The 57,671-nt window shown below is 38.9% G+C and carries 59 protein-coding genes and 1 tRNA gene (2 of these 60 cut by a window edge); 20 read left to right on the top strand and 40 right to left on the bottom strand.

Annotated features, from left to right (window positions below):
• Nucleotides 1-351 carry the 3' portion of an LOG family protein gene (locus ACXVWP_RS01210; RefSeq protein ID WP_289901775.1) on the top strand. Its footprint begins 210 nt before the window's first position, so only the last 351 of its 561 coding nucleotides appear in the window; the start codon falls outside the window, past its left edge; its stop codon occupies nucleotides 349-351.
• Nucleotides 352-387: 36 nt separating this feature from the next.
• Here ACXVWP_RS01210 and ACXVWP_RS01205 read toward each other — a convergent pair whose 3' ends face one another.
• The 3 genes from ACXVWP_RS01205 to ACXVWP_RS01195 form a co-directional block, all read right to left on the bottom strand.
• Nucleotides 388-1,221 carry a DUF4198 domain-containing protein gene (locus ACXVWP_RS01205; RefSeq protein ID WP_289901774.1) on the bottom strand — a complete coding sequence of 278 codons (834 nt, stop codon included), beginning with the start codon at nucleotides 1,219-1,221 and terminating at the stop codon, nucleotides 388-390.
• Nucleotides 1,222-1,421: 200 nt separating this feature from the next.
• A complete protein-coding gene (gene uspE / locus ACXVWP_RS01200) occupies nucleotides 1,422-2,345 on the bottom strand; it encodes a universal stress protein UspE (RefSeq protein WP_289901773.1) in 924 nt (307 codons plus the stop codon).
• Nucleotides 2,346-2,482: 137 nt separating this feature from the next.
• On the bottom strand, nucleotides 2,483-3,256 hold the full coding sequence (locus tag ACXVWP_RS01195; protein ID WP_049358045.1) for an FNR family transcription factor: 774 nt from the start codon (nucleotides 3,254-3,256) through the stop codon (nucleotides 2,483-2,485).
• Nucleotides 3,257-3,680: 424 nt separating this feature from the next.
• On the opposite strand from ACXVWP_RS01195, the gene mukF reads away from it, so the two are divergent.
• The 10 genes from mukF (at nucleotide 3,681) to ACXVWP_RS01145 (ending at nucleotide 16,239) form a co-directional block, all read left to right on the top strand.
• On the top strand, nucleotides 3,681-5,015 hold the full coding sequence (gene mukF / locus ACXVWP_RS01190) for a chromosome partition protein MukF (RefSeq protein ID WP_126471346.1): 1,335 nt from the start codon (nucleotides 3,681-3,683) through the stop codon (nucleotides 5,013-5,015).
• Nucleotides 5,016-5,061: 46 nt separating this feature from the next.
• On the top strand, nucleotides 5,062-5,814 hold the full coding sequence (gene mukE / locus ACXVWP_RS01185) for a chromosome partition protein MukE (protein WP_049358047.1): 753 nt from the start codon (nucleotides 5,062-5,064) through the stop codon (nucleotides 5,812-5,814).
• Nucleotides 5,814-10,331: a chromosome partition protein MukB gene (gene mukB / locus ACXVWP_RS01180; protein WP_297567815.1), complete on the top strand. Its 4,518-nt coding sequence runs from the start codon at nucleotides 5,814-5,816 to the stop codon at nucleotides 10,329-10,331. The genes mukE and mukB overlap by 1 nt, the downstream gene beginning before the upstream one ends.
• Nucleotides 10,332-10,399: 68 nt before the next feature.
• Nucleotides 10,400-11,272, top strand: a complete 873-nt coding sequence (locus tag ACXVWP_RS01175) for a DMT family transporter (protein ID WP_297567813.1) — start codon at nucleotides 10,400-10,402, stop codon at nucleotides 11,270-11,272.
• A gap of 2 nt (nucleotides 11,273-11,274) precedes the next feature.
• Nucleotides 11,275-12,696, top strand: coding sequence for an exodeoxyribonuclease I (gene sbcB, locus ACXVWP_RS01170; protein WP_297567811.1), 1,422 nt, complete (start codon nucleotides 11,275-11,277; stop codon nucleotides 12,694-12,696).
• A gap of 769 nt (nucleotides 12,697-13,465) precedes the next feature.
• The gene (gene ftnA / locus ACXVWP_RS01165) at nucleotides 13,466-13,951 is read left to right on the top strand and encodes a non-heme ferritin (protein WP_049358051.1); all 486 of its coding nucleotides are present in this window, start codon (nucleotides 13,466-13,468) and stop codon (nucleotides 13,949-13,951) included.
• 20 nt (nucleotides 13,952-13,971) lie between these two features.
• Nucleotides 13,972-14,472 carry a non-heme ferritin gene (gene ftnA, locus ACXVWP_RS01160; RefSeq protein ID WP_014065386.1) on the top strand — a complete coding sequence of 167 codons (501 nt, stop codon included), beginning with the start codon at nucleotides 13,972-13,974 and terminating at the stop codon, nucleotides 14,470-14,472.
• Between the two features lie 195 nt (nucleotides 14,473-14,667).
• A tRNA-Leu gene (locus ACXVWP_RS01155) sits at nucleotides 14,668-14,753 on the top strand.
• A 216-nt stretch (nucleotides 14,754-14,969) separates the two neighbouring features.
• The gene (locus ACXVWP_RS01150; protein ID WP_297567805.1) at nucleotides 14,970-15,956 is read left to right on the top strand and encodes a tyrosine-type recombinase/integrase; all 987 of its coding nucleotides are present in this window, start codon (nucleotides 14,970-14,972) and stop codon (nucleotides 15,954-15,956) included.
• 13 nt (nucleotides 15,957-15,969) lie between these two features.
• Entirely contained in the window at nucleotides 15,970-16,239 is a 270-nt protein-coding gene (locus tag ACXVWP_RS01145; RefSeq protein WP_297567803.1) for a hypothetical protein, read from the top strand.
• Between the two features lie 50 nt (nucleotides 16,240-16,289).
• Here the strand turns inward: ACXVWP_RS01145 and ACXVWP_RS01140 are convergent, their stop codons facing one another.
• The 35 genes from ACXVWP_RS01140 to ACXVWP_RS00970 all read right to left on the bottom strand — a co-directional run bounded on the left by ACXVWP_RS01140 (nucleotide 16,290) and on the right by ACXVWP_RS00970 (nucleotide 50,197).
• A complete protein-coding gene (locus ACXVWP_RS01140) occupies nucleotides 16,290-17,072 on the bottom strand; it encodes a hypothetical protein (protein ID WP_369866623.1) in 783 nt (260 codons plus the stop codon).
• 2 nt (nucleotides 17,073-17,074) lie between these two features.
• Entirely contained in the window at nucleotides 17,075-17,578 is a 504-nt protein-coding gene (locus ACXVWP_RS01135; RefSeq protein WP_369866622.1) for a hypothetical protein, read from the bottom strand.
• A gap of 12 nt (nucleotides 17,579-17,590) precedes the next feature.
• Entirely contained in the window at nucleotides 17,591-18,736 is a 1,146-nt protein-coding gene (locus ACXVWP_RS01130) for a hypothetical protein (RefSeq protein ID WP_369866621.1), read from the bottom strand.
• Between the two features lie 2 nt (nucleotides 18,737-18,738).
• Complete coding sequence (locus ACXVWP_RS01125) at nucleotides 18,739-19,095, bottom strand: hypothetical protein (RefSeq protein ID WP_369866620.1); 357 nt, start codon at nucleotides 19,093-19,095, stop codon at nucleotides 18,739-18,741.
• Between the two features lie 11 nt (nucleotides 19,096-19,106).
• On the bottom strand, nucleotides 19,107-20,177 hold the full coding sequence (locus tag ACXVWP_RS01120) for a hypothetical protein (RefSeq protein WP_297567794.1): 1,071 nt from the start codon (nucleotides 20,175-20,177) through the stop codon (nucleotides 19,107-19,109).
• 24 nt (nucleotides 20,178-20,201) lie between these two features.
• The gene (locus ACXVWP_RS01115; RefSeq protein ID WP_297567793.1) at nucleotides 20,202-20,480 is read right to left on the bottom strand and encodes a DNA helicase UvrD; all 279 of its coding nucleotides are present in this window, start codon (nucleotides 20,478-20,480) and stop codon (nucleotides 20,202-20,204) included.
• Nucleotides 20,480-21,211, bottom strand: coding sequence for a DUF4376 domain-containing protein (locus tag ACXVWP_RS01110; RefSeq protein WP_297567791.1), 732 nt, complete (start codon nucleotides 21,209-21,211; stop codon nucleotides 20,480-20,482). The genes ACXVWP_RS01115 and ACXVWP_RS01110 overlap by 1 nt, the downstream gene beginning before the upstream one ends.
• Nucleotides 21,212-21,222: 11 nt before the next feature.
• Nucleotides 21,223-23,283, bottom strand: a complete 2,061-nt coding sequence (locus tag ACXVWP_RS01105; protein ID WP_458473186.1) for a tail fiber protein — start codon at nucleotides 23,281-23,283, stop codon at nucleotides 21,223-21,225.
• Nucleotides 23,276-25,261, bottom strand: a complete 1,986-nt coding sequence (locus ACXVWP_RS01100) for a hypothetical protein (protein WP_458473185.1) — start codon at nucleotides 25,259-25,261, stop codon at nucleotides 23,276-23,278. The genes ACXVWP_RS01105 and ACXVWP_RS01100 overlap by 8 nt, the downstream gene beginning before the upstream one ends.
• Entirely contained in the window at nucleotides 25,262-25,651 is a 390-nt protein-coding gene (locus tag ACXVWP_RS01095; RefSeq protein WP_369866617.1) for a hypothetical protein, read from the bottom strand.
• Nucleotides 25,651-26,112, bottom strand: coding sequence for a hypothetical protein (locus ACXVWP_RS01090; protein WP_369866616.1), 462 nt, complete (start codon nucleotides 26,110-26,112; stop codon nucleotides 25,651-25,653). Before ACXVWP_RS01090 ends, ACXVWP_RS01095 begins: the two co-directional genes overlap by 1 nt.
• 60 nt (nucleotides 26,113-26,172) lie before the next feature.
• On the bottom strand, nucleotides 26,173-27,177 hold the full coding sequence (locus ACXVWP_RS01085) for a N4-gp56 family major capsid protein (RefSeq protein WP_369866615.1): 1,005 nt from the start codon (nucleotides 27,175-27,177) through the stop codon (nucleotides 26,173-26,175).
• A gap of 30 nt (nucleotides 27,178-27,207) precedes the next feature.
• The gene (locus ACXVWP_RS01080; RefSeq protein ID WP_369866613.1) at nucleotides 27,208-28,065 is read right to left on the bottom strand and encodes a hypothetical protein; all 858 of its coding nucleotides are present in this window, start codon (nucleotides 28,063-28,065) and stop codon (nucleotides 27,208-27,210) included.
• Nucleotides 28,066-28,414: 349 nt separating this feature from the next.
• Entirely contained in the window at nucleotides 28,415-36,829 is an 8,415-nt protein-coding gene (locus ACXVWP_RS01075) for a MuF-C-terminal domain-containing protein (RefSeq protein WP_369866611.1), read from the bottom strand.
• Between the two features lie 60 nt (nucleotides 36,830-36,889).
• Nucleotides 36,890-39,085: a hypothetical protein gene (locus ACXVWP_RS01070; RefSeq protein ID WP_369866609.1), complete on the bottom strand. Its 2,196-nt coding sequence runs from the start codon at nucleotides 39,083-39,085 to the stop codon at nucleotides 36,890-36,892.
• A gap of 3 nt (nucleotides 39,086-39,088) precedes the next feature.
• Nucleotides 39,089-40,636, bottom strand: a complete 1,548-nt coding sequence (locus tag ACXVWP_RS01065) for a TerL (protein WP_369866607.1) — start codon at nucleotides 40,634-40,636, stop codon at nucleotides 39,089-39,091.
• Nucleotides 40,626-41,414 (bottom strand): terminase, encoded by a 789-nt coding sequence (locus ACXVWP_RS01060; RefSeq protein WP_369866605.1) that lies wholly within the window; start codon nucleotides 41,412-41,414, stop codon nucleotides 40,626-40,628. Before ACXVWP_RS01060 ends, ACXVWP_RS01065 begins: the two co-directional genes overlap by 11 nt.
• Before the next feature lie 47 nt (nucleotides 41,415-41,461).
• The gene (locus ACXVWP_RS01055; RefSeq protein WP_458473182.1) at nucleotides 41,462-41,710 is read right to left on the bottom strand and encodes a hypothetical protein; all 249 of its coding nucleotides are present in this window, start codon (nucleotides 41,708-41,710) and stop codon (nucleotides 41,462-41,464) included.
• Nucleotides 41,711-41,719: 9 nt separating this feature from the next.
• Nucleotides 41,720-41,899, bottom strand: coding sequence for an Rz1-like lysis system protein LysC (gene lysC, locus ACXVWP_RS01050; protein ID WP_297567775.1), 180 nt, complete (start codon nucleotides 41,897-41,899; stop codon nucleotides 41,720-41,722).
• A 7-nt stretch (nucleotides 41,900-41,906) separates the two neighbouring features.
• Entirely contained in the window at nucleotides 41,907-42,230 is a 324-nt protein-coding gene (locus ACXVWP_RS01045) for a DUF2570 family protein (protein WP_458473181.1), read from the bottom strand.
• Between the two features lies 1 nt (nucleotide 42,231).
• A complete protein-coding gene (locus ACXVWP_RS01040) occupies nucleotides 42,232-42,855 on the bottom strand; it encodes a glycoside hydrolase family 19 protein (RefSeq protein WP_458473180.1) in 624 nt (207 codons plus the stop codon).
• The gene (locus tag ACXVWP_RS01035; RefSeq protein WP_458473179.1) at nucleotides 42,824-43,180 is read right to left on the bottom strand and encodes a phage holin, lambda family; all 357 of its coding nucleotides are present in this window, start codon (nucleotides 43,178-43,180) and stop codon (nucleotides 42,824-42,826) included. The genes ACXVWP_RS01040 and ACXVWP_RS01035 overlap by 32 nt, the downstream gene beginning before the upstream one ends.
• Nucleotides 43,181-43,696: 516 nt before the next feature.
• Nucleotides 43,697-44,410: a hypothetical protein gene (locus ACXVWP_RS01030; RefSeq protein ID WP_458473178.1), complete on the bottom strand. Its 714-nt coding sequence runs from the start codon at nucleotides 44,408-44,410 to the stop codon at nucleotides 43,697-43,699.
• A gap of 79 nt (nucleotides 44,411-44,489) precedes the next feature.
• The gene (locus tag ACXVWP_RS01025; RefSeq protein ID WP_458473176.1) at nucleotides 44,490-45,215 is read right to left on the bottom strand and encodes a TIGR02642 family protein; all 726 of its coding nucleotides are present in this window, start codon (nucleotides 45,213-45,215) and stop codon (nucleotides 44,490-44,492) included.
• On the bottom strand, nucleotides 45,208-45,573 hold the full coding sequence (locus ACXVWP_RS01020; RefSeq protein WP_458473175.1) for a RusA family crossover junction endodeoxyribonuclease: 366 nt from the start codon (nucleotides 45,571-45,573) through the stop codon (nucleotides 45,208-45,210). The genes ACXVWP_RS01025 and ACXVWP_RS01020 overlap by 8 nt, the downstream gene beginning before the upstream one ends.
• Complete coding sequence (locus ACXVWP_RS01015; RefSeq protein WP_458473174.1) at nucleotides 45,558-45,857, bottom strand: DUF1364 domain-containing protein; 300 nt, start codon at nucleotides 45,855-45,857, stop codon at nucleotides 45,558-45,560. Before ACXVWP_RS01015 ends, ACXVWP_RS01020 begins: the two co-directional genes overlap by 16 nt.
• A gap of 1 nt (nucleotide 45,858) precedes the next feature.
• On the bottom strand, nucleotides 45,859-46,068 hold the full coding sequence (locus ACXVWP_RS01010; RefSeq protein ID WP_458473225.1) for an elongation factor Tu: 210 nt from the start codon (nucleotides 46,066-46,068) through the stop codon (nucleotides 45,859-45,861).
• A gap of 15 nt (nucleotides 46,069-46,083) precedes the next feature.
• Nucleotides 46,084-46,278, bottom strand: coding sequence for a hypothetical protein (locus tag ACXVWP_RS01005; RefSeq protein ID WP_458473172.1), 195 nt, complete (start codon nucleotides 46,276-46,278; stop codon nucleotides 46,084-46,086).
• A gap of 4 nt (nucleotides 46,279-46,282) precedes the next feature.
• Nucleotides 46,283-46,921 carry a DUF1367 family protein gene (locus ACXVWP_RS01000; RefSeq protein WP_458473170.1) on the bottom strand — a complete coding sequence of 213 codons (639 nt, stop codon included), beginning with the start codon at nucleotides 46,919-46,921 and terminating at the stop codon, nucleotides 46,283-46,285.
• A 28-nt stretch (nucleotides 46,922-46,949) separates the two neighbouring features.
• Nucleotides 46,950-47,456 carry a DNA N-6-adenine-methyltransferase gene (locus tag ACXVWP_RS00995; protein ID WP_458473168.1) on the bottom strand — a complete coding sequence of 169 codons (507 nt, stop codon included), beginning with the start codon at nucleotides 47,454-47,456 and terminating at the stop codon, nucleotides 46,950-46,952.
• The gene (locus ACXVWP_RS00990) at nucleotides 47,453-48,295 is read right to left on the bottom strand and encodes an ATP-binding protein (RefSeq protein WP_458473166.1); all 843 of its coding nucleotides are present in this window, start codon (nucleotides 48,293-48,295) and stop codon (nucleotides 47,453-47,455) included. Before ACXVWP_RS00990 ends, ACXVWP_RS00995 begins: the two co-directional genes overlap by 4 nt.
• 2 nt (nucleotides 48,296-48,297) lie before the next feature.
• Nucleotides 48,298-49,089: a replication protein gene (locus ACXVWP_RS00985; protein WP_458473164.1), complete on the bottom strand. Its 792-nt coding sequence runs from the start codon at nucleotides 49,087-49,089 to the stop codon at nucleotides 48,298-48,300.
• Nucleotides 49,090-49,136: 47 nt separating this feature from the next.
• Nucleotides 49,137-49,385 carry a helix-turn-helix domain-containing protein gene (locus ACXVWP_RS00980; protein WP_111328028.1) on the bottom strand — a complete coding sequence of 83 codons (249 nt, stop codon included), beginning with the start codon at nucleotides 49,383-49,385 and terminating at the stop codon, nucleotides 49,137-49,139.
• A gap of 74 nt (nucleotides 49,386-49,459) precedes the next feature.
• The gene (locus tag ACXVWP_RS00975) at nucleotides 49,460-49,903 is read right to left on the bottom strand and encodes a YmfL family putative regulatory protein (protein ID WP_458473161.1); all 444 of its coding nucleotides are present in this window, start codon (nucleotides 49,901-49,903) and stop codon (nucleotides 49,460-49,462) included.
• 54 nt (nucleotides 49,904-49,957) lie between these two features.
• A complete protein-coding gene (locus ACXVWP_RS00970; protein ID WP_295658123.1) occupies nucleotides 49,958-50,197 on the bottom strand; it encodes a helix-turn-helix domain-containing protein in 240 nt (79 codons plus the stop codon).
• Nucleotides 50,198-50,297: 100 nt separating this feature from the next.
• On the opposite strand from ACXVWP_RS00970, the gene ACXVWP_RS00965 reads away from it, so the two are divergent.
• A complete protein-coding gene (locus tag ACXVWP_RS00965) occupies nucleotides 50,298-50,963 on the top strand; it encodes a S24 family peptidase (RefSeq protein WP_458473159.1) in 666 nt (221 codons plus the stop codon).
• A 71-nt stretch (nucleotides 50,964-51,034) separates the two neighbouring features.
• Nucleotides 51,035-52,066, top strand: a complete 1,032-nt coding sequence (locus ACXVWP_RS00960) for a beta family protein (RefSeq protein ID WP_458473157.1) — start codon at nucleotides 51,035-51,037, stop codon at nucleotides 52,064-52,066.
• On the opposite strand, the gene ACXVWP_RS00955 is transcribed toward ACXVWP_RS00960, so the two are convergent.
• Nucleotides 52,026-52,616, bottom strand: coding sequence for a sce7726 family protein (locus ACXVWP_RS00955; RefSeq protein ID WP_458473156.1), 591 nt, complete (start codon nucleotides 52,614-52,616; stop codon nucleotides 52,026-52,028). The two genes, ACXVWP_RS00960 and ACXVWP_RS00955, sit on opposite strands and share 41 nt — an antisense overlap.
• 867 nt (nucleotides 52,617-53,483) lie before the next feature.
• Between ACXVWP_RS00955 and ACXVWP_RS00950 the strand changes: the two genes are divergently transcribed.
• The gene (locus ACXVWP_RS00950; RefSeq protein ID WP_458473154.1) at nucleotides 53,484-53,681 is read left to right on the top strand and encodes a hypothetical protein; all 198 of its coding nucleotides are present in this window, start codon (nucleotides 53,484-53,486) and stop codon (nucleotides 53,679-53,681) included.
• On the opposite strand, the gene ACXVWP_RS00945 is transcribed toward ACXVWP_RS00950, so the two are convergent.
• Entirely contained in the window at nucleotides 53,659-53,931 is a 273-nt protein-coding gene (locus tag ACXVWP_RS00945; protein ID WP_458473152.1) for a CRISPR-associated protein Cas2, read from the bottom strand. The genes ACXVWP_RS00950 and ACXVWP_RS00945 overlap by 23 nt on opposite strands.
• A gap of 447 nt (nucleotides 53,932-54,378) precedes the next feature.
• On the opposite strand from ACXVWP_RS00945, the gene ACXVWP_RS00940 reads away from it, so the two are divergent.
• The 6 genes in view from ACXVWP_RS00940 to ACXVWP_RS00915 are tightly spaced (at most 17 nt apart) and all read left to right on the top strand, a layout consistent with a single transcriptional unit that may run on beyond the window.
• A complete protein-coding gene (locus tag ACXVWP_RS00940; RefSeq protein ID WP_458473150.1) occupies nucleotides 54,379-54,648 on the top strand; it encodes a hypothetical protein in 270 nt (89 codons plus the stop codon).
• Entirely contained in the window at nucleotides 54,623-55,168 is a 546-nt protein-coding gene (locus tag ACXVWP_RS00935) for a hypothetical protein (RefSeq protein WP_458473149.1), read from the top strand. Before ACXVWP_RS00940 ends, ACXVWP_RS00935 begins: the two co-directional genes overlap by 26 nt.
• Nucleotides 55,134-55,442 (top strand): hypothetical protein, encoded by a 309-nt coding sequence (locus ACXVWP_RS00930; protein ID WP_369866570.1) that lies wholly within the window; start codon nucleotides 55,134-55,136, stop codon nucleotides 55,440-55,442. Before ACXVWP_RS00935 ends, ACXVWP_RS00930 begins: the two co-directional genes overlap by 35 nt.
• A gap of 17 nt (nucleotides 55,443-55,459) precedes the next feature.
• On the top strand, nucleotides 55,460-56,383 hold the full coding sequence (locus ACXVWP_RS00925) for a hypothetical protein (protein WP_369866568.1): 924 nt from the start codon (nucleotides 55,460-55,462) through the stop codon (nucleotides 56,381-56,383).
• A gap of 12 nt (nucleotides 56,384-56,395) precedes the next feature.
• Nucleotides 56,396-57,268: a phage recombination protein Bet gene (gene bet, locus ACXVWP_RS00920; protein ID WP_369866566.1), complete on the top strand. Its 873-nt coding sequence runs from the start codon at nucleotides 56,396-56,398 to the stop codon at nucleotides 57,266-57,268.
• Nucleotides 57,265-57,671, top strand: partial view of a YqaJ viral recombinase family protein gene (locus ACXVWP_RS00915; protein WP_369866564.1) — the 5' portion only. The gene runs 214 nt beyond the window's last position; only the first 407 of its 621 coding nucleotides appear in the window; its start codon is at nucleotides 57,265-57,267; its stop codon lies off the right edge, out of view. The genes bet and ACXVWP_RS00915 overlap by 4 nt, the downstream gene beginning before the upstream one ends.

Raw genomic sequence — 57,671 nt, 5'->3', positions numbered from 1 at the left:
GAAGTTTCACATCCTAATTTAACTAAGACCGTAATTGTTGAAAGCATGTCTGAGCGAAAAAATAAAATGATTGAGCTTGGCGATGCTTATATTGCTTTGCCTGGTGGACCTGGCACTTTAGAAGAGATTGCTGAAGTGATTTCTTGGGCGCGAATTGGAAAAAATAATAATCCTTGTATTCTGTTTAATGAAAAGGGGTATTTTGATTCACTAAAGTCCTTTTTTAGCCATATGGTGAAAGAAGGCTTCTTTACTCAAGGTGATTTTGAGAAGATTTTATTCTCGAATAATCTTCAAGAAATCGAAACCTTTATTGAACATTACCAACCTCCAGCGTTAAGAACATATTAAAAAAGTGCGGTTAAATTTGACCGCACTTTTTTATGATTAATGATGATGTTCTGGTTTTGGTGGGAGTTTAGCTCTAGCTTTACCAACAGGGAGAATTAACGTCGCATAATTTGCTGATTGTTGACAAACTTTTTGATCTTCAAATGGTTCTTTATGAATCACTTTAAGTTTCCAAACACCTTCAATTAATGGAATAAAGTTAACTTTACCTTCTTTGTCTGTTTTACCAGAAAAGGCTTGTGGCTCACGGTGAGATGTTGCCGCTTCCATATCTTTTACAACAAATGTATCAGAGGTTGCGATAATCGTTTCGCCTGCAAGTGGTTGGTCTTTATAGAAAATCTGAACAGGGAAAGCTTCACCCGCTTTAATTGTTTTCGGATCTTTAAGTGGCACGATTTCAAGTGGTAAACCGAGGCGTGTCATTGCCATATCTGCATTTAATGGTTTTTTGCCCACTACAGTAAAGGCTTTACCAAACATTTGAGTTTGTTCGCAATAGAATGCATTTGGTGTGCCTTGTAAGTTATCCATTTTCCAACCTTCATTATTTTGTGACCAGAAAGTTGGTTTATAAGTCGCTGTTACCCAATATGAACCATCTTTTAACGGTTTTTCTGATTGATATTGGTAGTTTTCACCTTTTTGTACTAATGTTTGCATTTCACCATCTTGATTGATGAGTTCCATCGGTGGGAAAATGGCGAGACGTTTTTCAGGAATTTTTTCAACGTAAGGGTAGTCACCATAAGCTAAATCAGCTTTTAAAACGCTATTAGAAGTCAGTTGTGCTGGGGTTGCAACCCAAACTTCATGGGCTTGCGCGAGCGCAGAGAAGCCAAGTAGTGCAGCAATTAATGTTTTTTTCATTGTCTTTCCTTTTTTTAATCAATAAATCAATTTATAGAAAGTCTTCGATAGGGCGGACGAGTATAACGAAAAAGAAATGATGAGACGAATAGAAAAAGTTGATTTTGTGAGGAACTTCACATTTTTTTAACAAAAAAGTGCTGTCAATAAAACGATTGTTTTTCTGACCGCACTTGTTTTAAATAAAAAGCTAAATAGGCTTATTTTTTAGACGGTTTAATGGCTAATAAATTGCAGCTTAATTTACTAATCACATGTTCAGCTGTATTACCTAGTAACGCTGCCGATAAACCTGTTCTTCCCACAGTGCCTAGAATCACTAATTCAGCTTCAATTTCTTTCGCCACTTCAGGGATTACTTCTTCAGGGAAACCTTCGCGTACATGGGTATGATCCTCATCAATACCAAATTTTTGACGTAAGGCTTTCATATTGATAAGGTGTTGACCACGAATACCATTTTCATAACCTGAAGTATTAAATTCAGGTAAATCAATCGCCATATTAATTGGCGCAACAGGGTAGGCTGCCACTAAATGTACGTTACCACGGTTTAAGTTCTCTGCTAAACTCATCCCTGTTGAAACTAACTCTTGGTTAAATTCATCTTGATATTCTTGTTCACCCGACACATTAACCGCAACTAAAATACGGCGTTGGTGTTTCCAATCACCATCACGTACCATCAATACTGGGATTGGACATTTACGTAACAATTGCCAATCTACCGGTGTGAAAATCAATGAGGTAAAACTTTCTTCATCCTTAGTGTATTTCACAACAAGGTCATATTGATTTTTTTCAACTTCTTCATTTATTGCATCGGCTTCATTACTGTTCCATACAATATGAGATTCAAATTCAATTTCAGGATCAGCATATTTATCTAAATAAAATTGTACAGCTTGACGTTGTTGCTCAATGGCAGTTTTATGCATTTCACTTCGTTCTTCCGAAGAAAGAAGAGCAGACATCTCATAAGATAAATCATAGACACTTAATAGCGCAGTAATTTTCACTTTTTTTTCACTTTGCTGCTCTTTCGCCAAACGAACAGCTCGAGCAAGTGCGTATTGTTTTTCATTATCAGGATTAAGAACAACAAGAATATTATTAAATTTCATAAAACCTCCAAGAGATGAGATATCAATAGGATAGAAAAGATTTTAAACGATGACAAGAACCGATTATCAAAAAAGTGATCTCGTGCAAGTTTTTTTGTTTCAAATGTTTAAAAAGCGTGAAAACTCACGCTTTTAATTTATTCTGCTAATTGGATTTTGGTTTTATGTACACCGGTTAAATCAATCAATGCATTAATATCATTAATAGTAATGTATTTACCTTGAACAGAGAGGACACCGAGTTTTTGGAAACGTCCAAGTAAACGGCTGATGGTTTCAACAGTTAAACCGAGATAGTTACCGATATCACTACGGGTCATGGTTAAACGGAATTCTTTAGCAGAGAAACCGCGAGCGGAGTAACGTTTTGATAGATTGTGAATAAAGGCCGCTAAACGTTCTTCCGCATTCATTTTAGAAAGTAATAAAATCATTTCTTGATCACTTTTGATTTCACTGCTCATTAAACGCATAATTTGCTGGCGAAGCTTAGGCATTTTCCCAGATAAATCATCTAAAATATCAAATGGAATCTCACATACCATAGCAGTTTCCAACGCTTGAGCAAAACTTGGATGGCGCATATTGGTGATGGCATCAAAGCCCACTAAATCACCAGGCAAATGAAAAGACGTTATTTGTTCTTCACCGGTTTCACTAATAGTGTAGGTTTTGATCGTGCCGGAACGAATGGCATAAATAGAATTAAGTGTATCGCCCGCTTTAAAAAGAACTTGTGATTTTTGAATCGGTTTTTTACGCTCGATGATATTATCAAGCTGATCAAGCTCGTGCTCATTTAAAGTGAAAGGAATACAAAGCTGACTAATACTGCAATCTTGGCAATGAATCGCACAACCGCCGGATTGAACTCTGCGCCCTGATTTGGTTTCTGAAACAAAAGTTTTCATTAGTTCCTCAAATCGATAAATATAGTGTAAAATTGATCTAACTCAATTATTCTACCACTAAATAGTCAATTAAAGAAGTTATCTAAGAGTAAATAGGTATGGCAGCAGAAAAATTAACCAAAAAACGTTTAATACAAATTGTGATTACGCTAATTATTTTAGTTAGTGCATTTGTGTGGCGATATGTATTGTGATAAATGTGACAAGTTTTAATGTTTTTAAGCGAATAAATCAAAGAACGATTTAAACTGTTTTTCTTTTTGAATAATCATACCTCACTGTATAAAGAGTAGAATTCTTAATGAATTGTACATAATATCTATACATAAAAAGTGCGGTCGATCTATAAGAAGATTTTTAAGATCGATAAAAAATCCTGTATAATCTCAGAAATTTTTTGTTCAATTTCAAGCTTTTTAACCGAATGATCGAAACCTCACAAACCATTCCTGAACTCGTCTCATGGGCGAAAGAGCGGAAATTTTCGTTAAATCTGCCGACAGAGCGCTTAGTATTTTTATTGGCTATTGCCATCTACAACAACGAACGTTTAGACGGTGAAATGCTAGAAGCAGATTTAGTGGATATTTTCCGCCATACCGTCAATGCTTTTGACCAATCAACAGACGCAATTGCTACCCGAGCCAATAATGCTATTAATGAATTGGTAAAACAGCGTTTTGTTAACCGTTTCAGTAGCGAATTTACTGAAGGGCTTTCCATTTATCGTCTAACGCCACTAGGTGTTGGCGTATCAGATTATTATATTCGTCAGCGTGAATTTTCTGCATTGCGTCTTTCTGTACAGCTCTCTATTGTGGCAGATGAAATTCAGCGTGCATCCGATGCAGCAGAGGAAGGGACTGCAAAAGGGGAAAATGAGCATTTTTGGCGTCGTAATGTATTTGCACCATTAAAATATTCTGTAGCAGAGATTTTCGATAGCATTGATTTATCACAACGTGTGATGGATGAAAATCAACAAAGCATTAAAGAAGAAATTGCAAATTTACTTACCAAAGATTGGCAGGCAGCCATTTCTAGCTGTGAACGTTTATTGGATGAAACCTCAGGCAATTTACGTGAGTTACAAGACACCTTAAATGCAGCAGGTGATAAATTACAGGCTCAATTATTACGTATTCAAGATTGTGTGATTGGCCATGATGAGCTTTATTTTATTGAACAATTAATCACCGATTTACAATCTAAGCTCGACCGCATTATTAGCTGGGGACAACAAGCCATCGATTTATGGATTGGTTATGACCGTCACGTGCATAAATTTATCCGTACCGCCATTGATATGGATAAAAACCGCGTATTTTCACAACGCTTACGTAACTCTATTCACAGTTATTTCGATCATCCTTGGTTCTTATGGACAGCTCAAGCGGAACGTTTGGTCGATCTGCGTGATGAAGAAATGGTATTACGTGAAGATGATGCATTAGGTGAATTACCTGAAGAGTTGCAATATGAATCTTTGGCTGATTTACATGATCAAATCGTCGAACATATGCAAGGCTTATTAATTCAATACCGTGAAAATAATCGTCCAATTGATTTAAGTTTAGTCTTAAAAGAACAATTAGAAGCTTATCCACTTTCTCGTCATTTTGATGTGGCTCGTATTATAGTGGATCAAGCTGTGCGTTTAGGTATGGCAAATGATGATTTAGCCGGTATTTATCCGCAATGGCAGGAAATTAACGATTACGGCGCAGAAGTGCAAGCGCATGTGATTGATAAATATTAATTTCGTGGCTTACCCAAAAACGAATTCATAAAATGAGAAATTAACCATGACAGATATTCAAGATGTAATTTCCCCGAAATTGGCAAATGCCATTGCTAATCCTATTTTCCCGACAGTGGACAGCTTATTGCGTTCAGGTCGCCATATCAGCACTGATCAATTAGATAATCATGCTTTTTTGATGGATTTCCAAAATGAGTTGGATGGCTTTTATCGCCGTTACAACGTGGAATTAATTCGTGCACCGGAAGGCTTTTTCTATTTACGTCCAAAAGCGACGACATTAATTGCCCGTTCAGTGCTTTCCGAATTAGAAATGTTAGTAGGGAAGGTGCTTTGCTATTTGTATTTAAGCCCAGAACGTTTGGCACAGCAAGGTATCTTCAGTACACAAGAAGTCTATGATGAATTACTGAATTTAGCAGACGAGGGCAAATTATTGAAAGCCGTCAATCAACGCTCTAGTGGTTCGGATTTAGATAAGCAAAAATTATCTGAAAAAGTACGCGCGGCGATCGGTCGTTTACGCCGTTTAGGCATGATTCATACCGTAGGTGAACAGCATAGCGGTAAATTTACGATTTCAGAATCAGTTTTCCGTTTTGGGGCTGAAGTCCGTTCTGGTGATGACCCGTTAGAAGCACAAGCTCGCTTAATTCGTGATGGGGAAGCAGCAACACCGCAATCCCTCGAATTGGAAAAACAAGCAAAAGCGGCAAGTCATGCTGATGAGCTTGATGATGAAGAAAGTGCGGTCGAAATTGATGAAGAATTTGATGATGCAGGAGAACAAGAATAATGTCTGATGTATTAGAACTTGAAAACGAAATCTATCAAGACGAACCTGAGCAATCAACTGAACAGGTTGAAGAAGAATTTATTGCTCCTGTATTAAACCAACATAGTGGAGTAGAACGAGGTAAATTTCGTTCATTAACCTTAATTAACTGGAATGGTTTCTTTGCCCGCACCTTTGATTTGGATGAATTGGTGACCACACTTTCCGGTGGTAACGGTGCTGGTAAATCCACAACCATGGCAGGTTTTGTCACAGCATTAATTCCAGACTTAACCTTATTACATTTTCGAAATACCACAGAAGCTGGCTCGACAGGCGGATCGCGTGATAAAGGGTTACACGGTAAATTACGTCCAGGCGTTTGTTACGCAGTATTAGATACCATCAACTCTCGTCACCAACGAATTCTCGTGGGTGTGCGTCTGCAACAAATCGCCGGTCGTGATAAGAAAGTGGATTTAAAAACGTTCTCGATTCAAGGTGTAGAATTATCCTTAAATCCGACCGCACTTTTCACCGAAACAGTCGGTGAACGTCAAGCGCGCGTACTTAATTTAAATGAATTAAAAGACAAAATTGAAAATCTTGGTGCGCAATTCAAGCAATATCATTCCATCACCGATTATCACGGCATGATGTTTGATTTGGGTATTATTCCAAAACGCTTACGTAGTGCCTCAGACCGTAGCAAATTCTATAAATTAATCGAAGCTTCTTTATACGGTGGTATTTCCAGCGCTATTACCCGTTCTTTACGTGATTACTTATTACCGGAAAACCTTGGTGTGCGTAAAGCCTTCCAAGATATGGAAAGTGCATTACGTGAAAACCGTATGACCCTTGAAGCAATTAAAGTTACCCAATCTGACCGTGATTTATTCAAACATTTAATCACTGAAACCACTAATTATGTGGCATCAGATTATATGCGTAATGCCAATGAACGCCGCGGTAATATCGAAGCGGCTCTAGGTTTCCGTCATGATTGGTATAAAGCAAAAGCTGAGCAAGCGTTATCACAACATCGCTTAATTGACTTAAGCCGTGAAGCTGCAGAATTGGCAGAAAATGAACGTACTTTAGAAGTCGATCACCAAAGTGCGGCAGACCACTTGAACTTGGTATTAAATGCGTTACGTCATCAAGAAAAAGTATCGCGCTATCAAGAAGATGTGGCTGAGCTTACAGAAAAATTAGAAGAACAAAAAATGGTTGTGGAAACCGCAACCGAACAGCTTGAAGAAAGCCAAGCACAATTTGAGCAAACGGAACTTGAAATTGACCAAGTACGTGCGCAACTTGCGGATTATCAACAAGCATTAGATGCACAACAAACCCGTGCATTGCAATATCAACAAGCGATTGCCGCACTTGAAAAAGCGAAAACCTTATGTGGTTTAGCAGATTTAAGCGTGAAAAATGCGGAAGATTATCAAGCGGAATTTGCTGCTCATGCTGAAAGCCTTACCGAGCAAGTGCTTGAGTTAGAACATAAAATGTCAATTTCTGAAGCGGCTAAATCACAATTTGATAAAGCCTATCAGTTGGTGTGCAAAATTGCTGGTGATATGCCGCGTTCAAGTGCTTGGGAAAGCGCTAAAGAATTATTGCGTGAATATCCAACACAAAAAATTCAAGCCCAACAAACCCCGCAATTACGCGCGAAATTACATGAGTTAGAGCAGCGCTATGCTCAACAACAAAGTGCGGCTAAATTATTGGCTGATTTTAACCAACGAGCTGATTTATCTTTAGAAACCGCTGATGAACTCGAAGCATACCACGCTGAACAAGAAGAACTCATTGAAAGTTTGAATGAAGAACTTGCTGAGCAAGTAGAACACCGTTCAACCTTACGTCAAAAACGTGAAAGTTTGACCGCACTTTACGAAGAAAATGCTCGTAAAGCACCGGCTTGGTTAACTGCTCAAGCCGCTTTAGAACGCTTACAAGAGCAAAGTGGGGAAACCTTCGAGCATAGCCAAGATGTGATGCATTTTATGCAATCACAATTGGTGAAAGAACGTGAGCTGACTATTCAACGTGACAATTTAGAGAAGCAACGTCAACAATTAGATGAGCAAATTTCTCGTTTAAGCCAGCCAGATGGTTCAGAAGATGCTCGCTTGAATGTGCTTGCAGAACGTTTTGGCGGTGTGTTGCTTTCTGAATTATATGATGATGTACCAATTGAAGATGCACCTTATTTCTCGGCACTTTATGGTCCTGCACGTCATGCTATTGTCGTTCATGATCTCAACACGGTACGCGAACAATTAGCTAATTTAGAAGACTGTCCAGACGATTTATATTTAATCGAAGGTGACCCAAATGCCTTTGATGACAGTGTTCTTTCAGCTCAAGAGCTTGAAATGGGCGTTGTGGTGCAAGTTTCTGATCGTGAATTGCGCTATTCAAAATTCCCGCAAATTCCATTATTCGGCCGTGCAGCACGTGAAAAACATTTAGAAGAATTACAAGCTAAACGTGATGAAATTGCGGAAGAATACGCACAAATCGCCTTTGACGTACAAAAATGTCAACGTTTACACGAACACTTTAGTCAGTTTGTTGGCTTACATCTAGCCCTTGCGTTCCAACCAAACCCAGAAGAGGTGATGGCGGAAATCAATCAAGAACGCAATGAAATTGATCGCGAGCTCAATCAATTCTCAAGCACCGAACAACAAATTCGCATTAAATTGGATAATGCCAAAGAAAAAATGCAATTGTTGAATAAGTTAATGCCACAGCTTAACTTGCTCGCTGATGAAGAATTACTTGATCGCATTGAAGAGTGCCGCGAACAATTAGACATCGCAGAGCAAGATGAAAGCTTTATTCGTCAACATGGCGTTGCGTTGTCACAATTAGAACCGATTGCCAATACCTTACAAAGTGATCCAGAAAACTATGAACGCTTAAAAGCTGATTTAACTCAAGCGGTTGAACGTCAAAAACAAGTACAACAACGTGTATTTGCTTTAGCGGATGTAGTACAACGTAAAAATCACTTCAGCTATGAAGATGCAGGTCAAGCAGAAACGTCAGAGCTTAATGAGCAACTTCGTCAACGTTTGGAACAATTGCAGTCACAACGTGATACTCAACGTGAACAATTACGTCAAAAACAAAGCCAATTTGCACAATACAATCAAGTATTTATCCACTTGCAAAGTTCTTATGATAGTAAAAATCAATTGTTAAAAGAATTAATTGCTGAGATTGGTGAATTGGGTGTGCGAGTTGATGAAGGGGCAGAGGAACGTGCGAGAAATCGCCGTGATGAGTTGTATCAACAACTTTCAACCAGTCGTCAACGTCGTTCTTATGTTGAAAAACAATTAACACTTATTGAAAGCGAAGCGGAGAACTTAAATAAACGTATTCGCAAAGCGGAACGTGATTATAAAACTCAACGTGAATTAGTTGTGGCAGCGAAAGCCAGCTGGTGCGTGGTTCTCCGATTATCTCGTAATTCCGATGTGGAAAAACGACTCAATCGTCGTGAGTTAGCTTATTTATCTGCTGATGAGTTACGTTCAATGTCGGATAAAGCCTTAGGTGCGTTACGTACTGCGGTGGCAGATAATGAGTATCTACGCGATGCATTGCGTATTTCTGAAGATAGCCGTAAACCAGAAAATAAAGTCCGCTTCTTTATTGCTGTCTATCAACATCTTCGTGAACGTATTCGTCAGGATATTATTAAAACAGATGATCCGATTGATGCAATTGAGCAAATGGAAATTGAGCTTAATCGCTTAACAGAAGAATTGACTGGCCGTGAGAAAAAATTGGCGATCAGTTCTGAAAGTGTGGCGAATATTATGCGTAAAACCATTCAACGTGAACAAAACCGTATTCGCATGTTGAACCAAGGCCTACAAAATATTGCTTTCGGTCAGGTGAAATCGGTACGTTTAGTGGTCAATATTCGCGATACACATGCGATGTTGCTTGATGCGCTGTCAGGTAAACAGGAAGAATATCAAGATTTATTCAGCGATAATCGTATTACTTTCTCTGAAGCCATTGCGAAACTTTATCAACGCATTAACCCGCATATTGATATGGGGCAACGCACAGCACAAACTATCGGTGAAGAATTATTGGATTACCGTAATTACCTTGAGTTAGAAGTTGAAGTATTCCGTGGTGCAGATGGTTGGTTACGTGCTGAAAGTGGCGCATTATCGACTGGTGAAGCAATTGGTACGGGTATGTCAATCCTATTAATGGTTGTACAAAGCTGGGAAGAGGAAAGCCGACGTATTCGCGGTAAAGACATCGTACCATGTCGTTTACTCTTCTTAGATGAAGCGGCGCGTTTAGATGGTAAATCTATTTCCACCTTGTTCGAACTTTGCAAACGTTTGGATATGCAATTACTTATCGCAGCGCCAGAGAATATCAGCCCTGAAAAAGGGACAACCTATAAACTCGTGCGTAAAATCGCCGGCAACCAAGAGCAAGTTCATGTGGTGGGTTTGCGTGGCTTTGGCGCAACAGAGTAGTTTTTAAAGCGGTCAAAGCAATTGACCGCTTTTTTCATTGTTATTTTTATGAAAGTTTAGGACAAATTATGCACAACCTTATTTTAGCCATTCTATGTAGTGTTGCCGTATCGGTATTACTCAAAGTTGCCCGCAAGAAAAACATCATTATTGAACAAGCAATAGCGTTCAACTATATTGTCGCCATTTCATTAAGCTATTTCTTACTCAAGCCTGATTTCAAAGGATTAGAATTTACCGAATATCTAGCACAAAGTGATAGCACACCTATTTTCCTGGCGTTAGGTATTTTATTGCCGACTGTATTTATTATTATGTCTAAAGCGGTTGAATTTGCAGGCATCGTTCGTTCAGATGCCGCACAACGCTTATCGTTATTTCTACCGATTGTTGCCTCTTTTATTATTTTCCATGAAACATTAAGTCAGCCTAAAATTGTTGGCATTATTTTAGCATTCATCGGTTTATTCTGTATTTTGAACAAATCGAATGAACAAAGTGCGGTCACATTTAAAGGTATTTTAGGCTTAATCGGTGTTTGGTTTGGCTATGGAACCATTGATATCTTATTCAAACAAGTGGCCAAAAGCGGGGGAGCATTCCCAACCACATTATTCATCGCTTTCTCATTAGCCGCTTGTGTCATGTTCCTGTATTTATTCCTAAAACGCACTCAGTGGACAGTGCCAAGCTTTATTGGTGGAATCATTTTAGGCGTATTGAATTTCTTCAACATCCTGTTTTACATTAAAGCGCACCAAAGCTTCGGACAAAACCCAACCTTAGTTTTTGCGGGAATGAATATTGGTGTTATTTGTTTAGGCACCATCACCGGCGCATTTTTCTTTAAAGAAAAAATCAGTAAAATCAACTGGTTTGGTGTTTTTGTCAGCCTTTCAGCAATTTTCTGTTTATATTATTTAGATAAAATTTTGGCTTAATTATGGCAAACAATTTTAGTTTTTTTATCTACGATTACGAAAGTTTTGGTATCAATCCGGCAAGTGATCGTCCAGCTCAATTTGCCGGTATTCGTACCGATGCAGATTTCAATATCATTGGTGAGCCTATTATGTTGTATTGCAAGCAAACCAATGATTATTTGCCAGCTCCGGAAGCTGTAATGGTCACAGGTATCACGCCACAAGAATGTAATGAGAAGGGGATTCCTGAACCTGAATTTGCCGCAAAAATTCTAGATGAGTTTTCACAACCTAATACTTGTGTGATGGGTTACAACAACATTCGCTATGACGATGAAATGACTCGCTATACCTTTTATCGTAATTTCATTGATCCCTACGAGTATAGCTGGAAAAATGGCAATTCTCGTTGGGATTTACTGGATTTGGTACGAGCCTGTTATGCTTTGCGTCCAGAAGGGATAAATTGGGCTTATGACGATGATGGTATGCCAAGCTTTCGCTTAGAAAAGCTAACCAAAGCAAATGGTATTGAGCATGAAAATGCCCATGATGCGATGGCGGATGTGTATGCAACTATTGCCATGGCTAAATTAATCAAAGAAAAGCAGCCTAAATTATTTCAATTCTTCTTTGAGCATAGAGGTAAAAAGGAAATTGAGAAACTGATCGATACCGCGGAAATGACACCATTAGTGCATGTTTCGGGCATGCTAGGGAATTATCGCGGCAATTGTGCTTGGGTAGCACCATTAGCATGGCATCCAACTAATCAAAATGCCGTAATCGTCTGTGATTTATCAGGTGATATTGATAATTTACTCAGTAAAAGTGCGGTTGATTTGCGACAAGATTTATATACCAAGAAAAGCGAGCTAGAAGAAAGGGGAGTTTCATCAGTTCCATTGAAATTGGTTCATATTAATAAATGCCCAATTTTGGCTCCTGCAAAAACGTTACTGCCAGAAAATGCAACTCGTTTAGGGATAGACAGACAACAATGCTTAGATAATTTAGCAAAATTGCGTCAATCCTTAGATATACGAGAGAAAGTTATTGAAATCTTCTCAGAAGAGCGCGAATTTGAGCCAAGTGATAATGTAGAAACTGAACTTTATAACGGTTTCTTTAGTAATGCCGATAAAAACAATATGGCTATTTTACGTGATTTACCACCTGAAAAATTAGCTGAGCATGGTTTAGCATTTGAAGATAAACGGATTCCTGAATTGTTGTTCCATTATCGCTCAAGACATTTTTATAAAACTCTAAATCGTGCAGAGCAAATCAAATGGCAAAAATACCGCCAACGTAAATTAGAACAAAGTGCGGTTAAATTTGAAGAAAGTTTACAACGGTTAGTAGAGGAATATTCGGATAATCCAATTAAGCTAAATTTACTGCAACAGATTTATGAATACGGAGCAAAACTGTTATCTTAATCTTATACATATCGTGACATAGTCACACGAATACTATTCATCAAAAACGTAAATCTTATTCCCTAAGATTTACGTTTTTCTTTTTCAAATCTGATGATATTCACCTCATAAAATAACGCAGAATTCACGTAGCGTTGTCATTATTTGATATATATAAACTTCTTTATTTTTTCCTTACATAACAATTTTAGAGTGTATAAATCATTATTTAATCTTATTGCAAGGTATTGTGAAGCTAGATTTTGCATCGTTTGAGTGATATTCGCACCTTGTGTATAACCCTGTGATTTATTTAACCCGTAGTTTCCGCTAACCTGATAACTAATTTCGCATAATGTATATTATGTTAAATCGAACATGTAAATATGTTACAAATCAAAATAGATAACTATCCTACTTTCATGCTCTGGTCAAAATAAGGTGATTTGCGGTTATGGATATAAAAGAAATAAATGGATGTCTTTGTGATGGAATAATTAAATTAGAATGAAATTTTGAGATAACGCTACGTGAATTCTGAATACAATTGCGTACATCAATTCTGCAGATTTCATCATTTTTGATCTGATAATGAGAATTTATTTTATACATTTTACATAAATGAGAATAATTAACGTTGATTTTTCTTTTATTATTAGTGGCTTATAAAAATAATTTTAAAAAAAATGCTTGATTATTCTCATTTGTGGAATTAGAATGCACACCGATGACAAGTTAAGCAGTCTTGTTTTTATTTTTAATCTCTACTTAATAAGGAAAGGAGTTGGTTATGCTTAATAAAGCAATCGCAGATAAGTTAAATGAGCAGATCAATTTAGAGTTCTACTCTTCTAATGTTTATTTACAAATGAGTTCTTGGTGTAGTAAACACGGTTACGAAGGTGCTGCAGCATTTTTACTTCGTCATGCTGATGAAGAATTAGAGCATATGCAAAAATTATTCCAATACGTAAATGAAACTAGTGGTATGCCACTTTTAGGTAAAATTGATGCACCTAAAAATGACTATAAATCACTTAAAGAAGTATTTGAAACCACACTTGAACATGAAAAACTCGTTACTTCTAAAATTAATGAATTAGTTGAAGTGACTTTTGCAAACAAAGACTATTCTACTTTTAACTTCTTACAATGGTACGTTGCAGAACAACACGAAGAAGAAAAATTATTCAATAGCATTATTGATAAATTTAACTTGTTGGGTGAAGACGGTCGTTCGCTTTACTTTATCGATCGTGATTTAGCAACATTATAATTTTAGAAGGAGAATACAAAATGTTATCAGCAAACGTAATCAAATTATTAAATGATCAAATGAACCTTGAGTTCTACTCTTCAAATCTTTACTTACAAATGAGTGCATGGTGCGAACAAAATGGTTTTGAAGGTGCAGCTAAATTCTTATCAGAACACGCTGCAGAAGAAATGCAACACATGCGTAAATTATTCACGTATTTGAATGAAACTGGTGCTTTAGCGGTAATCACTGCAATTGAAGCACCTGCGCATGAGTACAAATCATTAAAAGAAATCATTGAATTAACTTATAAACACGAAAAATTGATCACAAGTAAAATCAATGAATTAGTGGGTAAAACTTTTGAAGAAAAAGACTACTCTGCATTCAATTTCTTACAATGGTATGTTGCAGAACAACACGAAGAAGAGAAATTATTCAGCGGTATTTTAGACAAATTAAATCTTCTTGGCGAAGATGGCAAAGGCTTATTCTTAATTGATAAAGATTTAGGTAACCTTGCTGGTCAAACCGCTTAATTAGATAATCATAAAGCTTAGTAGAAATACTAAGCTTTTATTTTACTCATAAATTGTGACAATGTATCAAATTATTTTTAAACTTCCTTTTTATCTTTGAATACAAGTTGATGAAATTTAAAACAACCACACGTTTTTAATGAAATTTTACTTGCAACGAAGTCAGATAAACGTATAATTCAAAACAACCCAAATGCCTGGGTGGCGAAATTGGTAGACGCAGCGGATTCAAAATCCGCCGGTGAATAACCGTGTCGGTTCGACTCCGACCCTAGGCACCATTAACAGATCCCCGCTATTTTAGCGGGGATTTTTCTTTCCCAATTTTCTACATTTAAAATCAATCACTTACAAGCTATTTAGCCGTAGTTTTCAAGTTTATTTTTTCGCCAGTATTGCTATTTTTTATCTGATTTTATATATTTTTATCTGCTGACTGCACCAAAACTGCACCACTTTTTAAGGAACTGCACCAGCTAAAATATAAGGGTAAAAATATGGCTACTATACATAAGCGTGGCAATAAATGGCGTGCGCAAGTTTATGACAATGGCGGGCGCAGATCTAAATCTTTCAACACCAAAGGAGAGGCAACGCAATGGGCTTTGGAAGAAGAGAGAAAATTAGACCTACAAAAGAAAGGATTGCAACCTGAAACGCTACTATCGGATGTTGTTGAGCGCTATTTAAAAGAAATTACACCAACTAAACGAGGCGTGCGGCACGAAACTTTAAGACTTAATAGGTTTATGCAACACCCTATTTGCAGTAAATATATAGGTGATGTTACAAGGAAAGATTTTGAATTATGGATTGCCGAAAGGGAAAAATCGGTTAGCGGTGAAAGTATTAGGCGAGAACTATCCACTATCAAGCATATTTTTACCGTTGCGGTTGAGCGTTGGGATTATATTGAAAGAAACCCTACCGCTGGGCTTGTCTTACCAAAAGGAAGTCCACCAAGAACGCAACGATATTCTGATGAAGAAATAGAACGGTTGCTATATGTTAGCAGCTATCACGATACATTAAAGACGGTTAGAGCAAGAACTGGTGCAGCGATGCTATTTGCCATCGAAACGGCAATGCGAGCCGGTGAAATTTGCGGGCTAACTTGGGATAATGTTGATTTTGAGGATAGAACTGCATATTTACCGATAACTAAAAACGGATCTTCTCGAAGAGTACCTTTATCGAAAAAGGCTATCGCAATTTTAGAAAGGTTAAAAGAAGAAGTTGGCAATACTGGAACGTGCTTTCAAATTGAATCAAAGTCACTTGATGCAACATTTAGAAAATTAAAAAAAATGGCGATGTGCGAGCATTTGCATTTTCATGATACCCGAAGAGAGGCGCTAACTAGATTAGCGAAAAAAGTTGATGTAATGACTTTAGCTAAAATCTCAGGCCACAAAGACATCAGAATCTTGCAAAACGTTTACTATGCGCCTAATATGAAAGATATTGCTGGATTATTAGATTAATAAAGGAAAATTTATGACAACTCTATATTTCTGTTCCCATGACGGAAACCCTAGAAAGGTTTATAAATCAGATGAATTAGCAAAACAATGGAGCGGGCAAGGGAGTTTATACTTTGCAACTGAAGTGACTTACAATGCTAATAATCAGATTGCTTTAGTAAACGGTGAAGATTTTGATGATTTTGTTGAGGGATGCGCTGACGAAAAAGGCACTGACGAATTTAATCGGGTAAAATCATGCCTCGAAAAAGATTGGCAATTCACTACTCTAACCGATGATTAAAATTTAAAGAAAGATTAAAGAGCGGTCAAATTAACCGCTCTTTTTTATGTTTAGAATGTTCTTGGCGTAAACATGGTTGTTTTGTATTGCCCTTGTCTTGCCGCCCATTCTTTTGCCTCTTCTGATGCTCTTGCAAAATTCTGACGAGCAACTTCTTCTCGTTTTTCTCTTGCAATTTGAGCGGCTTGTTGTGGTGAAATGCTGTTTACATCAACCATATTTCTTGCTGGCGCTGCAACGGAAGATACTGTTGCTTTAACTTCTTTCGCAACCTCTTTTGGTTTAGGATCGTATAAATCCATATCGCCGCCACTGGTGACATAAAGCGCACGTCCCATTTGCTCGCCACCTTTGAATGCAGATATAACGCTAGGGCTTTTCAGATAATTAGATCTCTCATTTGAAAGATGATCAATCTGTTTAGTAATTATATCTCTTTGAGTGGGATCTTCTGTTGAGGATAGTTTCTCTTTCAACGCACCTAATTGAGCATCATAAACACCTAACACTTGCACTGCACCAGTTAGATTTTTTTGAGCCTCTTTCATTCCATCGCCACTGCCGCCACTTGCTCTAGCGTATCTAGCTTTAATTCGAGCAATAGCGGTTGCCTCAGAAATATTATTGCTGAGTTTAATGTTCTCTAACTCAATATCTTGCTGATGCTTTTTATCAAGCTGATCACTTTCAAAGGTTCGCTGTTTATCAGATTCTTTTCCTTTCCAATCTAATAATTTATCAGTTCCCTCATTTTTCCAGGCTTGCTCTACATTTTTAACAACACCAGTGCCAAGTCCTTGAGCCATCGCAGCTAAAATGCCACCTAATCCCATAATTATGCCCCTTGTTGCATTGATTGAGGTTTATTGCCTTGCATTTGTGATTGGCGTTGATTTTCAAGCTCTGATGCCTTGCCAATCATATCAACATATTGCTGTTCTTCTTCAGGCGGTAAAATGCCGTTTGTCGCCTCGCCAAATTGATCTAACGCATCCATTAAAATGTCGATAAGGATGTCATCAATTTGTTCTTCAGGAACGCCAATTTGTTGCAATAATTGCATTGCTAAATCTTTTGCAACTTGCATCATCACTTGAGGCGGGATTGTTTTGCCATTTTGTTGAGCGGCTTGAATGTTTGTAATCATTGCCGTTGCCACTAAATCCGCAACACCCTTTTCAACACCTTTTTGCTCAATTCGCTCTTGTGCAACGTTAGCGATAGCATTAACGGAATTTTCCATTAGCATTTTATACATTTGAGCTTTGCCACCTTGTTGCTCTTGATTTTGCATCATACCACCAGACTGACTTTGAGCCATTGAATCTAAAATACCCATCTTTTAATCCTTTTATTTGATTGAAATATTGTTCCAAAGGTTTACAAGTTGAGGAATTTTGTAAACCATATTGTCGCTTGATTTAGTGCCATTATTAGCGCCAAGTTGTTTTTGCATTCTGTCTAAAACGCCTTGGCTTTCTATTGGCTCGCTATTCCCCGCCATTGCTCGCATAGCCGCCCAATCTTTCCAACCTTGTTTAGATTTTTCAGCTTCTTCCTCTAGCTCACTATTGATCACGTTGGAGTTTAATTTATTTCCAGCGTATTCCATTGCTGATTTGTGTCTCTGACTATTCGCTATTGCGTTTCCAGCAGCTCCAAAAAATGAACCGCCAAGACCGCCAGTTACAACGCCACCAAGAATCCCCGCTGCGGTTGGCAACCCTCCTATAAACTTAGAGCCAGGACTGCTCATATCTTCTTGATAAGCATCTCTAACTTTCTGAGATTCAACCGCATAAGCGGCTTTTTGTGACGGCGTAAGTTTATCAAAAGACGGCGAACCTTGATTAGTCACTTTATCAGCGATAGACCCCGCTTTAGATAAAGCCAGCTGACCTAATCCACTTGCGATAGCGGTTGGAAGTGATGCTGTCTCAATAAACGAACCAGCCATAGTGCTAAAATGATTCCCAACAATATTCCCTTTAGCCTCAGTATCTAAACTTGCCTTGGTATTATGTTGAGCTATATCTCTCAAGCGATCTTGAGAAGTAAAAAAGTTTACATTCTCCCAATCTTGTCTTGGCGAATACGGCGCTTGCACGCCACCTTTACCAAACAATCCACCTGTAAGATTTTTCTGATCAACAACTGGATTATTGTATTGGCTCAATGATTTATTAGCGTTGCTTTGATAGTGAGAATTAACGCTTTTACTAATAGCACTTTGCCCACCAAAACCACTTTCGCTGCTTAAACGATTACCACCACTAAAACCACCATTTCTAAAGGTATTGTTGAAGTTGTTGGTATATCCGTTATTTTTACCATACGAATCAAGATGACGATTCATTCTGTCTGTCGTGCTTTCGTAGTTATCGCTGCTCTCATGCTCTTGCCAACCGCCTCGGCTATCATTAGCACGCTCATAGCCGGCTCGCTCCATGCTTTCGCCAAAACTATCGCTAATTGATTTAGATTCTGATCGAGCCATAATTAAACGCCTTTATTTTTACGTTCTAATTTACTTTGCATTTCCGTTAAAATTCCACCGTTTGCCAAGCCTGGAGAATTATCAACGGTTAAAGTTTTGTAAGAAATATCAACATCCGGCACTGCTGAATACTGAGATTTTAATTGATCTTGCATATTCAATAGCTCTCGTTGTTGTTTCATTAAGTCCTTATTAGCCTCTTTTTGAGCTAAATAACTACCAACACCAAGCAAGGTTGAACCAATTAGGTTTGTTGCCTCTTTGTTGTTGCTCATCCAATTTGCGGTAGAACTTGCCGCATCACCAAGCCAAGATGCTGCATCACTAACTGCACTCCAAGCACTATCCCAAAATGACATAATTAGCCTCCTTATTTAATTCCGATTGTTGGTACACCAAGATTAGGGAACGATGCCCAATTTTGTTTCGTTGTCGGGATTCCTTGCATGAATTTTGACATAAAATTAAGCTCTGAATCTCGGCTGGCTTTCAACTCTGTAATAGCCTTTTGTTTATCTTCGGCTTTCATTGCAGTGTTATTCAACACGGCAGCAATTTGCGCATCAAAGTTATTCGTGATCTGCATTGTAAAATCAATCGATTTGCCGATAGTGTTCGCTGATACTTGAGCATTTAGATTTTTCATTTCATTCGCATGATTTAAGTTGGCTAAATCACGTTGATGACTTCTGTCTAATGCTGTTTGTGATGCGGTAAATTGATTTTGAGCTTGATTCAATCGACTTTGATTGTTGTAATTCAAGTCTGATTGTAATTGAGCTAAAGTACGTTGATGACCACGATCAAGATCCGCTTGAGATGCCGCAAATTTATTTTGAGCCTGATTTAAACGGCTTTGATTGCTGTAATTTAAATCAGCTTGCAATTTCGTCAAACCAGTTTGATGCTCTCGATCAAGTCCAGCTTGCGATGCTGCAAATCTGTTTTGTGTGTCATTTAAGCGACTTTGATTTTTATAACTCAAATCCGCTTGTAACTGAGCTAATCCACGTTGATGCTCACGATCTAAACCCGCTTGCGATGCAGTAAATTTGTTTTGCTCTTGATTTAAGCGACTTTGATTACTGTAACTCAAGTCAGCTTGGAGTTTAGCTAAATCCTTTTGATGCCCTCTATCTAAATTAGCTTGTGATGCAGCGAATTGATGTTGAGTGTCTTGCGATGCGATTGGAATTGCAGCATCAAGCATAGCTCTTTGCGCCGCCTCTGCACCAAGTGTTGAATTTTGCAACCCACGATTAGCAGCGATTCGCTCACCTTTTGCCGCCGCACTTCTCATCAGCAAAGAATTGCTATTTAAGATGTTTGCAACATTGCCGGCCATTGTGCCGGAATTGTCCTTTTCTGGAGTTTGCGAAACTGTTGGGGCTTGTGGCTGCTTTTTATTTAAAGCGCCGCTCATAGTACCTAGAATTGACATATATTCTCCCAAAAAGAAAAGCCGCTATTTAGCGGCATCTTGTTTAAAATCTTCGGTATATTGTCGGCGGTAAACTTCACTGAAATAGGATTCCTTACAGTGATTGCGGTCAAAAAATACCGCATTGATCAATACATGGATTACACGCCATCGCTTGCGAGGATGTTCTGTTAAGACTGCACCACGATAAGCACGACTTGACAACGTTTCATCGGCTGCACCACCAATAATGGCGTTAAACAACTGATCGATTGCAATAGTGACATGGTAAAGCCATTTTTTTACTTTCTCTTCATTAACCATTATTTACCCTCCAAATGCTCTTGATATGTTTTTGACCAGCCTGATGACCAGTTATAATCTTTCGGACTAGCTGATTGCTCTAATAGCAGTTTGTGCATATACGCATTTTCATACATTTTCTCTTTGAGTGTTTTTACGGCATTCCATACTGCCTTAAAATCCTCAAAATGAATCACTTGAGCAGTGTTATCAGCGCAAATTAAAGTATAAGTATTATCCTTGCCGTTTAAGTCAAAATCAGCCTTAATCTCAACCAATGTACTGCGCCCTTTATCATCTGTATCAACCCATTTATTGATTTCAGGCACAAAAACACCACCATTTACACAATCATCACGCTTTTTGTTAATCGCCTCTCTAATTTCAGCCCTTTGAGCATTTAATAACTCATTTTGTTTCTCTTGCGGCACTGCCCATTTACTGCCATCCCATTTATGGTATTCGCTAGGCTTTTCTTCCTTAATTATGTTGCCATTAACAACATAACATCCTAGTAAATCATCTGTTTCAGATTCAACCTCCAAAACTCCGCAATTAACCGGGAATAAGAGCGAGACATCACGAGAGCATGAAATTACTAATCCATTATCGTCAAACATAACCTTTAATGTGTCTTTAGCAAATTGTGATTGAATCTCATACCAATCTTTCTCATCTTCGCTTTTTAAATACAATACTCCATCAATAGCGTTGCTTGGCTCGTATAGTTTGAATTTGTTTATGTATAGCATATTTATTACCCTTATCCTGAGATTGTGTACCAGTGTCCATTAACTAATTTTTGTATAGGTTTATACTCCATTACTCTCACAGCACTTTGAACTCTACTAGCGGATAGAACATGCCCATTGCCAGGAATACTATCTTTCTCATCTTTATATATCGCAGAACCTAATCTAATATCAGAAACTACTTCAGATGTTATAGCTAATGTGCCACCTTTAGTCGGAGTGTTGATCACATAAGCATTTCTACCATCTCCATTACGCCGGATAAAGCTGAATCCACCAAGGGCGTTTGACTCAATCAGCATTTTCTCGCCGTTGCGGTTGATTTGCAGTCCCCCATAAGTTGCGGCGGTTGTCTCAACATAAGAACGATCCGTTTGATGTGTCTTACTCAATCTTTTACCTTGACACTCAAAGTCATCTCCTCTTAAGCTACCGTCATGTTCAAAAGACCATACTAGGGAGTGTCCGTTATCCTCAATTAAATGGATAATACCCCGTCCAAATCCAGCGCCTCCGCTTTGAGATGTTGTGTAACCAAATGAGAGCGCAGCACCATAAGCACCAGCGCTATTAACTAAACCTTTAATAAATGGATGATAAGTATCACGATTAACAGATCCGGTCGATGTAACAGTATATGGCGCAATAACTGAGTATTGGTTTGCATAAGCACCATGTCCAGCTTGAGGCACTTCAAGATGTCCGTCTGCAATGAATTTATTACCATCGTAACCGAATCGTTTTTTTGCATTACCAAAGGCGATATAGCCTTGATTTTTATCTGTATTACCTTTGATACCAACGCTATTTGCAACATTAACATCGCCAATATAGGCATCATCGCCAATTTTAATGCTTTCACCTGTTTTATTTTCTGTCACTTCAATGCTTGGCAATTTGAGTTTACCAGTCATTGTATCGCCCGATTTATCAACTGCCCAACTTCTGTATGCAACAATATCGCCTTTTCCTGATATTGCTGGAAATGCTAGATAAACACGAACTCCAGTATTAGGAATGAATAGCATATTAAATCGGCGATTCGCATCTTCATGCGAATTAGGATGAACCTCTAATTGCCAATACCCTTGAGATGTTCCAAACTGGAAAGCACTCCATCCTGATGGATTTGCAGCTTTCAATGTACCATTTATTGTAGTATTGCCATCCTTAGGAACTTTGTTATCTGCATTATTGTTGGCCTCAACGGCTTTATCATACGCTTTTTTAACTGCCAGGCTTGTCGCAACGTTATCTTCACTTGTTGAATTAATGCTAGATGAAAGTTTAGATATAAGAAGATATTTCGTTAGTGATGTTTGCACTATTGCAATCATCTGTGCTAGTTTTTTACCAGCTTTTGCGGTTAAACCTAGGCTTTCACTTTCTAAACCAGTGTCGTTAGTGAGCAACACAATGCCTTTGGTTCGAGTGTCGGCGCTTGGAACATGAAGTATTTTAGCGTACTCCACTTCTCCATCTGCTAGACTTCTAGCTTTTTCAGCCGATTTCGCAGCCTCTTCAGCTTTACTTGTGGCTATATCGGCATTGTTTTTGGATGTAATTGCGGCTGATGATGCAGTTGTTTCAGATTGCGCCGCTTTAGTTGCATAGTGATAAGCTGAATATTTATCGCCTTGTACCACTTCATTGATTGGATTAGCAGCCCATTTATGAGCCATATTTTCAGAATTGGCAGCCGCTTGTTGGCTGCTTTGTGCGGATGCCGCCGCTTGCGTTGCAGTGTTAGCTTTTTGAGTTGCAGTCAAAGTATTTGTAGCAACAGATTGAGTATTTTGAGCAACTTGTTGAGATTTGGTGGTAACATCATCTCTCGCATTATTCACGCTCTTTTCTGTTTCAGTGAGCATTTTGAGCGGTACTGGGTGCATCGGATCGGTTGGCTCGGGAATTAATGGACTTTCTTTAAACCCTTTCCCATCATCTCGCATCTCAGGAATGCGCTCAAAACTCGTTTGAACTGCATCAAATTCATCAGATACAGCTTGCCCGTCCGCTTTTGTGTATGGAGTAAATTGATGTTTGCGTTTATACCAGCTTTTTTTAGACACGATAATTTCTCCGGGTGATATAGTTTAAGACAAGTCCACTTATTTCAAATTGTGGAGAGTAGATTGATGATCCGGCAAACGATAAAGCAATATTGCGGCTATACCCTGATAATTGAAGTGTTGGCGTTGAATAATCCTCGGCAGACCAAAGAAAATCATTCCAAAGAGAATCGTTCCAACGACCGCCGCCGCCAGCAATTTCTAAATCTTTACTTAGTGCGGCTGAATGATAGTTTGAATTGTAATCAAGATCGAACCGAAAACTTATTTTTGATTTACCATCTGTTGTGGCTTGCAATTCAGCGCTATGCCAGCTTTTGATTAATGTTGGCGACCCACAATGGTTAAATGCCATTTTTACAGTCCAATCTATGCTTTTCCCTGAAAATGAATAGCATTTGTCAGACTGGCGATAAACTTTGCCATCGCTAAAAGTAATGTAAACTTGATTAGGCGATTGCCAAAGTCCTTGTAACGGCTCAGGGTAGATAAAAGATGTACTTCTCGTTGTGCCATCAGGTTGCACCATTACGCATAAGTGCCGCCCCTCAGATGAATAGAATCGAACTTGGTTTGATTTAGCTTTGGTGGAGGAATAAACAATGTTATACGACTGTTTATCAAAGGCAAGTTTGCGGTTTGCATCCATTTCGCTTAATCTGAAGTCACCGAATTGCTCAGTTTGATCTATTCTAGTGATACCGTTTTTTGTAATGGCGATAGGCATGAATGATGTTTGCAGCGTATTCGGAATTATGCCAACTGGCGAAATGTCTTTTAACACCCAATCTTCACGCCCTGAGCCATAAAGCCCTGATGTTTTATTTTGACAACCAATAATTAAAACACCGCCGGTGGTGGATGATAATGCAGTTATTTCATCCCCTAAACCAAATTGCTCTGAGCCTAACAATACCGCCCAACGGTTAGGATGCCCGACTAATGAATGTCCTAATTGACCGCCAGCGAATGATGCAAACAAATGATTTCTATGCGCACAAATATATTGTGGACTATCATTATTCACTAGAATTGGAATGATAATCCCATTCGGACGAACCTCAATAATCTGCTCGCCATTACACCCATAGGCATAATGCGTATTAGAGCTGCCATAGAAGTTGTGATAGATAAATTGCCAGTCTTTCTCTTTAGTTAGAGAAACCTTGTCACATTTCTCTATTGTTGCAACAGTTGTGCTATTTATCTGTAATGGTTGGTTAGCTAAAACAGATTGTGACAAAACAACATAGCCCGATTTACTATCAGGCGCTAAAGATACCGAATAAATCACACCTCTAACATTGCCCGATGTAAAGTCTGAGTTATCCAATAGATTTTCAGGTTTAACTAGGTTTTTTAACTTAGCAATATACGTTGCTTGAGCGGTCGTCCAACTATTATCAGAACTGATAAATACACCGCATCTATCACCATCATCACGAAAAGCAATAAGATTATCATTCAACTCTACAACGCCACGAATATTTCCTGTTCCTGGAACTGGAAATACAGCATCAACACCTAACTGAAATGCTTTACCTCGATAAGCTAAGTCATCAGCAAAATCACCATCAATAGAACTGTTCACATAATTTGCAGTAAAGCTAACACCACTAACAGAAAAACTTGTTCCGTTGGTCATTGTTGCTGGCTTTGAAAATGCAACAACAAAGGCATCATCTAATACATCAATAATGCGGTATTGCTTACCGTTATGAGTAAATGCTTTATTGTGAAATTGCTCTTTGTTGGCAATATTCCCAACGTGCAACACGGCATAAGTCATTTGAGATGGAACTGTTTTTCCATCCAAACATTCATATCCCTCAATTCTAGAAAATCCACCGCCATAAATAGGCTGCACATTTAACGCGCTAACCGCATCACTACTAGCCTTTGCGATTGGAGGAGTAGATAGATCCATCCCACCGCTAATAGCGATAAACTGTGATTGATTTCTCGGTAACTGTGCCATTTATTTGCCTAATGATGGAGTTGGTAAGAATTGAGTACAAAGTAAGTGCAGATATTTATCCCATTCATTTTGGCCACGCAAAATTAACTCTTGAGCATTTTGCGATAAGGCTTTGCCTTGCATTGCGTAATACACAATAGCCACATGGAATTTTTCAGGAATGAAAGGAGTATCAGCAGATTCTTCAAGAACTTGAGGATTTTTAGAAGAGAATCCCTCACCCCAAAAATCCTCACTCCAATCACGCAAAGATTGAATATCTAGCCACGATTCACGAACTGCATCAACATACTCTAGACTACGGCCTTTCTGATCGGATACGCCGAATGGGCCATCACCTGTATCATTCATTTCACGGCGTAACCGTTGAGCAAGTTGAAGATAATTCATTATTCATCACCTAATACTGTAATTGAGAATCGAGTTGCAAAGTATTCAGTCAATGAACCGTCTTGGTTTTGTTTAAAGCGAGTTTCACCTGATTTAGCCAATAGCTGATATGCCGGCTCAGGGATTGATACTTCTTCACCACGTTTAATTAACGCATCCCAATCGCCAATGCTGACATAAACATCGCCGGTTTCGGTTTCGCTTGGCGCAATAATAATTCGCACACGCTTGTGCTCTAACAATGGAATATCGCCTTGCGTTTCTTGTGTTTCTCCTGATGCTTGCGGTTGTAATTGCACTTCCGAATCAGGGCGTAAAATGCCATTCGCTGATTCAAAATCAAGAATCGCTTGAACTAGCTCTTCTTTTTTGCCGTCTTTTTCAACGCCGCAATAATCACGCAAATGAGCAACTAATTCTTCTTTTGTTGCTTTTTTTAAATCAATAAATGGATAAGCCATTGTGTCCTCACTAAAAAAATAAAGCCCTCTCAAGGAGGGCTTTTTGTTTACGAATTAAAACTAAAGTGATGATGCGGCCACTTCTAAACGAACTAACCAAGCATCGTTTAGGATTTTACCCGCCCACCAAGTTTTCCAACCAACTGAGCCGGTTTGACCTAATTCATCGCCTTTTTCAGCTTTACCAGGATTGCGCACTAAAATTTGTGCAGCATCTTTACCTTTTAATGGGCAAGTTGCATAAGCATCTTGACCGAATACGGCGATTTTATACACGTCCGCTTTAGAGCCAGCAGTAGATAATACTTTGTTTGCTGTTGGAGTACCGCCTTTGTTGATTTCAGGTGCGAATAAAGGCGATGTAATAAAGCGCACGTTTTCGATTGTGCCGAACTCTTGCGGAACAATAGGCTGACGAGAGCCGTATTCTGCAACTGGAGTGAATCCAGGTAAGCTGCGAATATCAGCCTCTAAGTCAGTATGGCATACCGCAATGTATGCAGCCTCAATCGGTTTAGTACCGTATTTGATTGAGCCATCAAGGATAGATGTTTTTTTCTTCGCACGATTGCGTTGTAATTTACGCACTGCCGCACGAATATGCTCTAATTTAACCGCAGTATTTACATCGTTGGAAGAAGTGCCGTTAGCGAAAATAACGTTTGTACCACCACTGATTGCGCCCCAAGCTAAAAGCTCGGTTGTTTCAGCCGCTTGCTCACCTGAAAGCATTGTAGTATCGCTTAACACTTGATCTTCATGAGTATCTTGAATCACATCAGTGATTTCAACCCATGAGCCGTATTGTTTTAATGAGACTTCCACATCTTCATACGCCATTTTTTGAGAATCTGGACGAACGCCCTCAGTCAATGGAGTTGTTGCCGGTGCAAATGGTTTTGGACGGCGGAATTTAATGGTTTGAGATTTGTTTTGTGGAACTGGTTTAGTTTGACCAAGTTTATTCAAAACAAGGATCGGTTCTGCGTGAGCTAACATTTTAGCTTCAGCATAAACTTTTGTGCGTGGAGAGATGTCGCTATCGGTATATTTAGTTGTAGCCATGATAAATTTTCCTCAAATGAACTAACTTACTTATCGCTGTTTAGCAAATTCAGCAGCGAATTGGTTGAACAACGATTCTTCATCAACTTCATTGCCCCCTTTTGGACTTGTGCGACCAGTAGGAAGTGACAATGCTGAAAGTTGTTGAGAACGTTTATTCCGTTGCTCTGAGATTGATGCGGCAGTCTTTTTGTATTCATTGAGTAAGTAGATAGCATCTTGTGGATCGTCTGATTTAAACAATGCCTTGATGCCTTTTGGTTGATTATCTACCCATCTATGGAACATTGGATCGCCTAAAATGTCGTTTGCATCAGGAACGACTTGAGTCACTAAAGAGATTGAGCTATCAAGTTGTTGCTGCGCAAAATCTTGCATATTTGCATCGACCATCTGAGCAATCGGCGCTGAAATATCATTAAGGCGTTGATTTTGTCCGGCGAGAATGCGGGATAATACTTCAGCAACTTCAGGATAGTCCGCACGCAAATTATCTAACTCACCATCAAAGGTAGTTTGACTTTGCTCGAGCTGCTCTAACGCTGCCTTAGCCTGTTGATATTTCTTAGAGAGAGCGCCAACACGACCACGTTGAGATTTAGCCATGTGTTCGTATCTCTCTTTTTCTGCTTTCATTAAACGAAAATGATCTTTCACTTCATCTGTGGCATCAGATAACCATTCAGGCAATACTTCCTCTTTTTCATCCGGCTGTTGCGGGATATTTTCTTGAGTGGTATTTTCCATGCGTTGATCGGGCGCTGGCTGTTCGGTTTCATCTGCGACTGACGGTTTAACTTCAGCAGTTAGTCCACCTGATTCAAGTTGATTAGCGGCCTCATCGAAAGCGGCATCAGCATTAAATTCTGTGGTGTCTTGATTTTCCATTTATTACCTCATTAAGCGGCATATAGCGGCTTGTGATAATTCGTTGATAACAAAAAAGCCCACTCATTGAGCGGGCTTGTATTTAACCGTTTAGATCTGATACTAAACTTCTTAATTCTTTAATCTGACCTCTTAGAATATTGTATTGTTGAGGTGTTAATCCCTCAGCGCATAAATCCTGACAATACTCATCGATCCGTTTATTCAGGTAGGAGATTAGAGAATTTCTATCTGTTGAACTTGATAAAATCAATTTCTGCATAAAATCTCCAATAAAAAACCGAATTGCATTTCTACAATTCGGCTATTTTGTTGAATTTTACTGCAAATATTTTTAAATGTCAATGGATTAGTGTGTGTTTAATCCCTCCATTTGTCGATATTTACGCAATAATCGTGCTTGTACGCCGCTCATTTCTTTGTTGTATCGTTTAATACCACTTTCATAAGCGACCGCACTGATTTTACCTGAACGCAATGCACGAGTAAGATTAGCTTTTTCACTTCTTGCTTTTTTGATGATGCTCTCTTCTTCCTCATGGAATTTGATAAGTTTCATCTTATCAACATCTAACCAATCGCCTAATTCATTACGCTCTTTGCGAGATTTGTATTCGTTATAAACGCTTTTCGCCTCATCACTTGCCTCATAGTAACGGCTTTGAATCGCAAATTCGTTTGTTGTACCAATGAATTGATTTAGGAATGGCGTGCGAGTTTTACGACCTAAATCTTCACGGTTCGGATTTTCAACGAATATAGTATTTAGCTCTTTAAGACTACCAAGCATTGAACTGTACCCATCAAACAAGTTTTTAATTTGCTCAGGGTGCATATCGATTCCTAATGTATCATTAAGCTCAATAGCGGTATCTTTCCAAAATTGAGCGGTTGTCGCCTTAGATTGTTCGGCTTTTAATTTATCATCACGCACATAATTGGTTGTGATTTTATTACCAAAAGCGGAACGATTTAAAACGTTTTGCATCACTGGCTGCAAGATTGATGGTGTTGCGGTTAAAGTGATTTTCTCCATAGGATATTTCGCTGCTGAAATTTCAGATGGAGATACTGGCGAAAATGTTTTCAATGAATGGACGAGCATATTTGCTCCCGCCTCAGTCAATGAAATATCACCAACTGCACCTTTTACAATGTTTGTGGAGAAATTCCACGCCATTTGCGCCATACCAAAACCAACCGGGATTTTGAAGTATTTACCCCCACCAAGTGGAATCGGGATATAACGAGTGATGTCGCCAAGTTGATCCATTTTATTGCCGCCCTCGTCCTCATCGTCCATTGAGCGCAATACAGTGTAAAGTGAAGTCATTGCTACCATGTATGCAGCAAAGCGGATTTGACCTTTACGAGTGGATAGATAACGCATTAAGTTGGCCGCACCCATTACTGTTGGTTGCGAGAACATATACAAGGCTTTAATACCACGCATTTTTGAGCCAGTTTTGCGGAAGTTGGTTAATTCGAGCGTTGTCGCTGCCGCTTGTTTTGAATCAATGCCATTTTCCACTAACGCTTTATAGGATGCTAACGCTGATACTGTATCAAACATCTTATTATAACCCTCAAACACTTTGCCAACTTTCTCAAGTTTGCCGGCTAGTGGATTATTTTCTTTGCGCAATTTCTTAACTAAATCAACTTCTGATTTATCGAGATAAGTACCATAGTTTGATACTCCCCCCTCTTTTAGAAGTTGTTTTAACATTCGCTCTGCTGGCACGCTATCACGCAATTCTTGACCGAATCCAAGGCGTTTAGTTGCTTGCCATACTTCTTTGTCAGCAAAGGCATTTTTAATGGTATCACGACCGATTTTATCCATTGTTTTGCTATCAACTAGACGATTATTTTTATCGTAAAGTTTTTGCACTCGGATAAATTCTGATTTTTCCCAAGTATCACGCATCATATTCATTGGCGCAAACGTAACAGTCCATTGAGTAACGCCTCGAGCATACCATCCTGTCGGTTTAGAAATTACTTTCAAGAAAGCATTGGCGTGTTCAACGTTGTCATTGCGCAATGATTCCATCACTTGAGTTGGCAATTCATACTCATAATAATCACTGCCCTCTTTACGGATAAGCACGTTGTCGCTTGAGCGTGTTAAGCCTTGCATTTTGCGTTTGCTAATACCTAAATTTGCGGTTGCTTGTTCTCTTGCCTCAGCATCGGAATAGCCTTTATCTTTCAATAAAGCCACTTCTGTTTCAAACAAGTCATCAATTCTAGATTTAAACTCAGCAAAGCCGGCATAGGTGGTGGATTTACCGATTGACTTCCAAACAGCATCAATCGCATCTTCAGCCTCAGAACTTGTACGACCTTTTAATGTTTTATCTCGAGCAATGTTAAGTGCATTTGAGCCAGCGCCTGAGATAATATCAACATCTACATCAGCATTCGGATCACCAGTTAAAGGCACATAATGGCGATTAGCCTTGTATTCTTGATACTCAGCCTCAGTGTATCGACCACTCGCACGATCAACATCTAATCTTGATTGATTGAGATCGTAAACGAGATCGGCTACATATTCCAAATTAGAGCGGCTGATATGTTTTTCTGTATTACTCATAATCAATTCAGCCTCAGGAATTGACCAACCGCCAGCAACCCCAACTTTAAAGCGATTGCCTTTGTTTTTGTAATCTGTGTTGTAAATATCAGCCTTGCGGTTATCGTATTGCTCTTTCGCTTTTAGATAAGCCTCGTTTAAGCGGCGCACTTCTGCACTTGTACCGTTTTGTTTAGCGTTATCCAATAAGCGTTTTGTATCACGCATAACTTTTTCATCACGATTGAGTAAATCAATGTTTTTCTCAATGGAATAACGAGCCGAGATCCAGTTGCCAACCATTCTTTTCATTGTCAATTCGTCAATCGGATGATTTTTATTTTGGCTTTGTTTAGAAAGTGCGGCAATTTTTGAAAGAATTGGTTTCAAATATGCTTGTTCCAATTCTGAATTAATTGCATCACGTTTTCCCTTGGCCACATACATTGCATCTTTTAAGCGGCGTTTTTCATGGTCACGGCTGCTAGTGTTGCCTGTTTGATCTTCAAGGTGCATTGAATCGATCCAATCATTCACTGGGCGCAAGCTATCAGCCAACCATTCATCAACTTTACCCATCGCACGATTAAAGCGCTCTTTGAATCCTGAGAAGTCTTTGGATTTTAAGTTATCCCATGCGCTAGGCTCACTATCTGCCACGCCTGTCATTGCTAAATCAAGAGCGGATTGCATTGTGTTCGCACGAGAGAATCGCACATCGTTTTTGCGAGGATTAAAGCGTTTTGATAATGGAATAATTTTGCCGTCATCATCATAAGTGATTAATTCATCGAGCTTGATTTTCTTTTTATCATTTACAACTTCTGACAATCCGTTGTCATATCCTTGTTCTTGCAATGAATCAGCGTTAGTGAAAACTTCACTTGCTTTCACTTCCTTACTAGCAATTTGATAATTACCATCCAAGTTAGCCTCGCCATGCTCAACGGCATAATCACGGACAATCGTAACCCAATCGCCATTTGTAATAGTACCGCCAGTACCTTTTGGATATGCTCTGTAAATTGTCACTTTTGCATCAGGATTACCCTTAACTCGTTTGAGAATTTCCCAGGCTTTTCTATCCATTGAATCATAACCCGAACCATAATATTGATAACCTTTATTGGAATATAAGTCATCAGGATATAACCCACTTAAATTATCAATACTTTGAGATATTTCATCTCTGCTATTCGGAGCGCTATGTTCCATGCGATAATCAGGTTTATCAAACCCTTTCTCCTTAGCTTGCTGGCTTACCATATCTCTTAATTCAGGCTCAACAGTTAAATCGCCATTACGGTAACGCTCAGCCAACTCAATGTATCTTTGATCTAAATCATTACTACCTTTTCTGCTAAAACGAATATCATCGTTCTCTTTGGAGAATGCGCCTGTGTTATCGGTTGCGGATTTGATTTGATTGGAGTCAAATGCTACAAATGAACTCCCTCCAAATTCATTATCTTTGTGTATAATCAACCCGTCATAACCCTCATCTTCAAGCTCAAATCGATACGTGTCGGCAGCATCTGTTATCTCTTGCGTGTCATCAAAATCAGATATATCCGTCTTAGCATCTCCATTTTCATCCGTTGGAACATAACCTTCAATTTCATCAGCCAGCCCGTACCAAAGAGAGTTGTATTCTTTTGGTTCTTTAATATTTAGAAACGCTTGCAATGTTTTTGTATAAATGCCAGTTTCTTTTGCAATATCTTGAGTGCTAAACCAATGCCCAAGCGCAGATGTCATGGCCATATTTGTTTTATCAGCGTTTGCGTAGGTATTTGCGCCCAACTCATTTCTATCAAACACGGTGAAATCATCAAATCGACCATGATAAACAACTAACGGCTCACCAGTTTTAGGATTTACAACCTTACTTGCGTTTTCAGGATCGTTTTCCCAATCACCGAACCATGCTTTAAACTCAGGCGAGCGCACTTGTTGCCATTGTTTGAATGTAAGCTCGGTTTCGCCTTTTGATTTTGCTTGGTTGTAACGCTCTTCAGTTAATTCTTCATTTCGACTAAAGCGCACATCGCCAATATCGCTTGTTTCATTTAGCGAGCTAGATTTAATTTGAGCAATAAGATTCAACACATCTTCATCAGAAAACTGCGCTGCACGCTCACCAAAGAATTTTGATAAGAAGTCTTTGATGCGCTGTGCGGTCATAGCTAACCATGATTTAGTAGATTGTCTTTGACCTTTCTTAATCTCTACACCGTAACGGCTTTCAAGCTCATCCCATTTACCTGTTTCGTGTGCGGCCATCATTTCTGCAATAGCCTCTTCAATCGCAACGGATCGATTTGTTGCAGCTAAATCATCTGTGCCTTTGCGTTGATTCTGAATTGCATCGGCTATTTGGCTCACTACTTTATTCTTGCCAACTTCTTGCATTAAGTTGTCATAAGTACCTTTATATCCAACATTGATTCCACGATGCGCCATTTCGTGCCACGCAACGAATTGCAAACGTTCTTCTTTGCTCATTGTTTTGGTTGCATTAATACTGTCTGCAATCAATGTAACCTTGCCAGTTTTAGGATTAAACCAGCCCTCTACATCAGAAGTGATTAAATGTCGCACGTCTTTTGGCGGATTAGCAAAGGTTGCAACTTCAATATGCTCTGCCGCCTTGCCAAAGGTTTTGCGTAAGATTTCTTGTGCGCGTTGAATTTCTGGATTAATTTGAGTTTCTTGATTATTTTTTGCGCTTTGATATTGACTTAGATCGGTTTCAGTTTTAATATTAAGAGCAGAAAGGTTATCAGCGCTAGTGAGCGACGATGGCAATTGAAGCCCAACTGTCCTAGCAAATTGATAGCCTTTTGTTTTATTCCAATAAATAGCCCTTGAGAGATCATTTCCGATCTGTGTATCTAAATCTCTTCCATAGACACTTGCAATATTGATTACCTCTAATTGCCCACCTGATTTTTTTAATTGTAAAGCTGCGATTATTGGTTTTTCTTTTCCATTAACCACTTCATTTAGCTCAGTTAAGACAACTAATCCATTAGGATTTGTTGAGCTAGGATTCGAGCGCATTACCGCAATCGGATTATTAATTTGTGCTGGGATTTGTTTTAAGTCATCAACGGAAACACTGTGTTTAAATAGTGCTTTATCAATAACATTTTCACGCATTGCAATTTTTACTTCTTTTAATCCCAACATTTTAAAAACGGGAGGCGTTGTTCCCATGTTTAAAAATCTATCGCTCCGCCCTCTTTTTCCGCTGGCAATCTTATCCACCGATTTCGCAAAGTCAGAATTAGCGGATTCATTAAGGCTTAATCGTATGGTGTCATCAGCATTTTTCGCTTGCTGCAACGAGCCTAATTTATCAAACTCTACATCGCCGAACATACTGGCTTGTGATAGATTACCCTGCATTTGTGCTTGATCAAGGTAAGCGCCTAACACTTGCGCAATACGTTTACCACTTCTGCGGTTTTCATCAAAGATTGTCAGAATTTCACGAGCCTCAGGCGATAAATCTCCCACAAAATCTTCTTGAGCGAGATAATCGCTGATTTTGAATCCTTGTGCATTGAGTTGGTTGTATTTCTCAACGGCTTGGATCACATCTTCTGAAATATTTACATCGCTTGATAACTTGCCACTGTTGATGCCTTGCTGAGTTTGAGCAACTTTAGGTGCAATAGAGGTTAAGGCGTTCAATACGTTTTTTGCGCCCTGATCTGTATTTTCAATTAAGCGGGATAATGTTTGACTGTCACCATACGCCTCATACAACATTGCATTGCGCATACGTTGCACGCCAGTTTGACTGAGATTGCCTCGACTATCTAATAATTCATTACGCACGTTCTCAGGTTGATTTTTAATGAACTGTGCAATGAAATATTGGTTATCTACTGAGTTAATATCACCGTCATCGTTTGCAACAAAATTATCCATACTTGGCAAGCGGCGAGCATCTACTTTCGCTTGCTCTAAATCTGACATTCGCATACCGCCTTGCTCGTTGGAATTGATGGCCACTTGAGCAATATCAACTGGAGAAGTTAAACGGCGAACCAATACAGGATTTTCCATTTCGCTTAATTGAGCCGGATCAATGCCAAATTGTGCTGAATTATCTTGTAAAAATTGGCGATAACCATCAGCGCCGCCCTCTTGATAGGCTTGGCGAATTGCCATTGTACGACCATTGCCGGCAATAATTGTTTTACCATCTAAGGCTAATAATGGTGCACCAACATCCATTGTTGGACTTGAGGCAAGTTTGCGAGGATCTAAATTTCGTGCAATGTTATTAATTTGAGCTTGGCTTGATGCTCGGTCACGGTCACGGAATTGGTTTTCATCTTTTTGCTGTGTAGGTGTAAGTGTGCTTGCATCTACGACTTCATATTGGAAAGGTTGATAATTACCATTGCCAACATCAATCTCATCGTTAGCGCCGCTTACAACGCCATTTCTGAACTCAGGTGCAATGTTAGCTGATGATTGTAAATTGCTTACTGGTGCAACGGCTTGCGGATCATCGTTGGCGTATTCTTTCGCTTTCTCTGCATAATCCTCTAACCAACGGCGCATAGCTTTACCGTCTTTCGGATCAATGCCGTATGATTGAGCAATGTTGCGCACTTCATCAAACGCACGACCGATTACATAATCTTTTCGAGCTTGTTCATCTGCGAAAATGGTTGGCGTATCAATAAACTCATTCGCACGAGATAAATCGTTTCGTCTGAACTGACCTAAGATTGAGTGCAATTCAAGCGCACGTTCTAAATTCGGATCAACTTTGAAAGTGGAGGTTGTTTCTTGTTGTGGTTGTTCTTCATCAAAGAAGTCTGATTCAAATTTTGCTTTTGCTTGTTGTTCTGCAAGTGCCTCTTCTGCAACTTGTCGTGCTTTAGCGGTTGCGATACCGGCATTATTGAGCGCTTGTACTCGACTGGCTGATACTAAATCGCCTAATTCTGTTGCACCATGATTGAGCATATCAACATAGTTTCTTAATTGGCTATCAACTACATCATTACCAGTATTGATATGATTTAAGAGTGTGCGTTTTTGATTGTTGAAAGCGATTTTATCTGTGTGCGTGTCAAGCCCACCCATAGCCGAACCAAAGACTGCACCAAGCACTGCACCATTGATAGCATTATCAGCCATGCCCTCAGTTAAATCTTTATTCGGATTTAAATAGTCCTGATCTGCTTTGTTTAATGCGTATTGCTCGCCAATACCTTGAATAGCCTCAGTGCCACCCTCAACTGCCGCACCTTTTAATAAACCGCCTTTGATTGTTTTAGCCGGCGAACCTAAACCCCAAAATCCACCACCAAGACCGCTAACTGCATTTGTCACTAAATCTGTTGCAATAGCTGTTGGATTAAGCGCTGCATCACGACCAACTTTATCGGCAAAGGATTTTTTCGCCATTGTGTAAAGCTCGTCTGTGCTTTTACCTTTGCCCTCATCGCTATCTGCAATGGAATAATATTCATCTGAGAATTGTGGAATCTGAGCTAATTGCTCGTTGGTCATGCCCATAACTTCATCACGTTTTTGACCATAACGGCCACCGCCTGACATTGCTGACATTGTTGCTGTAATACCGACCATGTTCCAGTATTTTTGCGGAATACCACGTTTAGCAGCTTGTTCCACGGCTGTTTTCCCAACTTCTTCAGCCACTTCTTTTTTGAGCAACAATTTACCTGCTTGTTTTGCACCAATCGTTGCAACTTTACCCGCACCAAGCGTTAAAGCAGTATCAAGGTTTTGACCGATTAATGAACCTAAATTACCAGCCCACCAACGCAAATTGCGCACGCCTTGCCCCTCGCCATCAAACGCATTTTGATTTAAAGCGGCTTTCATTTCATCTGACATTGAGGCAACGTTTTCATCAGCACCTTTTGCCGCCCAATCACCAATATCATGCAACCAATCTGCACCAGTTAAAGCGCCAACACCATGCGCAATATCACTAACGCCTTTCCATGCACCCATTTGCACTGCATCAACCGTATCAGCCACAATGCCTTGCTGTTTTTTAGGCTCTTGCGCTGTTAATTCAGTATCGAGGTAAGTGGTTGATGCGCCATTTCCTTTTTTGCTACCTGTATCGCCACTGATAATGCCGATCATTTCTTTGTAGTCTTTATTGGAAAGGTAGAAACTCATATATATTTGCCCTTAAAATTTAGTGATAAAAAAAGACCGCACTTTTTACGTTGCGGCCTGTTATTTGTCTAATCCATAATTACCGGCTGGATTAGTGAGCGGCGTATTCTTCAATGCTACTTCTGTTTTAAATTTCTCTAAATCTATTGCTTGTTTACCTGTTTGAAGTTGTAAATCGGTTGTGAGTTTTGCTGTGCTTAGTTTTTCATCTAAATCTAGGCGAGCTTGTTGCGATTGTTGTGTCATTTGCACCTCGAGCATTTTGATTTCAAGCTCTTTCTCTTTGATCTGAACTTTCATTTGCTCAATCTGAATTTGACTTTGAATCTTCATTTGCTCTAACTGCATTTCGTGCTGTTGTTTTTGCTGTGCAATCTGCATTTGCATTTGCACTTTCAGAATTTCAGGATCTTGCGGTTGTGATGCTTGAGATTCTTGCATTTCCTGTAATTTTTGCTCGAACTCATCACGAGGGATAAGCATGGTTTGCGTTCCCATGCTCATTGATTGCATCAATGTTTTAGCGCCATCGTACCAGTCAAAGGCATACATTAATTGCGGATGCTGACCGAATTTTTGGAAAATATCGATAATCTGTGCTGTTTGAGTTTCTTTAACCAATAGCGCTGATGTACCACGAGCAACAATCTGCATATCGCCTTTGATATTCGGATCATCGCTCATTGCCATGTTGTATTCATAGAATCGGCGAATTAATGGTTTAGTGACTGCATCATCCCACTCTTTCACTTGTCTGCGGCGTACTGCATTTGCGGCGTTCATTAGCATAGACATACCGCCTAGCGTTGGCGTAACTTGACCTTGTTCGCCTTGTGCAATCATTGGCAATCCACTTTCTTCATCCATAAATGATTTTGAAAGTTGAATGATATTGGCAAATTCTTGCTGACGACTGCTAATATCAAAGATTCCAAAAGCTCTTTGCGCCTCAATAGTTGCATTCATTGTTGCACGGTCATTAGTCTTCCATAATTTATATGGTGCAAGCTCCCAGTTCCCATCAACTGGAGTTAGTACGCTACTATTCACAACGGCTTGTGGCCCGATACCTAAAACACCGTTATCAATCATGCCTCGCCAAGCAGTATTTAAAATTTCTTGTGCATCACGGCAAAGGTAAGGAATACCAAAGCCAAATACGCAACATACATCAGGCTCGCACGTGTAAATTGAGTAAGGGTATTCGGCTGAATCTAACGGATTGAGGTTTACGCTTAAAATCTTGCCGTTGCCCGCCATCACGATCACGCCATCAATTTCAAGATTAGCTGCCTTTGATTCCTCATCGTTCGGAATGTTGAGCTTATTGCCATCGCCTAATTGAGAGTTGGCGCTCTCTAATACGCTTAATGGAATGCCACCATGATAAGTCCATAGCTCATAGCGATTGTCTTTGCTCTGTGTTTCTAAGCCTGATAACGTTCTCAACGTATCAACATAACCATCCATATCTGAGCTAGCTGTTTTCGTATCTGAGCCGTCTAATTCGCAAAGCTCAAGCACGTTATTTTTCAAGTAGTATGGATTTTTAGCTAAAGACTGTAATTGTTTTTTAGTAACATAACTACGTTCAAAAACGAACTGGCAATCCTTGATTGTGGATGCGGTCATATCCGGCACAAAATCCCAAGGCAACACTAAACGAGCGGACGGAATTGTCTTAGTCACAATATCGCCATTCCATTGCCCCATCGCATCTTCTGACCACACTTTCGATTCCACAACATCAACGATAGGCGCGCGCAAAATACCTGTTCCCAATACGCCGGCATAATGTAAGCATAAGCGAGCCTCAGCAGCGTAATCACACTCGAGCAACTGATCGTCTATTAACTTTTCCATTGCCTCTGCACGCTCTTTCGCCTGCTGCATAATTGCACGAGCATTATTTATTTGAGCGGTCACTTGTGGATTGCCGTTATCTTGTTGTTTGGCTATATTTGCAATATCTGGCATAGGCGTTGGCGAAATACCATAATTTTTGTCATCACTCGGGAATAACATATCTGTCATTTGAGCCGTCCAAGCATCAGTTTTCGCACGAGTGTAGCCAACAAACACTTTAGATTTACCTGTTGTCGTTGAAGTTGAGTATTGGTTGCGATATTGATACATATCTTTCACCCAACGCTCTACAACTGGTTGGCGTTGTTTAATTTGCTCTAATAATTTTGTTTTTAGCTCTGATCCGAAATTCGTGATCGCCTCTAATAATGCGGATTGTTCTTCTGCCATTGTTTAGTACCCTGTCAATGAACTGATTGCTTGATGTGGTTTAATGTTGATGATCTGTTGTTTGAATAAATCAGGCATAGCGCCTAAACATAAATATTGGTTTGCATCGTGTGGATGCGAATAGCGGTTTTTATCCGGCGTTTCAGTATATTTATCTTCCCCACTAATATTTAATAGGCGGTATGAATAACCTGTTTCATAACCTTTGATAAGTGTTTTACAGTGCGGACTAATAAGCATTGCCGGCTGTCCTTTGCCTACTAAGCGAGATAACCACCAACGAACTGCCTCAAGGCGAGCTGTTGTATTGTTTGAATCTGCTGGGCGAGCATTAAAGCCGTTTTCCAATAGAATTTGAAAGCACGTTTTTTCGTTAGTTTGCGCACGTTGCACGCCAGCCGGGTCGCCTATCACTTCAATTTCACAACCGTTGTATTTTGATTTAAGTAGAATTGAAAGCTGATCACGGATAAATCGTTCAATACCCATACCAGTTGCAACGACTTCATCAGTGATGCGCAACTGTCCGATTGGCGCAACCTGACCGATAATTGCGGCTGGCGTTAGACCAAAGTCAAGACCGATAAATGTTGGCCATCCTTTAACTGGCAATAATTTATCTTTTGATACGTGCAATTCTTTGTTGAAGTGATCCATATAAACTGGTTTACCTGTTTGTACTGTTGCGAACTCATTACAGATGCGAGATTTAATCCAGTTGAGCGTTTGACCTTGCAAGCTATCGAACCAGTACCCATAACCTTTCTTATGGTTTTCAACGTTCTCAGCAAGTGGATTAGCCACGAATTTATGCCCTTTATATTCAACGTATAAGCCAGCCTCAATATTGGCTTTAACTTCATTGGATAAAGAGCTATATGGAATGCCTGTAATATCAATTAATGCGCCAGGCTGAGTGAAGAACTCCCATCCTTTAGGCGTTAGACTTTCGCCTGTTTCCTCATCAACGGCGGTTTCAAATTCATGCCACCAGTGATCGTCATCAGGCGAGTTTGTGTCCATAATCATGCCGTTCCAAGTTGCGCCATCAAATCCCTCTAATACGCTCTTTTTCGGGTAACGCCCTGTACGAGTAACCGCCTCAGTAACAAGCAATACTGGCAAGAATTGAGCCTCGTTTATCCAAATCCCTGTAAGCTCAAGTGACATTAATTTCTTAACATCTTTTGGCTTATCCATGGATAGGAACATAAATTCAGCCTCAACCGTTGTTTTGCCATCAGGATGATTGATTTTCATCAATCCTGAGATTGGACTGTCATATTTAATCGGGCAAATACTGTCAGGAATCCAGTCTTGGAATGTTTTGATCACTGTACCCTTTAACTCAGGGTAAGTATTACGCACGCAAGCCCAACGAGTACGGCGAACACCATCAGAATTAGGCTCTTGGTTTAAGCAAATACGGAACATTTCCATTACACACCCAACTGATTTACCACTACCAATCGGGCCACGAATTGCCTTTACTAATGCGTTTGATTTATGTACTCGGCGAAAGGTTGGCGAGGCGATATAATTAATCTTCATTATCGCCGCCTGTAAAATCCATTGTGTATTCCACTTTGTGTTTACTTGCTGCTCTTGCGCCTAACTCTTGTGCGAGCTTGTCAGCTTTAAGCAAGGTTTCTTTCGTCTGAGCCTTTCTCAACTCGATTGTTTCAAGCACTAAACCAATATCGTTATTTGTGCGGTTTAAACTCTCAATTCGTGCAACCGCTCTATCTAATGCGTTCTGAGCGGCATTAATTAGCTTATAGGTAACTTCTTTATCTTCAGCCGTTTTACAGTGACTTAAATCAGCAGTGAACTTTTCAAGGTTCTCGATTGATGCAATGGCACGTTGGCGCATTAAATCAATCTCGTCTTTAAGGCTAAAATCAACTACAACATCAAAGGCTGATTTGTCTTTAAAGTAACGAGCGTAACCGCCATGCTTTATTCTTCTTTGAGATTGTAATTCAGAAGAGAATCTAGACGGTTTCGCAGTTGGTTTCGCAGTTTCAGATTTGCTTTCGCAGTTAGATTCGCATTTTTCAGTTAAATCATCTTTAATATCAATAACTTCCGATATATTTTCGCTTTTCGCAGTTTCAGCCTCTTTTGGACTTATTTCTACTTTCGCTCTTATATCGGATTGTTTGCTCTCTTCTAACTGTGCGAATGCTGTTTCAGGCTTTTTGATATAGCGTTTAGCTGTGGCGAAGTTTAGCCCTTTCTTTCTGCACCATTCCATTACAGATACGCCAGTCTTTGCATAAGACTTGATGTATTCTATTTGAAGTGCGTTCCAATTCTTTCTTGCCATAAACGATATATAAAAAAGCCCGCAATTAAGCGGGCATATTGGTTTAATTAAAGCGGGTCGCCTACATAGATAGACCAACCTTTAAAATAATGCGGATTATCTCTATTTTGATAATCTAGCATGGTAAAGCAAATTGCATCAGCTAAGTCTAACACCCAACTCGGAATAAAGTTGGCGGTATCGATAAGAGGATCTTCTTCATCTAAGCCGCCAACATAACAAGGGATTCCCCATACTTTGCAATGATGGGTAAATCCCTCTTCAAGAAGTTTCTTCTTTGATTTTGGAAAAAACATTGATTAGCCCTATTTACTTAATTTCTCAGTTTGCCATTCACGGATCTTGTCGATGCGGTTTAAGCACATATCACGTTCACGCTTTAACACAACGGCGTATTGCGCAATATCACCATAGGTTTCACCCAAGAATTGAGTTTTGTCTAAGTGTGCAACATAAGCAACCGGCAATCGAGGGCAAGTGACCACCTGAGGTTTACTTGCGCAAGAAGTCAATAACGCTAAGAGGAGCATTGGCGTTAAACGCATCACTTTGCTTGTCAGCTTTTGGAATAGATTTAATAATCGCATTGGCTTGTTCCCTTGTTTTGTTATCCTCTTTCGAGATTTCAAACGTTAAGCGTTCATTTTCTGCAATATCAGCCTCAAGTTTTGTTATTGATTCGGACTGCAATTCGATTGTTTTAGCTTGAGCAGCGTTTTCTGCTTTCAGCGTATTAATAACATTGACTTGATGACTTAAAATGAAACAGAACGCAATCAGTAAAGCGCCTAGTGCGCCAAAGATGTATTTACCCATATTAGCTCACCATTAAATCACGATAGAGCTTACAACGCTCTTCTAATCCGTTTGTTCCACCGTTTATCCGAAGTGTGGCTTTTTCAACAGAAGTGCAATTAGCTAAATCTTTATCTAGCCAGAACCAAACGCCTGATTTAACGATTAAATCTAAATCAGTTGATACTTCTTCAGGCATAATGGATTTCCCTAACCATTTTTGGAATCTGAGGTAGTTATCTTTACCTGTAAGATGCGGTAGCCCACGGCCTCTATACTTCCATCCGTCACCAGTTGCCTGATTGCCGTTGCCCATGCGGTTTGCATAGGCGATATTAGCAATAGATACCTGATCGGCTTTTTGGATAACTGCACCAGCTTTATTTTTTACATATCCATATTTTTGCGCTTGCGCTAAAGTGAAGTATTTGCGGAATGTCTCTCTTAATCCGGCAACAGAATAATTCATGCTTTCGCAAAAACGTGTAAAGCCTCGTGTTTCATGCCCGCACTGAGCAATAAACATAGCTTGTTGTGCCTTTGTAATACACCCCGCTTTTTCAATGTTGTCTGATATCGCTTTATAGATTCCAGCGATTGCGTTAGGGAAAATTTTATTGAACGTCGTCTGTGAAATGTGCATCATCTTTTTCAATTCTCCGATTAATGAACTTGAATAAATATTCACGGATTTTTTCCGTGCCGATAAATCCAATCATCGTTCCGAAAAACGCTGAAAAATCGGCGTGACCGAATACATGGGTACAAACTGGAACAGCTACACCAGCAATAGATGCGCAAATAGCTGCATCAATCAACATATAGCGGAAGGATGGTTTTTTTCGCATAAAGCCAATTCTTAAAAGCGACATTGCAATAGCGGCGCCGGCGCTTTGAATTGATCCATTTCCAATGTTGACCTGTAACCACGCCCAAATTAAAGCCCATACATCTGGATCTTTCATAGGCATTTGATTTCCCTCATCGTTTGATAGGTAATAAAAAAGCCCGCATAGATATGCGAGCTTATTTTGATAAGGAGATAGCTTTTGCAATTAACATTTCGGATTAAAGCCAGTTTTATCTTTTAGGCTATCCCACGATTGATAATAAAAAACCGAGATGTATAAAATACACCTCGGTCATTTTTGTGAATTTTACTGCAAAGCTTATTAAAAGTCAATGAATCTTATATATTACAACCGCTTAACCATCAGTATTTATTATCCAAGTCGTCATAGATATTCCATGTATTACCTCTATTATCCCTACCTCGATATATATCACCGCCTATGCGGTGAGTTGTTGCTCTATAACCACCTGAGCCGTTTGTGATATAGGTGTCTCCAATTCTATGTGTTGTGCTTGAAAATCCGTTAGATCCACGACAAATAACAGTTTCACCTATATCATTGCAAGTTGTGTGATTTGCGAATACTGTATTAGTTACAAGTGAAAACAACAGTAGCAGAAACAACCTCATTTAATCACCCCGCACAAGCTACTTGTTTAGCCTTATCGAAAATATACATTGATGATTCAGCGGTCTCTCTTGAATAATACATCTCTTCATCTGTAACCGTATTATTAGAAAAGTAATATCTTAACTTAATTTTCTCACCACCAGTAACTCTTATTGGATTGAGTAATTCAAAAATAACTTCTGCATTTCCTTTTTCTGGGATGATGCTTTTTGCATACATATTCTTTATGGAATCATTATGCGGATTTCCGCAGTCAAACTTAACTGTATAGAATGTTTTAGGGTATTTTGGATATAATACGCCACCATCGCTTTTTACAATTTCCACTCTTTCGTTCAATAAAACGGTTGGATATTCGCCTTTCTCTACAATTTTGATGTAATTCACAGTAAATCTTTTGCCGGAAAAGATTTTTTTGCTTTCTAACTGCTCTCTATCTGTGATCTGTTCATAGTAACCGGCTGTCGCTGGATTTACCTCTGCCATAGCTCGCTTTATAGCTTTGTAGTGCTTTTCGGTTCTCAGTATTTCTTCACTTGTAAATGGCACTTCTTTCTTCAGTAAAAGGCTATATTGACTTCCTTTCCCGTCAATATCTGTTTTTGAACTAAAAAAATTATCAACCTCTAAATAATTCAATTTTGTTGTACTAGCCCCATTACCACTAGAGCAGCTAATAACAACAAAAGCAGATAAAACAGTTAATATTTTTCGCATATAGCCTCCATAAAAAGTAACAGTATTTAATTATATTCATTCACTAAAAATAGTCTGTGATCTGCATCACATATATAAATTATTGTTGCATCTCTTTCTTCAAATACTGCTTAATTACATTTTCTGCGCAACTCATTTCCTCGTAGCAATGGCGTTCAAAATCCACCACAAGCGCATTGAGGTAACGCTTAAAGTAGGCCTCAGTGCAATCAATGGATTTCATTAAATGGTAGGTTGTTGCTTTCAGTTTACCTGTTCCATCACATTCAGGGCATTTATGTTTTTGCACTCTACCTACTTCACCTGTGCCACGGCAGCGAGGGCAAGTGTTGGATTTACGCAAATCGTTTAATTCTCTAATTCTCAACTGACGAGCCTCAACGCTATTTGCCGGCAATCCATTTTCTTCCGCAACCTTGTTCGCTCTATCCAAAGCTGATAAATGCGCATATTGTGAGCGTAAATAGCGTTTTCTTAACGCTTTAATATGTCTTAACTGACTAGACAACGGCAAATCACATACCATATCAACAACATATTTTAAGGCCTCTGAGGCGTGTTCAGGATGGCCAAACTCTTCACACCACGCATCAACATAACTATCAACAAATTCTCTTGAGGATTTTTCTTGGCGGTATTTGCTCATTAGTAAATGATAGCCAAGCATATATTTACTTTCAGCTTGAGCAAAAGCACAAATAATTTGCTCTTTATAAAGCAATGCAACGCCGCCACGACCGGCAGTTTCAACACTAACACATTTTGGATCATGCAACTTAATTAACAATTCGATTGATTTACTCATTTTCAAGCCCTCTAATTTTAACCACTACCATTCCGCCTTTTTTAATTCCGCAATTTTTGCTGCGAAAATCTCTTATCACTTTGTTATTGTCGTCCTGTATTAATCCTGAGGCGACCAAACTATCGAAAAGCCCTTTGTTTATATTATCGGGATCACGGTTGCGGTTATCGGGATAGTACACATCAAGGCAAATCGCCACTGAGCCTGTAAATGGATCAAATTGTTTTAAAATTCTCAAAGCCTCCGTTTTGAATTTTCTACCAGCCTCGCTGATATAATGCCGTCCGTTTCGTGTATGCCGCCAATAATGATTCACTGACGGCGGATAAGGTAATGCAACTTCTAACCAATCAGACATATTTTCCCCTCCTTGAGTAAAATGTTGATTGTTCTTAACACTCCCTCAGCGTGCATAAGTCTTAATTGCTCTCGGGAGTAACTTGTTCTTACTCTTCCATCGATTGTGTTATGGCAAGCAGCACAACAATAAGCTCCAAAAATATCATGCGGCTTACTTCCCATGCCTCTAAGCCAAGAGCTTGTATAGTGCGCCAATACCACTGTTTCATTTTCGCCTGTGCAAATGCCAGGGATTCTGACCTGACATTCACGCCCTTTCGCCTCCTTGCGTAAATTAGCCATTTTATTTTCCTCTTGAATACACCGCTCTTTTGTTAAATCGCTCTACCGGATAAGATACTTTCGGCATGGTTGTTTCAAAATTTTCTTTAGCCATTCTTGCTAATACTGATGCCACTGCCGCCGCTATAATATCTTTGCCGTGATCAACGTGTCCTATTTTTCCAACATTCACTATTGGTTTAGTGCGCTCAAATTTTTCCTTGTCATTCATAGCCAACACCGTTTCTTATCCAAGATGTTTAGCCAACCAATAACCAAATCCAATCACTATCGAAAGCCAAAAGCCAACCATGCTAACGCAAGCCGTCCAATGGAAAATAACTCTAGTGATATAATTTTGAAAAATGATCGCAACGATAAAGGTTAAAGACGGTGCAGCCATAAAGCCTAATAGTAAAATGATGTAATTTAGCGATTCCATTCGCTTATCCTCCAAATGCCATTAATTGATCAATTCTGTTATCTAAATCAGATTCACTTTCATAAATGTTGCATAGTGTTTCATTCCAAATTACGCCATACACTCCTTTGTAAACACTGTTGAACTTTTCTTGGCTCATATTGGCGAATGATATTGACCATCTCTCTTTGATTGTTCCACCATCCTGAACCGGCTTAATGTCATAAAAGCCCGCTTTTTTCATAACGTGATCTAAATACGATTCAAGCGTTTTCATCCCCTCATAATCGAGCTTTGATTCTCGATTTAATCGCACATCTGCAAGCACGCTATCCGCTATTGGTTTTGTTATTCTTTGATAAAAATTTTCATCGTTTGCGGCAATCGCTATCTTTTTTGCAACCGCTTGAGCAATCCATTCTTCAGCTTGTGTGAGTACGCTAAATTCAGGCTGCCAATATTCAAAGCCACAATCTAGCAATGCGAAAAATTTCTTATGATGTTGATAATTACGATTGTTGCTAATTGGTATAATTTTTACCGCACTTCCAACCGGCAACCCCTTGAGTAAATTGCGGTCATAATCCGTTTCAGCTACAACCGCACCATTGGCATATTTAACTGCAAAAATTTCCGTTTTTTGCTTACGTTTACTTTTGCCCATCTTCCTGATGTTCCGTCTAGTGGATTTACTATTTTTTACGCCACTCTAAATCCTTGAATGAATCAATATGAACGTGTCGGATAACTTGATTCATCGCTCTTTGATATGGATTAAAAATTGCAATTACATTTCCACGGCAAACATCAACATATTTACCAGTTTCACCATTTAGAAATTTAACTCGTCCACCAACGATAAAACGGATTTCAGTTGCTTTTTGCGTAACCAAAGTGAACCATTTTGTTGATATATCGATAGGGAGCAGCATAACGACTAGGCAATTATTATTTTCAAAGAGGCTTACTGCTCTTTCAATAAATGGTAATGGTTTGCTATATGGAGGATTTACAAATACGCTTTCATCATTTAGCGGATAAGTTAAAAAATCCTGTTCTTTTGTAATAAAAAATTCAGGCACTTTGGCATTTTCAGCACTGGCGCAACCATCACAAGTAAAGACGAACTCATTATCAAGCGGATTAAAAATTGATAATGGAGTTGGATAGGTATCTTTATCAAATTTTTGTTCCATCATTTTCTGTAACTCTCCCAATCAAATTTAATCACTGCACCTTGACCCTCTTTCATTCGGTCGATAATACGGTCGCCAATGTATTTGCCTAATTCTTCTTCAGTCAGATTGCTAATTAGAATTGTTGGCCGCATTTGCTCGTATCGCTCATTGATAATTTCAAACAAAATGATTTTTTCTGATTCTGTACCGAACTGTACGCCTAATTCATCAATGATTAATAAGCTCTTACTGCAATAAAATTTAATTGCATCTTCCTCAGTTAAATCGGAATCTTTACCCCATGTTGATTTAACCTTTCGGATAATCCGCATTACAGTGGTTAGATACACATCAGATTGATGATTTTCGATTACGCTATTAGCAATGGCGCAAGCCAAATGATTTTTCCCTGTTCCTGGCTTGCCGCAAAATACCAACCCACCGCCTAATTTGAATCGCTCTAACCATTTATCTGCATAACGTTGGCAAATCTTCTTAGCCAAGCGATTTTGAGCGGTTTCGATATAGCTATCAAAGTTAGCTGAGGCAAATCTTAGTGGAATACCTGATTTATCTTTTAGCTCTTTGATTTTTGCTTGTCTTTCCTCGCTATCAAAATCTCTAATTTGCTGCTCAACTAATTCAATTTCTTCTTTGATACAGTGTGGGCATCTTGTTTCAAACGTTTTACTGAAAAATTCAACTTTTCTTACATACTTAGTAAATTCGCCGTGTTTCGGACAATACGCCTTAACCTGTTGGCTTGGCAGTAGATTTTCGGCCACTGGCAATCCGTTGATTGCGTTTTTATACTCTGATTTAAGACTGGTTAGCTTTTCTTGTAATTCTCTTTTATCCATGATTACACCTCGCCTTCACCGTCTAAAGCCCAACTTGGAACTTCTGTTTTTCCAAGATCTCTATCTCTTAAACCATTGTGAGCATCAAATTTACCTGTTTTGGCTTTTTCATTGCGCAATGAAGAGGCAGTTGATTGCCAATTCCAACTTGCATCAAACGTAACCCAAGTGCCTCTTGCCAAGATAATTTCAATCGCAAACGAGGTTTCAATTCCAGCTATGCGAGCATTGTTAGCGATTAAAGTCATCACTCTTTCAGTGATTGGCGCTTTTTTGCATTTACGATGGGCAATAAATTCATCGGCAAGCTGACCGGTAACACCATATTCAGCAAGCAGATCTTTTACGTTTGTTTTTGCAGTGCGTGTATTATTATTTTTATTTTTAGTAGTGGTATTTATATTATTGTTTTTTGTATGTTCACTTTCTGAACTAGTCACTAGTTCACTTTCCGAACTAGTGCTGTTCGCTTTCTGAACTAGTTCACTTTCCGAACTAGTCTGATTTCCGAACGAGTTGATTGCGTAAACTGAGGTATTTCTTACTCCTGTTTTTTTAACTAAAAGCCCTAACTCAACAAGATTTTTTAACGCATCAACCACCGCAGTTTTTCCAGCCCCAGTGAACTTAACAAATTGAGTTAAAGAGATTGCATCGTATTCTTTATTCCATCCTTTAGTTTTACGAACAACAAATAAGTAACATTTAAGCTCAATACCGCTCATGTCAGCCATTAATTCATCAACAACGGAATTAGGAATAATGAAAGAGTTTGGAATAAATCTACTATTCATGATCCGCCCCCAATAAAGTAAGCTCTTTGTATGTAATATTTTTCATATCAAGCCACCAATCTGTATTCAGCAACGCATTTGCCGCTAGGTACTACAATCATTCGTCTTTCGATTTTGTGACCCTGTTGTTTTAGGTCGTAAATTCTTGCGCCAAGGCGTAAGCAGTTAAAACGTTTTTCCGCATCTAAGTGAGTTAAGCGGTCGCCTTGTTGTAAGGCTTTCAGGATTAATGCTTTTTGAGTTTTACTAGAACTTTCATTTGCATTTTCATTAAATTTCGGTGATAATTTAGTCATCTTTTGAAGTCCTCCGACTGATAAAGGGAGTTAATACTAATTAACCAATTAGCCTCTGTTCCCGCAGGGGCTTTTTATTTCCGTTTATTTAGCGCAATAACACACTCGATTGAGTGTTGTGTCGCTACTAAATGTTTGTTTAATAATTTTCGAATTACCTCCTCTTCTTCTTGGGTGATTTCGCCATCTTTTAACGCATCTTCCAATACACCAAAAAGCATGCCTCGAGCCGATAATTCGTGTAGTTGGATATTTGCCATTTCCACCGCATCTAGATTGTCTGCATCGGTATCTTTTACAAAACGTCCACCGGCATTACGACAAAGTTCATCGATAAAATCAGTGCAGCCATACTCGAGTTGGATAGCAATCAATTCTTCGTTTTTAAAACGCTGCCCTTTCGTGTGATATAAGCGGTTATTCATCTCCGCCTCTGAAAATCCGAGAAATCCGGCTACCGCATTTTTGCCACCTGGCACTTTCTCGATCATCTCTATAATGGTTTTTTTCATTGTCATAATTTTTCCCACTTTTTTATGGTTTTCTTTTCGGGTAATTCTGATAAATTGCACTCATACGCTAAGCGCAGAGCTTGATTTAATGGGATTGCTGAAGTTTCTAATCTCTTCTGCTGAGACAGAATTTTCTAAGGCTTGAGATAGAATCTCTGAATATTTGGTTTCTCCTGTATATTCAGTTCTTGGCAGCGAATTTGATGTCCGCCATTTGTAAACTGCACGCACAGAAATACCGCACAAACCTGCCACTTTAGCTGCTCCCAAAAAGTCAATAATATGTTTTAAGCTTTCCATATATAACCTCTTAGAATGAACTTTGAGTACATAATAAACCAGAACTGAAAGTACTTCAAGTTTTATTTATAATTGAACCAATAGTTCAAAGGTGAAAAAGATGATTACTGAAGAAAAAATCAAACAAGACTTTGCAGAAAGATTAGATGTAGCTTGCAAAATGAAAAATTTGCCAGAGAAAGGCAGAGGAAAAATTATTGCAGATATACTGAAAATAACACCAAAGGCCGTGAGTAAATGGTTCAATGCCGAGACGTTGCCAACTCAATCGAATATCTATGTTTTGGCCGATTTTCTGGGCGTTACAAAAGAATGGCTAAGTTATGGTGATAAGAATGCCTCAATAGAGCAAATTGAAAAGCAAAGAGCATATCCACTATTAAGCCCTATTCAAGCTGGATTGTGGGCTGGCATAAGTTCCCTTGAAGGCTTTGATGGCTACGAAATGATCCCAAGTACAATTATTGCATCAGATGATTCATTTTATTTACGAATCACTGGAGATTCAATGAGACCTCGCTTCAATGAAGGTGACTTGGTACTAATTGATCCTAACATTTACCCCACTCCAGGAAAATTTGTTGCTGCAATTAATGGTAATAACGAAGCTACATTCAAGCAATACAAAGAGCTTGGCACAATGACAGGAGACGGATTACCACACTTTGAATTAGTACCTCTCAATCCAATGTTTCCAACATTAAGCTCGTTAGAGCAAGAAATTCGGATTATTGGTGTGGCAAGAGAAAGAATTGAAGTTTTGTAATTAAAATGCCGGTCAAGAAATTGACACCAAATATTATGATTTTTTAATAACAACCAACCTAAGGAGAAACTATGGAAAACTTTATTTACGTTCCTGTTTTAAAAACCAAACAAAATGAATTTTTAGCATTGAGTGAACTGGATGAGAAAATAAAAAACAATATAAAACCGTTATTTATTTTAACTCAAGATAAGTGTCGAGAGAGAGCGACATCATTATCCAATAATTTAAATAATAAATGGGCTTCAAGAGAAGTTTTTATTGATATATGTCAAGTAACTAACTTCAATATAAATCAATTAGATCATGTTACGGCCATCTTTTCTGATCTTGTTAATAATAATATCCCATTCACTCCTGTAATTCACTTAGATAATCCCAATCAAATTGCTATAAATTACACAATCCAAAATAGAATATCATCAGCTATACTAGTAAAAATAAGAAATTTTTCACACTCCACACCAAATAATTTAAAACAATTAATTGGCTCATTATCAAATGTAACAGATGTTATATTGGACTTTGGAAGTGACATAGAAACAAGCAGACAGAACCATTCATTTAATATATCAACATATATTAGCCATATTTCTAGTTATATATCGCCAAATATAAATATAATTATTACAGGTTCATCCATCCCAAGTGAGTTACCAAGAGATAACTATATGCCATTTGGCATAGAGCCAAGAACTGAATGGCTTGGTTTTTATGATTACTATACTTCAGCACCACAAAAGAATTCTATTATTTTTGGCGACTATTCAATAACGCACCCAGACGAAGCGGAGCCTATGACGTTTGTAAACCCAAATGCAAAAATACGATATACTATCTCAGATAGTTATCTTTTTGCGGTAGGTTACCAAGTCCGCTCGCATTCATCTGGATTTGGGCAATATCACGCAATGGCGGGGTATATAGTTAATTCTCCATACTTTATGGGGGATAGCTATTCATGGGGGGATAAATACTTATACGATTGTAGCGCCCAGGTTTGCGGACCAGGCAACATGGGGGTTTGGGTTAAGGTAGGTCATAATCATCATATAACCTTTGTTACTCGCCAGATCGCCAATTTACGCGGGATTTCAATATAGCCCTAGTATTATCTCTTATCTCATTTAAAGAAAAGGTATCTACGATTAATTTGTAGATGTCTTTTCTTGTAAGTTTACGAATGCGCCAATCAACCTTAATCTTTATCGCTAGTAAAGCTAACGCCTCTTCTTTCCAGATGAGTTTTGATAACTCAAATGGGTCAATATCCTTATTCTTTTTATTGCGACGATAAGTAACAATATTCACACTTCCTCGAGGATTCATCGTAGCAATCTTAACCCCCCACCAGTCAGGAATAATATTAATTGCTTCCTGAGCGTGCTTTTCCCCAACAACTAGAGTGACCTTATCCATAATAGACGAATAAGCCATAGATTGCTGTGGTAAACGCAAAAGATTGTCAGAATCGCTTTTTAGTTCATATCCATGTAATTCACCATTAATTACAGCAATATCTACTCTATTACGCCCATGATCTAACCCCAATTCATCAATGACCAACGTAGATGGATCGTTAATATGCGCCTTTAATATTTTGTCTTTTACCGCTTGGCGAACGTCCTTATCAAGCATTCGATTAATTGACATCTATTTCTGATTCTAATTCTGAGTTAAAAATTAACGCAATTATAGACAAAAATATAAAAAATTCATCAAAAACCTCCGCTTTCATATCAATAATCTATTCTTTTTTGTTCAAAATTTGTGATCTATGTCACAAATTCAACAAAAAGTAAAAAAATTTTCAAAATTATTTCTTTAAAAATCAACAAAATATGAACTATAAGTACATTTATTTATAAAATTGTACTTTTTGTTCTTGACTAATATGAACCGCTAGTACATAATACACCCATCAAAACGAGATACACAAACAAATATCTCGATGCTCTTTAAAAACTTGGTCTCGTGCGGGATATAAATTATCGACTGATTTAAGTCGAGTAACCCCCAGAGCAGAAAACTGTACTGCGTGTTTAACCGAAGTGATGTGGTTGGCAGGTCAATGGCAGCGCTGTTTATATCTTTAAGCAATCCCTTAGAGGATACGAGTTCGGTCGGGGGAAATGGCAAACAAGCCCACGGATCGGTTTATAAAAGCGCAAACGCGGCGAAAAGTGCGTGACATATCGGAGAGACGGTAATAAGGGTGTACCACCCTTATATTTCGTCCATTATGACGTCCAAAGCAAGTAAGGGTAATGGATTGAGCGGATTGGTTGCGCTACTGTATTAGCCCAATCGCATTGGCTCCCAACGCAAGATACAGATTGCGAAGTCGGCAGATCAAAAAATTTGGGTAGGTCTGGACAATCGTTGGCATAGCGATTTAAAACAAGTATGCCACCAATTCAAAGCGCATTCGGCAGAGCGACAGTTTTAAGCATGCGAACGCGTCAAATGCAAGACAGAGTGTGCTTTGAAATGGCAGACATAAAACAAACGAGGTTAAAAATGAAAGAAAAAAAAGAAAACAGCCTATCTGAAAGAGATAAAGAAAATATCAAATGGGCTGTATTGAGAGCTGTTGAAAATGGCTGTTTAGAGCCAGAATTAATCGCTCAAAGATGTTGTTCAGCAATCGAAATAATTAATAGAAATGGGCTAAACACTGGTAATGGGAGTATATCTACCTCATCCAATTCTGCCTAATGTATTCACCATTTCCTTCAGGCAGATTATTCCAAGCAGCACTATTCATATCCGTAACAAAGACACTATCGTTCTCATCTAAATAAATGAGCAGTTCATTACGAATTTGTTCTGCAGATTTATTGGATTTGATATACCAAACTGATTTATGAATAGCAGCCCAAACTTGATGGCTTTTAATATAACTAATCAATCCATCGTAATTTTGCCCAGCTTTGTATAAATCGTAAGAAATTAAATAGTTTCTCATAGAAGAATCCTTATTTGTGCTGTGAGAGATTTAATTATATTCCTTAGTGTTGTGAGAGATTTAATTATATTCCTTAGTGTTGTGAGAGACAATAAGGGACTTGAGCCTTGCAAGTATAAAGAAAGGTATTTAATGGCTCTTTGTTGAGTTGGTTGTGGAAACCGACACTTTTAACACTAAGATAAAAATTAGTTTAATGCTAACTTTAAGAAAAACGCAATGGGTTCAAATCCCGAAAGAGCCACCAGCTAAAGCCGTTCTCACAATGCGAATGGAATCGCCCAGTCTTCTTGAAAATTAAATGGAATCGAGAGCGGCTCTAGCTGGTTACAGCAATAGCATAATAAAAAATATCTCCTTTAAGATTGGTTATACCCCTAGTTGCTTATAGCTGGCTCTAGGGGATTTTTTTAACCAATATTTTCATGACCATCCGAGGTGAAACCTATGAAAATCAAGACTTTTATCAAAAACACTGCTTACGTAATTGCAACTATCCTATCAATCTGCCTAGTCGCTATGACAATGTTAACAGCACTTGCAGCAGAGGCAAGCGAGCCTACTGCGTTAGAGCGTGAACAAGCTCGCATACAGTGGATTGCCAAGAACGGGCAATATCAACCAAATTTAACAGAGCCAGCAAAACAAGAGGCTATGGCTTATACAAATATCAAGCAAAAGGAATTAGACCGTGGGAAAAGCGAAAGTAGAAATTAAGATTGAGCCTTATCCGAAAGGTGGCTGGTATGTTGTTGAAAGAGTTGGTGGCAAGGTATGGTGGAAATCATCAAATTACCAGTCAATAGAACTTGCCGAAACGAGAAAGAAAGAGCGTGAAGAGTTAAAAGCAAATACGGCTGAACGGCTCGATAATAAGCTCGCCAAACGATTAAAACCGAAAACTGGACTAGCAACCAAGCCAACATTAGTTAAGCGTATTTCAAAGGCTAAGATGCGTTATTTAAAACGCTTTGATGAGTACAACGAAATGCGCAATCAACAGCCTGAATCTGAGCGCCAAACTGAATTTCAACTTACTGAGATTCATCGTCTTTTTGGCGTACACGCAACCACAATCGAGCGAGCGATTTATTATCGCCAAATCAAGCCTAGAGGCAAAAAATTAATCAGAGGTCATTGGGTGAGAACATTTAAATACGAGGATTTATGCTCTTACTTTGACATATTGAGAGGTATTCCAAATGCAAACGATACAACGACAATGGGAAATGGCTAGTTTTACCGCTTATGACAAGGCACAAGAACAATATGATACCTATGAGCGTGCAGTAGAAAATGAAATTAGCGATATAGAAAGAGAAATAAAAAGTGGAGATAGCCAAACATTATGCGAGTTTTCTGAGCTTATGGAGGAAAACGAAAATACTTGGCTAGATATTTTCTTGTGTGATCAAGCATCGCTCAAAAATTTGAGAGATAAGGCAGTAAAAAAACTTGCTGAAAATCGCATAGCGCAAAACGAAGAAGATTATAAACGTGGTTATATTTAAATTTAAGGTAAATAAAAATGACAGAAAAATTTGAGTTGATCCTATCAACAGAAAGCAAAGTTTTAACAACCAATATTGCAGACTTTGAGAAACAAGCGGATGCGTTTATCTATACCCTAACAAGCAATTTTGAAACCGATGATGACTTCTTGGCAGCAAAAGAAGAAGTAAAAATCCTTAAAGAATTAGAGGATAAAACAAGATTGGCCATCAAAAATGCCGTTGGCGGTGATATTAAAAAGCTCGTTGAAACAGCCGAAAGCATTGCTGATCGTTTTAGACAAGAGCGATTGGCACGAGATAAATTAGTCAAAACTAAAGAATCTGAGATTAAAGCTAAAATCGTAGATGATGCGATTGCCGAAATCTCAGATATTCGCCACAAACTAGCAAAAACAAGCGATATATCACTTGCGCTAGAAGAGAACATTCCAAAGCATAAGATCGCAAGCCGGATTGAAGAAAGCACAAAACGCAAAAGCTCAATCTCAGGCTTAACGAAAGCCGTAAATGCTGAGAAAACCCTAATCATTAGCGAGATCACTATTGAAGTCACTCGCTTGACTGAACGCCTTGAGCAGCTAACTGCTAAATCAAGCTATCTATTCCCTGATGCAATCAAGTTAATTGCAAGTGAAGAAGATTTAGCGCCAATCATTAAACAACGAATTGATGATGAGCAAAAGCGTGAATTAGAAATCAAGGCTAAAGCACAAGAAGAGGCAAAATTAAAAGCTGAAACGCAAGCCGTCCAATCTTCTTGTAAAGAAAAAGACATGGGAAGTGAAACGTTAAAAGCACAAGAATTGTCGCCTGGCAATGCCGTTGAGCATTTTGAAGTAAGAATTGCATTCTCAGGAACGTTGAACGATGCCGTATCATTCGCTCGTAAAATCAAAGAGCAATACGGTGACAATGTAACACTTAAGAAAGTTAATTAAAGGAACAACAAAATGAATACATTACCGGCGAACATTCAAACAGCCCTAACCGAACGCAATATTGATACCGCAGTTTGGACAACTTTGCAAAATAGCGTTTTCCCTGGCGCAAAGGATGAAAGTATTTTGCTTGCCGTAGATTATTGCAAGGCTCGTAAGTTAGATATTCTTAAAAAACCTTGTCATATCGTGCCAATGCAAGTCACTCTATCCGGTCAAAAAGATAATAACGGAAATGATCGAAAAATTTGGCGAGATGTCATTATGCCAGGTATTTATGAACAGCGCATTACGGCATTTCGTACTGGTCAAATGGCGGGGCAAGATGAGCCAGTTTTTGGGAATACGGTCGCATTCAAAGGTATAGAGGCTCCTGAATGGTGCAGAGTTACAGTCTATCGATTTATTAATGGTGAACGTTGCGCATTTTCCCATACTGAGTATTTTAGCGAGGCTTGCGCAACAACAAGAGATGGATTATTGAACTCTATGTGGAGAAAACGCCCTCGAGGTCAATTAGCAAAATGCGCTGAGGCTGGCGCATTGCGCAAAGCATTCCCCGATGAATTAGGTGGCGTAATTACTGCTGATGAAGTAAATGAAGAGCCTATCAATCAGCATAGTGCTACAACGCCTGATAACGGAACAACGGTGATTGACACTCAATCGGTAGAATTGATCACTCCTGAACAAATCAAACAAATTGAAAACTTGGTTGAAGTTACAGGCTCAAATCTTATGGGATTATTGGCGGCGGCTGGAAATGTGCCAAGCATTGAAAAAATCACAAAATCAAATGCTGAACATGCAATTAATAGATTGCTTAACAAGCTAAATGAACAGCAAGCCAAAGATGAACGTAATGATGAGGATATTCCCTTATGATAGATGGACTAATAACGCTTGATTGCGAGCAAGGAACTGAAGAATGGCTAACGGCAAGACTTGGTATTCCAACGGCAACAGGGATCGAGAATATCGTTACGCCAACAGGTAAAAAATCAAGCTCGCAAATCAAATATATGTCTGAGCTGATTGAAGAAAGCATACTTGGTTTACAAGATGGCGGATATAAATCGGCTTTTATGGAGCGAGGCAATCAGCTTGAGCCACTTGCCCGCTCTGCTTATGAATTTCTCACAGGAAACGCCGTCAAGCAAGTTGGCGGCGTATATTTAAACGAGAAAAAAGAATTGATGGTTAGTCCTGATGGATTGATTCCCGAACTTAAAAAAGGGCTTGAGATTAAATGCCCGAAAATGAGTACGCATATACAATACATCATCAA

This window comes from Haemophilus sp. SZY H56, from assembly GCF_054332415.1.
This window is presented reverse-complemented; position numbering and strand designations above follow the sequence as displayed.

What these genes read in the sequence shown, in the direction of transcription:
- ACXVWP_RS01135 (WP_369866622.1), bottom strand. Translation starts at nt 17,578, where the DNA reads ATGGGTATTTTAGATTCAATGGCTCAAAGTCAGTCTGGTGGTATGATG.
- ACXVWP_RS00985 (WP_458473164.1), bottom strand. Translation starts at nt 49,089, where the DNA reads ATGAATAGTAGATTTATTCCAAACTCTTTCATTATTCCTAATTCCGTT.
- ACXVWP_RS01090 (WP_369866616.1), bottom strand. Translation starts at nt 26,112, where the DNA reads ATGGCTTATCCATTTATTGATTTAAAAAAAGCAACAAAAGAAGAATTA.
- ACXVWP_RS00965 (WP_458473159.1), top strand. Translation starts at nt 50,298, where the DNA reads ATGATTACTGAAGAAAAAATCAAACAAGACTTTGCAGAAAGATTAGAT.
- ACXVWP_RS01075 (WP_369866611.1), bottom strand. Translation starts at nt 36,829, where the DNA reads ATGAGTTTCTACCTTTCCAATAAAGACTACAAAGAAATGATCGGCATT.
- ACXVWP_RS01045 (WP_458473181.1), bottom strand. Translation starts at nt 42,230, where the DNA reads ATGGGTAAATACATCTTTGGCGCACTAGGCGCTTTACTGATTGCGTTC.
- ACXVWP_RS01140 (WP_369866623.1), bottom strand. Translation starts at nt 17,072, where the DNA reads ATGGGATTAGGTGGCATTTTAGCTGCGATGGCTCAAGGACTTGGCACT.
- ACXVWP_RS01125 (WP_369866620.1), bottom strand. Translation starts at nt 19,095, where the DNA reads ATGTCATTTTGGGATAGTGCTTGGAGTGCAGTTAGTGATGCAGCATCT.
- bet (WP_369866566.1), top strand. Translation starts at nt 56,396, where the DNA reads ATGAATACATTACCGGCGAACATTCAAACAGCCCTAACCGAACGCAAT.
- ACXVWP_RS01205 (WP_289901774.1), bottom strand. Translation starts at nt 1,221, where the DNA reads ATGAAAAAAACATTAATTGCTGCACTACTTGGCTTCTCTGCGCTCGCG.
- ftnA (WP_049358051.1), top strand. Translation starts at nt 13,466, where the DNA reads ATGCTTAATAAAGCAATCGCAGATAAGTTAAATGAGCAGATCAATTTA.
- ACXVWP_RS01000 (WP_458473170.1), bottom strand. Translation starts at nt 46,921, where the DNA reads ATGGGCAAAAGTAAACGTAAGCAAAAAACGGAAATTTTTGCAGTTAAA.
- ACXVWP_RS01025 (WP_458473176.1), bottom strand. Translation starts at nt 45,215, where the DNA reads ATGAGTAAATCAATCGAATTGTTAATTAAGTTGCATGATCCAAAATGT.
- sbcB (WP_297567811.1), top strand. Translation starts at nt 11,275, where the DNA reads ATGGCAAACAATTTTAGTTTTTTTATCTACGATTACGAAAGTTTTGGT.
- ACXVWP_RS01055 (WP_458473182.1), bottom strand. Translation starts at nt 41,710, where the DNA reads ATGTTTTTTCCAAAATCAAAGAAGAAACTTCTTGAAGAGGGATTTACC.
- ACXVWP_RS01060 (WP_369866605.1), bottom strand. Translation starts at nt 41,414, where the DNA reads ATGGCAAGAAAGAATTGGAACGCACTTCAAATAGAATACATCAAGTCT.
- ACXVWP_RS00930 (WP_369866570.1), top strand. Translation starts at nt 55,134, where the DNA reads ATGCAAACGATACAACGACAATGGGAAATGGCTAGTTTTACCGCTTAT.
- ftnA (WP_014065386.1), top strand. Translation starts at nt 13,972, where the DNA reads ATGTTATCAGCAAACGTAATCAAATTATTAAATGATCAAATGAACCTT.
- ACXVWP_RS00925 (WP_369866568.1), top strand. Translation starts at nt 55,460, where the DNA reads ATGACAGAAAAATTTGAGTTGATCCTATCAACAGAAAGCAAAGTTTTA.
- ACXVWP_RS01065 (WP_369866607.1), bottom strand. Translation starts at nt 40,636, where the DNA reads ATGAAGATTAATTATATCGCCTCGCCAACCTTTCGCCGAGTACATAAA.
- ACXVWP_RS00945 (WP_458473152.1), bottom strand. Translation starts at nt 53,931, where the DNA reads ATGAGAAACTATTTAATTTCTTACGATTTATACAAAGCTGGGCAAAAT.
- ACXVWP_RS00950 (WP_458473154.1), top strand. Translation starts at nt 53,484, where the DNA reads ATGAAAGAAAAAAAAGAAAACAGCCTATCTGAAAGAGATAAAGAAAAT.
- ACXVWP_RS01175 (WP_297567813.1), top strand. Translation starts at nt 10,400, where the DNA reads ATGCACAACCTTATTTTAGCCATTCTATGTAGTGTTGCCGTATCGGTA.
- mukB (WP_297567815.1), top strand. Translation starts at nt 5,814, where the DNA reads ATGTCTGATGTATTAGAACTTGAAAACGAAATCTATCAAGACGAACCT.
- ACXVWP_RS00970 (WP_295658123.1), bottom strand. Translation starts at nt 50,197, where the DNA reads ATGGAAAGCTTAAAACATATTATTGACTTTTTGGGAGCAGCTAAAGTG.
- ACXVWP_RS01070 (WP_369866609.1), bottom strand. Translation starts at nt 39,085, where the DNA reads ATGGCAGAAGAACAATCCGCATTATTAGAGGCGATCACGAATTTCGGA.
- ACXVWP_RS01130 (WP_369866621.1), bottom strand. Translation starts at nt 18,736, where the DNA reads ATGGCTCGATCAGAATCTAAATCAATTAGCGATAGTTTTGGCGAAAGC.
- ACXVWP_RS01015 (WP_458473174.1), bottom strand. Translation starts at nt 45,857, where the DNA reads ATGGCTAATTTACGCAAGGAGGCGAAAGGGCGTGAATGTCAGGTCAGA.
- ACXVWP_RS00975 (WP_458473161.1), bottom strand. Translation starts at nt 49,903, where the DNA reads ATGACAATGAAAAAAACCATTATAGAGATGATCGAGAAAGTGCCAGGT.
- ACXVWP_RS01080 (WP_369866613.1), bottom strand. Translation starts at nt 28,065, where the DNA reads ATGGAAAATCAAGACACCACAGAATTTAATGCTGATGCCGCTTTCGAT.
- ACXVWP_RS00990 (WP_458473166.1), bottom strand. Translation starts at nt 48,295, where the DNA reads ATGGATAAAAGAGAATTACAAGAAAAGCTAACCAGTCTTAAATCAGAG.
- ACXVWP_RS01010 (WP_458473225.1), bottom strand. Translation starts at nt 46,068, where the DNA reads ATGAATGACAAGGAAAAATTTGAGCGCACTAAACCAATAGTGAATGTT.
- ACXVWP_RS00955 (WP_458473156.1), bottom strand. Translation starts at nt 52,616, where the DNA reads ATGTCAATTAATCGAATGCTTGATAAGGACGTTCGCCAAGCGGTAAAA.
- mukF (WP_126471346.1), top strand. Translation starts at nt 3,681, where the DNA reads ATGATCGAAACCTCACAAACCATTCCTGAACTCGTCTCATGGGCGAAA.
- ACXVWP_RS01040 (WP_458473180.1), bottom strand. Translation starts at nt 42,855, where the DNA reads ATGATGCACATTTCACAGACGACGTTCAATAAAATTTTCCCTAACGCA.
- ACXVWP_RS00995 (WP_458473168.1), bottom strand. Translation starts at nt 47,456, where the DNA reads ATGATGGAACAAAAATTTGATAAAGATACCTATCCAACTCCATTATCA.
- ACXVWP_RS01100 (WP_458473185.1), bottom strand. Translation starts at nt 25,261, where the DNA reads ATGGCACAGTTACCGAGAAATCAATCACAGTTTATCGCTATTAGCGGT.
- ACXVWP_RS00940 (WP_458473150.1), top strand. Translation starts at nt 54,379, where the DNA reads ATGAAAATCAAGACTTTTATCAAAAACACTGCTTACGTAATTGCAACT.
- ACXVWP_RS01145 (WP_297567803.1), top strand. Translation starts at nt 15,970, where the DNA reads ATGACAACTCTATATTTCTGTTCCCATGACGGAAACCCTAGAAAGGTT.
- ACXVWP_RS01115 (WP_297567793.1), bottom strand. Translation starts at nt 20,480, where the DNA reads ATGGTTAATGAAGAGAAAGTAAAAAAATGGCTTTACCATGTCACTATT.
- uspE (WP_289901773.1), bottom strand. Translation starts at nt 2,345, where the DNA reads ATGAAATTTAATAATATTCTTGTTGTTCTTAATCCTGATAATGAAAAA.
- ACXVWP_RS01020 (WP_458473175.1), bottom strand. Translation starts at nt 45,573, where the DNA reads ATGTCTGATTGGTTAGAAGTTGCATTACCTTATCCGCCGTCAGTGAAT.
- ACXVWP_RS01195 (WP_049358045.1), bottom strand. Translation starts at nt 3,256, where the DNA reads ATGAAAACTTTTGTTTCAGAAACCAAATCAGGGCGCAGAGTTCAATCC.
- ACXVWP_RS01030 (WP_458473178.1), bottom strand. Translation starts at nt 44,410, where the DNA reads ATGCGAAAAATATTAACTGTTTTATCTGCTTTTGTTGTTATTAGCTGC.
- ACXVWP_RS01150 (WP_297567805.1), top strand. Translation starts at nt 14,970, where the DNA reads ATGGCTACTATACATAAGCGTGGCAATAAATGGCGTGCGCAAGTTTAT.
- ACXVWP_RS01120 (WP_297567794.1), bottom strand. Translation starts at nt 20,177, where the DNA reads ATGTCAATTCTAGGTACTATGAGCGGCGCTTTAAATAAAAAGCAGCCA.
- ACXVWP_RS01005 (WP_458473172.1), bottom strand. Translation starts at nt 46,278, where the DNA reads ATGGAATCGCTAAATTACATCATTTTACTATTAGGCTTTATGGCTGCA.
- ACXVWP_RS00960 (WP_458473157.1), top strand. Translation starts at nt 51,035, where the DNA reads ATGGAAAACTTTATTTACGTTCCTGTTTTAAAAACCAAACAAAATGAA.
- ACXVWP_RS01095 (WP_369866617.1), bottom strand. Translation starts at nt 25,651, where the DNA reads ATGAATTATCTTCAACTTGCTCAACGGTTACGCCGTGAAATGAATGAT.
- mukE (WP_049358047.1), top strand. Translation starts at nt 5,062, where the DNA reads ATGACAGATATTCAAGATGTAATTTCCCCGAAATTGGCAAATGCCATT.
- ACXVWP_RS01035 (WP_458473179.1), bottom strand. Translation starts at nt 43,180, where the DNA reads ATGCCTATGAAAGATCCAGATGTATGGGCTTTAATTTGGGCGTGGTTA.
- ACXVWP_RS00980 (WP_111328028.1), bottom strand. Translation starts at nt 49,385, where the DNA reads ATGACTAAATTATCACCGAAATTTAATGAAAATGCAAATGAAAGTTCT.
- ACXVWP_RS01085 (WP_369866615.1), bottom strand. Translation starts at nt 27,177, where the DNA reads ATGGCTACAACTAAATATACCGATAGCGACATCTCTCCACGCACAAAA.
- ACXVWP_RS01110 (WP_297567791.1), bottom strand. Translation starts at nt 21,211, where the DNA reads ATGCTATACATAAACAAATTCAAACTATACGAGCCAAGCAACGCTATT.